This is a genomic window from Aminobacter sp. UC22_36 (assembly GCF_044056035.1).
Classification (GTDB): domain Bacteria; phylum Pseudomonadota; class Alphaproteobacteria; order Rhizobiales; family Rhizobiaceae; genus Aminobacter.
Map to the genome: position 1 here is coordinate 5,158,077 of NZ_CP171996.1, position 57,671 is coordinate 5,215,747.

Annotated in this window: 46 protein-coding genes and 2 pseudogenes (2 of these 48 cut by a window edge); 27 read left to right on the top strand and 21 right to left on the bottom strand. The window is 63.4% G+C overall.

All coding sequences use genetic code 11. The annotated features are described in order from the left end of the window. A protein-coding gene (locus tag ACHMW7_RS28845) for an ABC transporter substrate-binding protein (protein ID WP_395448761.1) crosses the window boundary here: on the bottom strand, positions 1-1,153 show its 5' portion. It extends 104 nt beyond the left edge of the window; 1,153 of the gene's 1,257 nt are visible here — the first part of the coding sequence; its start codon is at positions 1,151-1,153; its stop codon lies off the left edge, out of view. 35 nt (positions 1,154-1,188) lie between these two features. Beyond that, the gene (locus tag ACHMW7_RS28850; RefSeq protein WP_395448762.1) at positions 1,189-2,103 is read right to left on the bottom strand and encodes an N-acetylmuramic acid 6-phosphate etherase; all 915 of its coding nucleotides are present in this window, start codon (positions 2,101-2,103) and stop codon (positions 1,189-1,191) included. A gap of 197 nt (positions 2,104-2,300) precedes the next feature. Here ACHMW7_RS28850 and ACHMW7_RS28855 point away from each other — a divergent pair, with 197 nt between their 5' ends. The 4 genes from ACHMW7_RS28855 to nagA are packed head-to-tail and all read left to right on the top strand — an operon-like array spanning position 2,301 to position 6,142. After that, positions 2,301-3,182: a BadF/BadG/BcrA/BcrD ATPase family protein gene (locus tag ACHMW7_RS28855; RefSeq protein ID WP_395448763.1), complete on the top strand. Its 882-nt coding sequence runs from the start codon at positions 2,301-2,303 to the stop codon at positions 3,180-3,182. After that, complete coding sequence (locus ACHMW7_RS28860) at positions 3,175-3,963, top strand: GntR family transcriptional regulator (protein WP_395448764.1); 789 nt, start codon at positions 3,175-3,177, stop codon at positions 3,961-3,963. The genes ACHMW7_RS28855 and ACHMW7_RS28860 overlap by 8 nt, the downstream gene beginning before the upstream one ends. A gap of 14 nt (positions 3,964-3,977) precedes the next feature. Continuing rightward, positions 3,978-4,988 carry an SIS domain-containing protein gene (locus ACHMW7_RS28865; protein WP_395451472.1) on the top strand — a complete coding sequence of 337 codons (1,011 nt, stop codon included), beginning with the start codon at positions 3,978-3,980 and terminating at the stop codon, positions 4,986-4,988. Then, a complete protein-coding gene (gene nagA / locus ACHMW7_RS28870; RefSeq protein ID WP_395448765.1) occupies positions 4,985-6,142 on the top strand; it encodes an N-acetylglucosamine-6-phosphate deacetylase in 1,158 nt (385 codons plus the stop codon). Before ACHMW7_RS28865 ends, nagA begins: the two co-directional genes overlap by 4 nt. A 74-nt stretch (positions 6,143-6,216) precedes the next feature. On the opposite strand, the gene rpe is transcribed toward nagA, so the two are convergent. The 3 genes from rpe to ACHMW7_RS28885 form a co-directional block, all read right to left on the bottom strand. Next, on the bottom strand, positions 6,217-6,891 hold the full coding sequence (gene rpe / locus ACHMW7_RS28875; protein WP_395448766.1) for a ribulose-phosphate 3-epimerase: 675 nt from the start codon (positions 6,889-6,891) through the stop codon (positions 6,217-6,219). A gap of 150 nt (positions 6,892-7,041) precedes the next feature. Beyond that, complete coding sequence (locus ACHMW7_RS28880; protein WP_395448767.1) at positions 7,042-10,317, bottom strand: hypothetical protein; 3,276 nt, start codon at positions 10,315-10,317, stop codon at positions 7,042-7,044. 11 nt (positions 10,318-10,328) lie between these two features. Then, positions 10,329-12,224 carry a hypothetical protein gene (locus ACHMW7_RS28885; RefSeq protein ID WP_395451473.1) on the bottom strand — a complete coding sequence of 632 codons (1,896 nt, stop codon included), beginning with the start codon at positions 12,222-12,224 and terminating at the stop codon, positions 10,329-10,331. Between the two features lie 539 nt (positions 12,225-12,763). Here ACHMW7_RS28885 and ACHMW7_RS28890 point away from each other — a divergent pair. From ACHMW7_RS28890 to ACHMW7_RS28920, 7 genes are all read left to right on the top strand, one after another. Next, positions 12,764-13,789, top strand: a complete 1,026-nt coding sequence (locus tag ACHMW7_RS28890) for an ABC transporter substrate-binding protein (protein ID WP_395448768.1) — start codon at positions 12,764-12,766, stop codon at positions 13,787-13,789. 81 nt (positions 13,790-13,870) lie between these two features. Then, on the top strand, positions 13,871-15,370 hold the full coding sequence (locus ACHMW7_RS28895) for a sugar ABC transporter ATP-binding protein (RefSeq protein WP_395448769.1): 1,500 nt from the start codon (positions 13,871-13,873) through the stop codon (positions 15,368-15,370). Continuing rightward, positions 15,367-16,356: an ABC transporter permease gene (locus tag ACHMW7_RS28900; protein ID WP_395448770.1), complete on the top strand. Its 990-nt coding sequence runs from the start codon at positions 15,367-15,369 to the stop codon at positions 16,354-16,356. The genes ACHMW7_RS28895 and ACHMW7_RS28900 overlap by 4 nt, the downstream gene beginning before the upstream one ends. Then, complete coding sequence (locus tag ACHMW7_RS28905) at positions 16,353-17,336, top strand: ABC transporter permease (RefSeq protein ID WP_395448771.1); 984 nt, start codon at positions 16,353-16,355, stop codon at positions 17,334-17,336. Before ACHMW7_RS28900 ends, ACHMW7_RS28905 begins: the two co-directional genes overlap by 4 nt. Then, a complete protein-coding gene (locus tag ACHMW7_RS28910) occupies positions 17,333-18,346 on the top strand; it encodes a LacI family DNA-binding transcriptional regulator (RefSeq protein ID WP_395448772.1) in 1,014 nt (337 codons plus the stop codon). The genes ACHMW7_RS28905 and ACHMW7_RS28910 overlap by 4 nt, the downstream gene beginning before the upstream one ends. A gap of 28 nt (positions 18,347-18,374) precedes the next feature. Next, entirely contained in the window at positions 18,375-19,619 is a 1,245-nt protein-coding gene (locus ACHMW7_RS28915; protein WP_395448773.1) for a Gfo/Idh/MocA family protein, read from the top strand. A 219-nt stretch (positions 19,620-19,838) separates the two neighbouring features. Continuing rightward, positions 19,839-20,711: a DUF2189 domain-containing protein gene (locus tag ACHMW7_RS28920; protein ID WP_395451474.1), complete on the top strand. Its 873-nt coding sequence runs from the start codon at positions 19,839-19,841 to the stop codon at positions 20,709-20,711. A 129-nt stretch (positions 20,712-20,840) separates the two neighbouring features. On the opposite strand, the gene ACHMW7_RS28925 is transcribed toward ACHMW7_RS28920, so the two are convergent. Together ACHMW7_RS28925 and ACHMW7_RS28930 are read right to left on the bottom strand one after the other, a co-directional pair. Beyond that, the gene (locus tag ACHMW7_RS28925) at positions 20,841-22,127 is read right to left on the bottom strand and encodes an RNA polymerase sigma factor (protein WP_395448774.1); all 1,287 of its coding nucleotides are present in this window, start codon (positions 22,125-22,127) and stop codon (positions 20,841-20,843) included. Further along, complete coding sequence (locus ACHMW7_RS28930) at positions 22,124-22,498, bottom strand: YciI family protein (protein ID WP_395448775.1); 375 nt, start codon at positions 22,496-22,498, stop codon at positions 22,124-22,126. The genes ACHMW7_RS28925 and ACHMW7_RS28930 overlap by 4 nt, the downstream gene beginning before the upstream one ends. A gap of 187 nt (positions 22,499-22,685) precedes the next feature. Between ACHMW7_RS28930 and ACHMW7_RS28935 the strand changes: the two genes are divergently transcribed. Continuing rightward, entirely contained in the window at positions 22,686-23,963 is a 1,278-nt protein-coding gene (locus tag ACHMW7_RS28935) for a 4-aminobutyrate--2-oxoglutarate transaminase (RefSeq protein WP_395448776.1), read from the top strand. 226 nt (positions 23,964-24,189) lie between these two features. On the opposite strand, the gene ACHMW7_RS28940 is transcribed toward ACHMW7_RS28935, so the two are convergent. Then, positions 24,190-25,422: an NAD(P)/FAD-dependent oxidoreductase gene (locus ACHMW7_RS28940; protein ID WP_395448777.1), complete on the bottom strand. Its 1,233-nt coding sequence runs from the start codon at positions 25,420-25,422 to the stop codon at positions 24,190-24,192. Positions 25,423-26,030: 608 nt separating this feature from the next. Between ACHMW7_RS28940 and ACHMW7_RS28945 the strand changes: the two genes are divergently transcribed. The 6 genes from ACHMW7_RS28945 (at position 26,031) to ACHMW7_RS28970 (ending at position 32,041) form a co-directional block, all read left to right on the top strand. Beyond that, complete coding sequence (locus ACHMW7_RS28945) at positions 26,031-27,335, top strand: imelysin family protein (protein WP_395448778.1); 1,305 nt, start codon at positions 26,031-26,033, stop codon at positions 27,333-27,335. A 78-nt stretch (positions 27,336-27,413) separates the two neighbouring features. Continuing rightward, the gene (locus ACHMW7_RS28950; RefSeq protein WP_109575738.1) at positions 27,414-27,725 is read left to right on the top strand and encodes a (2Fe-2S)-binding protein; all 312 of its coding nucleotides are present in this window, start codon (positions 27,414-27,416) and stop codon (positions 27,723-27,725) included. After that, positions 27,691-28,176, top strand: a complete 486-nt coding sequence (bfr, locus tag ACHMW7_RS28955; RefSeq protein ID WP_184770239.1) for a bacterioferritin — start codon at positions 27,691-27,693, stop codon at positions 28,174-28,176. The genes ACHMW7_RS28950 and bfr overlap by 35 nt, the downstream gene beginning before the upstream one ends. 11 nt (positions 28,177-28,187) lie before the next feature. Further along, a complete protein-coding gene (locus ACHMW7_RS28960; protein ID WP_395448779.1) occupies positions 28,188-29,801 on the top strand; it encodes a di-heme oxidoredictase family protein in 1,614 nt (537 codons plus the stop codon). Next, positions 29,801-30,880: an imelysin family protein gene (locus ACHMW7_RS28965; protein WP_395448780.1), complete on the top strand. Its 1,080-nt coding sequence runs from the start codon at positions 29,801-29,803 to the stop codon at positions 30,878-30,880. The genes ACHMW7_RS28960 and ACHMW7_RS28965 overlap by 1 nt, the downstream gene beginning before the upstream one ends. 36 nt (positions 30,881-30,916) lie before the next feature. Beyond that, positions 30,917-32,041, top strand: coding sequence for a DUF1513 domain-containing protein (locus tag ACHMW7_RS28970; RefSeq protein WP_395448781.1), 1,125 nt, complete (start codon positions 30,917-30,919; stop codon positions 32,039-32,041). 12 nt (positions 32,042-32,053) lie between these two features. Here the strand turns inward: ACHMW7_RS28970 and phnN are convergent, their stop codons facing one another. From phnN to ACHMW7_RS28985, 3 genes are all read right to left on the bottom strand, one after another. Further along, positions 32,054-32,683 (bottom strand): phosphonate metabolism protein/1,5-bisphosphokinase (PRPP-forming) PhnN, encoded by a 630-nt coding sequence (gene phnN, locus ACHMW7_RS28975; protein WP_395448782.1) that lies wholly within the window; start codon positions 32,681-32,683, stop codon positions 32,054-32,056. Positions 32,684-32,897: 214 nt separating this feature from the next. Continuing rightward, positions 32,898-34,490, bottom strand: coding sequence for a peptide chain release factor 3 (locus tag ACHMW7_RS28980; RefSeq protein ID WP_067955329.1), 1,593 nt, complete (start codon positions 34,488-34,490; stop codon positions 32,898-32,900). Positions 34,491-34,649: 159 nt separating this feature from the next. Continuing rightward, on the bottom strand, positions 34,650-35,756 hold the full coding sequence (locus ACHMW7_RS28985; protein WP_395448783.1) for a DNA alkylation repair protein: 1,107 nt from the start codon (positions 35,754-35,756) through the stop codon (positions 34,650-34,652). A 238-nt stretch (positions 35,757-35,994) separates the two neighbouring features. Here ACHMW7_RS28985 and ACHMW7_RS28990 point away from each other — a divergent pair, with 238 nt between their 5' ends. Beyond that, positions 35,995-36,384, top strand: coding sequence for an SRPBCC domain-containing protein (locus ACHMW7_RS28990; protein ID WP_395448784.1), 390 nt, complete (start codon positions 35,995-35,997; stop codon positions 36,382-36,384). A gap of 32 nt (positions 36,385-36,416) precedes the next feature. On the opposite strand, the gene ACHMW7_RS28995 is transcribed toward ACHMW7_RS28990, so the two are convergent. The 6 genes from ACHMW7_RS28995 to ACHMW7_RS29020 form a co-directional block, all read right to left on the bottom strand. After that, positions 36,417-36,776 carry a DUF1801 domain-containing protein gene (locus ACHMW7_RS28995; RefSeq protein ID WP_395451475.1) on the bottom strand — a complete coding sequence of 120 codons (360 nt, stop codon included), beginning with the start codon at positions 36,774-36,776 and terminating at the stop codon, positions 36,417-36,419. Continuing rightward, positions 36,763-37,176 carry a VOC family protein gene (locus tag ACHMW7_RS29000; RefSeq protein WP_395448785.1) on the bottom strand — a complete coding sequence of 138 codons (414 nt, stop codon included), beginning with the start codon at positions 37,174-37,176 and terminating at the stop codon, positions 36,763-36,765. The genes ACHMW7_RS28995 and ACHMW7_RS29000 overlap by 14 nt, the downstream gene beginning before the upstream one ends. A gap of 55 nt (positions 37,177-37,231) precedes the next feature. After that, complete coding sequence (locus ACHMW7_RS29005) at positions 37,232-37,627, bottom strand: VOC family protein (protein WP_395448786.1); 396 nt, start codon at positions 37,625-37,627, stop codon at positions 37,232-37,234. A gap of 129 nt (positions 37,628-37,756) precedes the next feature. Then, entirely contained in the window at positions 37,757-38,536 is a 780-nt protein-coding gene (locus ACHMW7_RS29010; RefSeq protein ID WP_395448787.1) for a helix-turn-helix domain-containing protein, read from the bottom strand. 85 nt (positions 38,537-38,621) lie between these two features. Beyond that, a complete protein-coding gene (locus tag ACHMW7_RS29015; RefSeq protein WP_395448788.1) occupies positions 38,622-39,416 on the bottom strand; it encodes a class II glutamine amidotransferase in 795 nt (264 codons plus the stop codon). Positions 39,417-39,421: 5 nt separating this feature from the next. Continuing rightward, positions 39,422-39,637: a DUF6356 family protein gene (locus ACHMW7_RS29020; RefSeq protein ID WP_395448789.1), complete on the bottom strand. Its 216-nt coding sequence runs from the start codon at positions 39,635-39,637 to the stop codon at positions 39,422-39,424. A 101-nt stretch (positions 39,638-39,738) separates the two neighbouring features. On the opposite strand from ACHMW7_RS29020, the gene ACHMW7_RS29025 reads away from it, so the two are divergent. The 4 genes from ACHMW7_RS29025 (at position 39,739) to ACHMW7_RS29040 (ending at position 42,271) form a co-directional block, all read left to right on the top strand. After that, a complete protein-coding gene (locus ACHMW7_RS29025; protein ID WP_154385884.1) occupies positions 39,739-40,209 on the top strand; it encodes an Lrp/AsnC family transcriptional regulator in 471 nt (156 codons plus the stop codon). 55 nt (positions 40,210-40,264) lie between these two features. Continuing rightward, entirely contained in the window at positions 40,265-40,744 is a 480-nt protein-coding gene (gene dut / locus ACHMW7_RS29030; RefSeq protein ID WP_395448790.1) for a dUTP diphosphatase, read from the top strand. Beyond that, positions 40,741-41,397: an HAD family hydrolase gene (locus tag ACHMW7_RS29035; RefSeq protein ID WP_395448791.1), complete on the top strand. Its 657-nt coding sequence runs from the start codon at positions 40,741-40,743 to the stop codon at positions 41,395-41,397. Before dut ends, ACHMW7_RS29035 begins: the two co-directional genes overlap by 4 nt. Before the next feature lie 67 nt (positions 41,398-41,464). Then, positions 41,465-42,271 carry an oxaloacetate decarboxylase gene (locus ACHMW7_RS29040; RefSeq protein WP_395448792.1) on the top strand — a complete coding sequence of 269 codons (807 nt, stop codon included), beginning with the start codon at positions 41,465-41,467 and terminating at the stop codon, positions 42,269-42,271. A 13-nt stretch (positions 42,272-42,284) separates the two neighbouring features. Here the strand turns inward: ACHMW7_RS29040 and ACHMW7_RS29045 are convergent, their stop codons facing one another. After that, a complete protein-coding gene (locus tag ACHMW7_RS29045) occupies positions 42,285-43,007 on the bottom strand; it encodes a sulfate transporter family protein (protein ID WP_395448793.1) in 723 nt (240 codons plus the stop codon). A gap of 170 nt (positions 43,008-43,177) precedes the next feature. Here ACHMW7_RS29045 and ACHMW7_RS29050 point away from each other — a divergent pair, with 170 nt between their 5' ends. Beyond that, positions 43,178-44,170, top strand: a complete 993-nt coding sequence (locus ACHMW7_RS29050) for an adenosine kinase (protein WP_395448794.1) — start codon at positions 43,178-43,180, stop codon at positions 44,168-44,170. Positions 44,171-45,532: 1,362 nt separating this feature from the next. Here ACHMW7_RS29050 and ACHMW7_RS29055 read toward each other — a convergent pair. Together ACHMW7_RS29055 and ACHMW7_RS29060 are read right to left on the bottom strand one after the other, a co-directional pair. Then, positions 45,533-46,654: a DUF262 domain-containing protein gene (locus ACHMW7_RS29055; RefSeq protein ID WP_395448795.1), complete on the bottom strand. Its 1,122-nt coding sequence runs from the start codon at positions 46,652-46,654 to the stop codon at positions 45,533-45,535. Positions 46,655-47,110: 456 nt separating this feature from the next. Further along, on the bottom strand, positions 47,111-49,399 hold the full coding sequence (locus tag ACHMW7_RS29060; protein WP_395448796.1) for an NADP-dependent malic enzyme: 2,289 nt from the start codon (positions 49,397-49,399) through the stop codon (positions 47,111-47,113). A gap of 216 nt (positions 49,400-49,615) precedes the next feature. On the opposite strand from ACHMW7_RS29060, the pseudogene mutS reads away from it, so the two are divergent. Both mutS and ACHMW7_RS29070 read left to right on the top strand, forming a co-directional pair. Then, positions 49,616-52,265 (top strand): annotated as a pseudogene (gene mutS, locus ACHMW7_RS29065) (DNA mismatch repair protein MutS). Positions 52,266-52,301: 36 nt separating this feature from the next. Further along, a pseudogene (locus ACHMW7_RS29070) lies at positions 52,302-52,406 on the top strand (VOC family protein); the annotation flags it as partial. Positions 52,407-52,544: 138 nt separating this feature from the next. Here ACHMW7_RS29070 and ACHMW7_RS29075 read toward each other — a convergent pair. Next, positions 52,545-53,717: a P1 family peptidase gene (locus ACHMW7_RS29075; RefSeq protein ID WP_395448797.1), complete on the bottom strand. Its 1,173-nt coding sequence runs from the start codon at positions 53,715-53,717 to the stop codon at positions 52,545-52,547. A gap of 1,536 nt (positions 53,718-55,253) precedes the next feature. On the opposite strand from ACHMW7_RS29075, the gene ACHMW7_RS29080 reads away from it, so the two are divergent. Then, positions 55,254-57,671, top strand: the start of a protein-coding gene (locus ACHMW7_RS29080; RefSeq protein WP_395448798.1) for an autotransporter-associated beta strand repeat-containing protein. It continues 8,634 nt past the right edge of the window; the window shows 2,418 of its 11,052 coding nt (coding positions 1-2,418); the start codon lies at positions 55,254-55,256; the stop codon falls past the right edge of the window.

Sequence of the window (57,671 nt, forward strand, 5' to 3'; positions counted from 1 at the left end):
TCTCGTTTTCGAGGTTCGGCGTGCCGCGCGACAGAATCTGATAGGTCGAGCGGATCGTCGGCTTGCACTTCTCGCGCCAGGAAACGAACTCCTGGGCGAGCGGGTCTTCCATCTTCACCGGCGCCGAGTTCAGGCTGAAGAAGCCCGGCAGCGCGTTGGCATAGATGGTCGCGAACTCCGGCGACGCCACCCAGGTCAGGAAGGTCTTGGCGGCATCGGCGTTCGGGCTCTTGGGGTTCAGACCCAGGCCGATATCGGTGTGGTCGGAGATGTAGCAGGTGTCGCCAGCCTTCTGGACCGGCGGCGGGAAGGCGCCCATCTTGAACTGAGCCTGGGTGTTGAAGGTCGAGATCTCCCACGAGCCGGCCGGATAGATGGCGGCGCGGCCGAGCGTGAAGAGGTTCTGGCTGTCCGGATAGGTCTGGGCTTCGAAGCCGTCACCGAGATAAGGCTTCCACTTGGCGAGCGTCGCATAAGGCGCGACCCAGTCGGCATCGGTCAGCTTCTGTTCACCCTTGATCAGCGCCAGACGGCCTTCTTCGCCCTTCCAGTAATTCGGGCCGATGTTCTGGTAGCCCATGGTCGCGGCTTCCCATAGATCCTTGGTGCCCATCGCCATCGGGATGTAGGTGCCGTCGGCCTTGATCTTTTCGAGAGCGGCGAAGAACTCTTCCTCGGTCGCCGGCACGGCAATGCCGAGCTTCTCGAACGCGTCCTTGTTGTAGATGAAGCCGTGGATGACGGAGGCCATCGGCACGCAGAAGGTCGCCTTGCCGTCGTCAGTCTGCCAGGCGGACTTGGCGACGTCGGCGAAGTTCTCCATGCCGGGCAGCGCAGTCAGGTCGGAGAGTTGACCCTTGGTATAGAGGTCGAGCGACGTGAACGGGCGGCAGGTGATGAGATCGCCGGCCGAGCCCGCGTCAAGCTTGGCGTTGAGAGCGGCGTTGTACTCGGTCGGAGCCGACGGCGAGAAGGTGACCTTGATGCCGGGATTGGCTTTCTCGAAGGCCGGGATCAGCTTTTCCTGCCAGATGGCGAGGTCGTCGTTACGCCAGCTTTCGATGGTCAGCGTCTTGTCCTGGGCGAACGCGATCCCGGCGGAGCCGAGGATGCTGGACGCCATCAGAAGTCCAGTAAGCAACCTGTTTGTCATTTCCATTCTCCCTGTTTTTACTTTCTCTCGGGCCTCTACTGATGAGAGCCTCTGCTCCCCTCGAGCTTCGACAGCGCGGACCGGAGTTTCTGGTCCGCCCCATCCAGAAGTTGGTTTGCCGCCTCCAGGCTTGATGCGCCCGAGGCCAAAAGGATCGCGACCTTGACCGAACCACCGCTCCTTTCGAGCAAGGCTTTCGCGGTCGCGGTATCGCAGCCGGAAATGGCCGAAACGATGCGCGCGGCGCGCTCGTGCAGCTTCAGATTATCGGCAACGAGATTGACCATGTAGCCGTCATGAACATGACCGAGATGGACCGCGGCAAGCGTCGACATCATGTTGAGCGCGATCTTCTGCGACGTACCCGCACCCATGCGGGTCGAACCGGCAACGACTTCCGGCGGCGTGGCAAGCAGGATCGCAATCTCGGCGAGATCGAACATCGGCGCGCCGGCATTGTTGGCGATGGCAATGGTCGCAGCACCGCGGCGCTTCGCCTCTTTCAGCGCACCAACGGCGAACGGCGTCGAGCCACTGGCTGAAACAGCAATGAGGCAGTCGCCGGCATCGAGCCCGGCTGCGGCGAGTTCGCTTATCGCCTGATCGGCGTCGTCTTCGGGCGCACCGGTGAGATTGACGAGGCTGTCGGTGCCGCCGGCAAGCAGGACGACGACGCGGTCGCGCGGAATGCCAAATGTGCCGGGAAGCTCGAGCGCATCGGCCAGCGCCATCAGGCCGGAACTGCCGGCCGCGGCATAGACAAGACGTCCGCCGGACGCGAGGCGGTCAGCAATCCTGGCGGCAGCTGCAGCGATTGCGGGGATGGCAGCATGAACGGCACCGGCGGCCTCGACCTGCGCTGAGGCAAGCAGGCCAAGAATGGATTCAGGTGCCTGGGCATCAATGCCCCCGGCATCTTTATGCACCGCTTCGGTACGCGTTGGCGCCATTCTGTCTCTCCCTTTCAACGACAATACCAAAAAAATACCACTTGTCCAGCGGCGTTAACAAATTCCTTTGCTGCAGCGCAAGGCAGATCGAAAAATCCATAAAATTCAATCAAATGAGGATTGCTTCTCGTGCCTCGGAATTTAAGGCTTGGCTATTGGTATTTTATTGGTATTATCCAGTCCGAGGAGAAAACGCCGTGGATCTTGTGCTCGGGATAGATGGTGGCGGCACCGGCTGCCGGGCCGCGCTGGCCACCGCAAGCGGCGACATTTTGGGTCGCGGGCGTGGCGGACCGGCCAATATCCGCACCGATCTTGCCGGCGCCTGTGAGAATATCGTCGAAGCCGCCCGCCTGGCATTCATCGATGCCGGCCGCGATCCGGCCTTGATCTCCTCGACACCTGCGGTGCTTGGCCTCGCCGGCGCCAATGTCGGCGACTACAAGCAACGGCTGATCGCCATCTTGCCGTTCAGCCAAAGCGATGTCGAAAACGACTCGCTGATCTCGCTGGAGGGCGCGCTCGGCGAACACGACGGCGCGATCGCGGCACTCGGAACCGGCACCGTTTATCTGGCACGCCAGCAAGGACAACTGCGCCCCGTTGGCGGCTGGGGTTTCCAGATCGGCGATCTCGGCAGCGGCGCGCGCATCGGCCGCGACCTGCTGCAGGAAACGCTGCTGGTCTATGACAACATCCATGCCGGTTCGACGCTCACAACCATCATGCTTGAGCGTTTCAACGGCGACCCCAGCGACATCGTCGAATTCACCACCAATGCCAAACCCGGAGACTACGGCGCGTTTGCACCGATGGTGTTCGAACACGCCGGAAAAGGCGACGCCGTCGGCCAGAAGCTTGTCGAGCGCGCAGTTTCCGACGTCGAGGAAACGCTTGCCGTCTTCGACCTGGCGCAAACCGAGCGGCTGTGCCTGCTCGGCGGGCTCGCCGGTCTCTATGCGCCGCTGCTTTCAAAGCGCTATCGCGCGATCATCCATCCGCCGCTGCAGGATGCGCTCGGTGGTGCCGTAATGATGGCGGCCAAGAGATTTGGCAATGCGGGAGGCAGCCATGGATGATACTGCCGAGCGTATCTTCGCGGCCCTGCGCGACGTCAGCCAGAGTGGCGCGCCGCTCTATCTCCAGCTCAAGAAGAACATCGAAGAGGCGGTCAAGCGTGGCCTGATCGGCCCCGGCGACGCCCTGCCTTCGGAACGCGATATCGCCGCCCAGGCCGACATTTCGCGCGTCACGGTGCGCAAGGCGGTGCAGGACCTGGTCAAGTCAGGCGTGCTGGTGCAGCGCCATGGCTCGGGCACGTTCGTTGCCCCGCGCATGGAGCGTGTCGAGCAATCGCTGTCGCGCCTGACCTCGTTCACCGAAGACATGGCTCGGCGTGGCATGGCAGCCCGTTCGCAATGGCTCGACCGCGGCGTCTACCCGCCCTCGCCCGACGAGATGATGGTGCTTGGGCTGTCAGCCAGCGAACTGGTGTCGCGGCTGAGCCGCCTGCGCATCGCCGACGAAACGCCGCTGGCGATCGAGCGTGCGGCCATTTCGGCTTCCGTACTGGCCGACCCTCGCGAAGTCACATCTTCGCTCTATATGGCACTGGGCAAGACTGGCCACCGGCCGGTGCGTGCCGTACAGCGCATCTCGGCAGTCAATCTCGGCGAGGCCGAGGCCAAGCTGCTGCTGGTGCCAGCAGGCTCGGCCTGCCTGCAGATTGAGCGCATCTCATACCTTGCCAGCGGCAAGGTGATCGAGTTCACCAAGTCGATCTATCGTGGCGACGCCTATGATTTCGTCGCCGAACTAAGGCTACCCGGCCCGGATGGGCAAGAAGGAGACACCGCTTGAACGCGACTACGCATATGCGGCGCGAAATCGCCGAAATCCCCGAGGCCACCGCGCGCCTGCTCGAAGGTTCCGCCAAGGAGCTCGCCGAAACCGGCCTGCACCTCAAGCGTGCGGCGCCACGCTTCGTCACCACTGTCGCACGCGGCTCGTCCGACCACGCGGCCTCCTTCCTCAAATACGCCATCGAACTGACCGCCGGCCTTCCTGTCGCTTCGATCGGCCCGTCGATTTCGTCGATCTATGGCGCCAAGCTCAAGCTTGCCGACTCGGCCTGCCTTGCCATTTCGCAGTCTGGCAAAAGCCCCGACATCGTTGCGATGGCCGAAGGCGCTCGCGCCGGCGGCGCGCTGACGATTGCCCTGACCAACACCGCCGGCTCGCCGCTGGCCGAAGCCTCCGATCATGCCATCGACATCCGCGCCGGCGTCGAAAAGAGCGTGGCTGCAACCAAGACCTTCGTCAATTCGGCTGTCGCCGGCCTCGCCGTGCTCGGCCACTGGACCGGCGACGACAAGCTGCTCGACGCACTTGCGGCACTGCCCGAACATTTCGCCAAGGCGGTCGACTGCGACTGGATGGGCATCGCCAACGCGCTGACCGACGGCAATTCGCTGTTTATCCTCGGCCGCGGTCCGTCCTTCGCGATCGCCAACGAAGCGGCGCTGAAGTTCAAGGAAACCTGCGCCATGCACGCCGAGTCCTACAGTGCCGCCGAAGTGATGCACGGTCCGCTGGCGCTGGTACGTCCCGGCTTCCCGGTGCTGGCGCTGGCCGCCCGTGACGCCTCCGAGCCGTCAATCGCGGACGCCGCCGACGGCCTCGCCGAGCGCGGTGCCGCCATCCACATCACGTCGTCGCTGGCCAAGAAGGCGCTTGTGCTGCCGCATGTCGCCACCGGCCACCCGCTGACCGATCCGCTAATGCTGATCGCTTCGTTCTACGGTTTCGTCGAGGCCTTCGCCCGCCATCGCGGCCTCAACCCCGACGCTCCGCCCAATCTCCGGAAAGTGACCGAAACGATATGACCAGTCGTTTTGCCCTAGCTGCACAACGCATCTTCGACGGAGAGGCGTGGCATGAAGATGCCGCGCTGATCGTCGCCGGCGGGCTGATCGAAGGCATCGTCAAACGCGATGCCGTGCCGGCCGGCGTTGCGGTTACGGATGGCGGCAGCATTCTGGCCCCCGGTTTCATTGACCTGCAGGTCAATGGCGGCGGCGGCCTGATGCTCAACGACAAGCCCGATGTCGACACGCTCGACATCATCTGCAAGGCGCAGATGCCGTTCGGCACAACAGCCGTGCTGCCGACGCTGATCACCGACACGCCCGAGATCACCCGCGCCACCATCGCAGCCGGCGCGGAAGCCGCGACGCGCAAGGTGCCCGGTTTCCTCGGCCTGCATCTCGAAGGGCCGCACCTGTCGCTCGCCCGCAAGGGCGCGCACGATCCCCAGCTGATCCGGCCGATGGACGACGCGGATGAAAGGGCGCTGATCGCGGCGCGCAACACCATGCCGGTGCTGCTGACAACCATCGCTCCGGAATCGGTCAAGGCAGGCCAGGTCAAGGCGCTGGCAGCTGCCGGCGTCGTCGTCAGCCTCGGCCACACCGACACCAGCTACCGCACGGCGAAAGAATACGCCGAAGCTGGCGCTTCGATGGCGACGCATCTGTTCAACGCGATGAGCCAGATCGGCAACCGCGAGCCCGGCCTTGCTGGCGCCGCGGTCGACATTTCGACCTTCTCGGCCGGACTGATCGCCGATGGTATCCATGTCGACCCGGCGACGATGAAAATCGCGCTCAAGGCCAAGAACGGCCCGGCGCGCATCTTCCTCGTCACTGACGCGATGGCAACCATCGGTACCGATCTCAAGTCGTTCACGTTGAACGGGCGCACGATCAAGCGCGAGAACGGCCGCCTGACACTGGAAGACGGCACGCTTGCGGGCGCCGATCTCGACATGATTTCGGCGGTGCGCTTCATGCACGAAAAGATCGGCGAAGAGCTCGACGAAGCGATCCGCATGGCCTCGCTCTATCCGGCGGAAGCTGTCGGTCAGGACCATCGTCTCGGGCGGCTGGCCAAGGGCTATGCCGCCAATGCCGTCCAGCTCACCGACACACTCGACGTGTCGGCCACCTGGATCGACGGCAACAAGGTGTTTTCCGCTTAGGCGCGAAACGAGGGGCGACGCCCCCGCACCGGCCGGTGCGGGGGCTTAACAGCTAGCCCGCCCGTCAATTCAGCTCAGATCGCCGCCTTGTCCGCAGCTGTCCGGATCGCCTCGATGTTTGCGGCATAGGCCGAGGGCCCACCCTTGAACACGGCATTGCCAGCGACCAGCACGTTGGCGCCGGCGGCGGTGACCAGCGGTGCGGTCTCTGATGTGACGCCGCCATCGATCTCGATGTCGATCGGACGGTTGCCGATCATCGCCTTGACGCGCCTGACCTTGTCGATGACCGCCGGAATGAAGGCCTGGCCGCCGAAGCCCGGATTGACCGTCATCAACAGCACCAGGTCGAGCCGGTCGAGCACGTATTCGATGACCGATTCAGGCGTCGACGGATTGAGCGACACGCCGGCCTTCTTGCCAAGATTGCGGATCGTCTGCAGCGAGCGGTCGAGATGCGGGCCAGCCTCGGCATGGACCGTGATGATGTCGCAGCCGGCGTCGGCGAACGCCGCGAGATAAGGGTCGGCCGGGGTGATCATCAGATGGCAATCGAACACCTTGTCGGTGCGGTTGCGGATTGCCTTGATGACCGGCGGGCCGAAGGTGATGTTGGGAACGAAATGGCCGTCCATGACGTCGAGATGGATCCAGTCGGCGCCGGCTGCGACGATGGCCTCGACCTCGTCGCCGAGTTTGGAGAAGTCCGACGACAGCACCGACGGGGCGATCAGGGTTTTGTTGCTCACGTTCAGGCCTTTTTGAAAGCGCGATGTTGCGGCCTGCCTAATATCCGACGCCGAGAATGTCGAGACACAAGCGGCTGAGTGGTCATCTTTGCCAATGAAAAGGCCCCGCCAGCAAGCCGGCGGGGCCCATTCTCGTTGTCGATCAGTCGATCACTGCGGAATGATGTTGTTGGTCTTCGGCTGTTGCTGGTCCCTCCTTTGAGGGATCAGGCCGCGGAACACATCCGGGTTGATCGGCATGATCTCGAGCGCCGGGCGCTGGCGGATCGGACGGCAGTTCGGATACTGGCCGACCGTGCCACGCGGGCACTCACGCTCGATGGTCATGCACTGGCCGTTGATCAGCACCTCGCCACGACGGCAGATGGTGTCCTGGCGGTCAGGCACGCAGCGGCCGCGAACAAGCGAAGTACCCTTCGGGCACTCGACCTGGACCTTGCGGCATGCACCCCTGACCAGTTCGGTACCACGCGGGCAGATGCAGCGCCCGTCCTTGGTCCGGATCTGGCCAGGCAACAGCGTGCACTGGCGCTGAGGCGGCACATCCTTGACGCAGCGACCGTTCCTCAGCTCGGTGCCGCGTGGGCAGATGCAACGTCCGTCCTGCGTCCGGATCTGGCCCGGCAGCAGCGTGCACTGGCGCACCGGCGGCACGTTCTTGACGCAACGGCCGTTCGACAGTTCCGTGCCACGCGGACAGATGCAGCTTCCGTCCTGCGTCCGGATCTGGCCGGGCAGCAGCGTGCACTGGCGTTCCGGCGGCTGCTCCGGCCGCACGCACTTGCCGTTCTTGAGGTCCGTGCCGCGCGGGCAGACGCAGCGCCCGTCCTCGGTGCGGATCTGTCCCGGCAGCAGACGGCATTGCGGCTTGACCGGCGGAACCGGCGTCACCGTGCCGCCAGCGGGCACGCATTGACCGTTGCGGAACGTCGTACCCTCGGGGCAGACGCAGCGGCCGGCCTGGTTGAGCACGAAACCTTCCGAGCACTGCTGCTTGACCTCATGGTCGATCAGGAAGCGGTGGCAGGCATAAGGATTGCCAGCACCGAGACCACCCGGAAGCGATGTAGCGCCGGCCAGGTCGAGCCCGCGAACCGGCGTGTCGGGCGGAAGCACGGCAACGCAGTTCTGCGCCGGCACCGGCCGGTTCAGGTTGGCGAAGCGGCCATCTTCAGGGATCACCACCGTCACCCTGTGAACGCGGCTTTCGCCGGCGCCGAGGCTGATGTTGGCGACACAGGACAACGGCAGCGTTGCCGGTTCCGGCGAGCAGCCGAAGGGCGGTTCGACCGAAGTGATCGCAACGCCTTCCAGCCGGCCGAGACCATCCACGCCGATCGCATCGCCGATGCGGACCGAGCCGTTGAACGGGCCGGTGCCGCTGTTGGTGATGGTGATCTCGAACGTGCAAGGCTGGCCCGTCTCGCACTGGCGGTCGCCGGTCTTGGCGACAGTCAGGCGTGGCCGTCCCGGATGCGGGATGCGCATGGTGGCGCAGGCCTTGTTGTTGGCCAGCACCGTCTCGCCCGGGATCGCCCGCACCTCGCCGCAGTTGCGGATCATGTCGGACGGGTAGTCGGCCGGCACGATGGCGACCACGGAAAGCGGCACCGACGCACCCGGCACCAGTGCCACGCCCGGGTGATCGCAGCGGAACTGGCCGGGACCGGCCGGGCCGCAAGCCCAGGGCGGGGTCGGGCCGAAGGTCGAGGACGACGGCGCTCCGGTGGGATAGTCGTCGATGACGGTCAGCGGGCCGACATAGTTTTCGGTGCCGTTGTTATAGACACGGATCAGGAAGCTGCAGACGCCATCGGCACTGCAGGCGACCGAACGCGGGTCCTTGGTGATGCGCAGGTCGACCTTCTTTTCCACCGGCGGACGGCAATCGGGATCGCCGCGCTTGCAGATCGGAATGGTGGCGCACGCCTTGTCGTTGTCGGTCCGGCCGAACACGTCGGGCTTTTCGCTCGCCGTGTAGTCGTACTCGGCGCAGTTGCGGATGAACCGCGCCTCCCAGCCGGGTCCGGGCTTGAAGCCGATCTTGAGATCGACAAACTCGCCGGGATCAAGCGTGGTCGCCGGATGCTCGCAGCTCATCGGGCTGGTTGCCGGCAGACAGGTCCAGGGCGCGTTGGGCCCGGAATCTATCGTCGCGTTGCCGGGCAAGGTCACCTCGTCGAGCACGATCTTGCCGTTGTAGGGGCCGTCGCCGACATTGGTGACGCGGATGGTGAAGTTGCAGCCGCCAAGCACCGTGCAGCGGGCGACGTCGGCACGTTTCTCAACCTTGATGTCCGGTTGCTTGTCAGGCGGGCAGCGGAGATCGGGCGGAATGACGATGTCGACGGTCTGGGTGCAGCACAGGCCGACGCCCTCTTCCGGACCGGCATAGGTTTCGATGCCGGTGACGATCAGATGGACGACATCGCCGGGGCCAGCGCCCTCGATCTCCCAGTGCAGCACGCCGCCACCGGGCGGAACCAGCTGCAGCGGCGGATCGATGGTGATGCCGGGCATGGTGGTGCGAAGCTGCACCCAGCGGCCAGCCATCTCGGGTCCGACAGACATATTGTAGATATAGGCGCCGCCGCCGGGCACGCAGTCGACATCACCACGTTCGACCTTGAAGCACGGCTCGCCGCCCGGAGGCGGTGGCGGAGGCGGCTCGCAGTCGGTGACGTCGATGCGGATCGACGTTTTCTCGCCGGTGCGGAAATCGCCGTCGTCAGGCTTGGACGGATCATGCGAGGGAATCTCGATCGAACCGGGGCCTACCGACAGCTTGACGAAGCCCTGGTTGTCGACCACCGCGGGTGCCGGGAAGGCGGCGTGGTCGATCAGGGCGGTGATGCGGATGTCGATGTAGCGCTCGTTGGGCGCACCCACCCCATCGAGATCGGTCGCCGACAGCCGGAAGTCGGAAATGCCAGCCGTATCGTTGGGGTTGGCGGTGGTGCCGATGGTGGCCGCCGGCAGCGGACCGCCGACGGCATCGGTGCCATCGCCGGATGCCTGGACGTTGACGATCGTCAAACCCGCGGCGAGCTGGTCGCGGAAATCCATGCGCAACGTCTTGAGGCCGTTGGCGAAGGCCGGGTCGAAGAACTTCTCCGGATTGCCGCGGGCGCCGAAGCGCAGGTTATAGACGACATAGTCGCAGTTGCGCTGGGCACCCTTCTTGGTGAAGAACGGCACGACGTCGTCATGGCCCGGATGCGGGATGACGCGGTCGAGCCTCAGCTCTGGCACGATATCGGGCAGCGGCTGGGCGACTGCCGGCGACAGGGGCATGGCGGCGAGCGCGATCCCTGCCGCCACCAGCCAGCGCGCGCCGCGCCTGGCGAATGACAGGGGTTTCATGATCGTCTCCATGACGGTTTGGTTGCTCTGCATGGCGAGCGGGACGGGATTGTGAATGGTCATCTCTCCCTCCCTCACGGTTCGCAGCTGACTTGGGGCGTGGCAAGCGGCACCACCACTTTGCAGCAAGGGTAGTAGCCGCCCTTGTCGGCGTCGGACTGCTTGTAGAAGCACAGGCCGACATTGACCGTGTCGCCGGGGAAGTGGCCGGTCAACCCGATGGTGAACGGCGCGCCCGGAGCCTTGGTCTGCTGCAGCGGTGAGACACTGACGCCCGGCGTCCTGGAATCGGCCTTGACGGAATCGCCGCCGATGCCTGCAACGTCACGGACATAGAGATCGGCCTCGAGCCCGGCCGGGGTGCAGAAATACTCGACCGCCTCGACGTCGAGGCAGGGCGGGATGTTGCCGGGCGGCGGAAAATCCGGCGGCCACAGCGGCGTCGGATAGTCGCCCGGATAGGGGATCTGCTCGTAATAGCCGGCGCGGCCTTCGCATGGCCGCCAGATCTCAACGTCGCCGACATGGCCCTCGACTTCGGGGTCCTCATAGAAGCTGTCGAAGTCGACGAACCATGAACCGAAAGGCGGAACGTTCGCCGGCTTCACAAGCGACGTCGAGGTGATCTGCACGCCGTGGACGGCGAGCGGACCGCCTGCGGCAAGCTGCTCGGCCAGCGCCGGATTGTCCCTCAGCTTGTCACCTGTTTTCACGATGGTGTCGGTGCATGCATTGGGGTTGATGAAGCCCTGCGCGTCGTAGCCATATTGCAGGTCGATGCCGCCGGCCGACTGGCGATTGCCTTGAGGGAAACCGACGGCATATTCCTGTGGTACCGGCACCCAGATGCTTTCCGTCGCCGGATCATCAGGGCTTTCGCGCCAGTAGCGAATGACCTCGCCGTCGCCTGAATCGGCGAACTGGCTGTAGTCGTAGCGGTTTTCGATCTCACCGCGCTGGGCCAGATACAGGAAGCCCTTGTTGTCGAAGGCGATATCGGTAATCGGCAGGTCCTTGTCGGCCGTAACCGTCAGCTCCCAGCGCGGGTCGCCGGCGAATTTGCCGTCGCGGGCAATGCCAACCGACCAGATCTCGGCCTCGTCGCCGACCGCGTAGTAGACGCGGCCGCCATGGACGGCGACGCCCCAGACACGGCGCTCGTCCTGGGTGTATCCCCAGGTGCCGGGGTCCTCGCTGTCGAAGGCGGCACCAGCGATGTCCATGACAGCGCCGTCGTCGGCAGCGGGCGCCAAGCCGCGCACCGGCCGCCCGGAAACGCCGTGATCGAAGGTGTCGACCAAAGCGCCCGTGGCGTCGATACGATGGATCAGGCCGGTGTCGAGATCGGAGGCGAAGAACTGGCGATGGGCCTTGTCGAAGGCGACGTCGCCAATGCCGGGACCGCTGTTGGTATCGATGTCGGCGAACTTGCTGACGGCACCGGAGATGCCGTCGATCCGCCAGATGGTGCCGGGTCCGCCGCCATTCTCCTCGCCGAACTGGCCGGCCATGAAGGTGGCGCCGGCGGTGCCGCGACGCTCACGCTCGGGGCGGCCGTCGGCATCGGCGTCAGGCGTGACGATGCGGATGCCGTGCAGCGAGGTCGCGCCCGCGTAGAGATCGGGCACATCAGACGGGGTGCCGTCGCGGACACCGTCGTCATAGGTCAGCGCGAAGACCTGGCCGATCTGGCTGGCCAGGACCTCGAAGGGCAACGGCGTGTTGACGAGCTGGCCGGCCGGCGGGCCACCGAGGGCCGAAACGTCAAAAACGCGCAAGGTTGCGCGCTCGGTGTCGATGAAGGTTTCGTCGACCGGATCGACGCCGGGCGGCAGGCCTTCCTCGAAGCCGGGAATGACGGTGCCGGAAAAGCCGGTGACCGCCATCGATCCGGGATTGATGATCTGGGTTTCCTGAGCCTGGGCGAAGGGCGCGAGCCAGAGATTGGCGGCAAGCGCCAGGGCCATCATGCCGGCGTTGAACGCGAGTGCTTTCAGGCGGGTGCCTGACGGTTCGGCAGATTGCGCGCGCGCAGCGATACCATCACGAAAGCACGGCATGACACCTCTCCCGAGTTGTGTGGAAGAAGGTGCTGGAGCGCAAGCAAAAGCAAAGCGCTGATACCCGGCACTTTCCTCCCTTGCAATCCTGCGAATGTCCCTCGGCTCGACGATACGCCGGGGCTTACCTAGGGTCAATGGAACAAGCCCGAATCCCAACGCGTCCACCCTCTCCCTGAGGCGGTGGTCGCGCCGTGCTCCGGGTGCTCGCGGTGACCCGCAACACCTAGTGTCTGTGGTCATTGGGTTTTCCTTTCATGACACCGCATCATGCGGCGCCTGGACGTTGGTCGCTCCGACCTGGGGAAAGGTTCACCACGGCGGGCATGTCGGCGGCCGCGCGCCGAAACGCGCTGACGTGTCGAAAACCCCATGAAAATGCCGATTGAAATCGATTACATTTTCAGCTTATGATCCCTTGCAGCAGTTTTTTGCATCGGGAGGAGTTCATGAGGAAATTTTCAGTACTGGCGCTCACCACTGTCGCGGCACTGGCCGTGTCGGCGTTCTCGACCCAGGCAGCCGACTTCAAGATCGGCCTGTCCAATGGCTGGGTCGGCTCGGAGTGGCGCACGCAGATGATCGAGGAAGCCCAGGCCGCAGCAGCAGCCTGGAAGGACAAGGGCGTCAATGTCGAGGTCGTGGTGCAGAGCGCCAATGTCGACGTGCCCGGCCAGATCGCGCATGTCCGCAACTTCATCAGCGAAGGCGTCAACGCCATCATCATCAACCCGAATAGCCCGACGGCGTTCGACCCGGTCTTCGCCCAGGCCAAGGAAGCCGGCATCCTGGTGATCTCGACCGACGCCGAAGTGTCGTCGCCTGACGCCACCTATGTCGGCATCGACCAGAAAGCCTGGGGCGCGGCAGGCGCCAAGTGGCTCGCCGAAACGCTCGGCGGCAAGGGCAATGTCGTTGCCATCAACGGTGTCGCCGGCCACCCGGCCAACGAGATGCGCGTCGCCGGCTACAAGGAAGTGTTCGGCCAGTATCCCGACATCAAGATCGTCAACGAAGTGAATGCCAACTGGGATCAGGCCCAGGGCCAGCAGGCGATGCAGAACCTGCTCGCCACCTACCCCGACATCAACGGCGTCTGGGTACAGGACGGCATGGCGGCAGGTGCCTGGAAGTCGATCATCGATGCCAAGAAGGAGTCGTCGATCGCTGCCACCGGTGAGATCCGCAAGGACTTCATCGACCTGTGGACCAAGGACAAGCTGAACTCGGGCGCGTCGGTGAACCCGCCCGGCGTCATGGCCTCGGCACTCAACGTCGCCGTGCTGATGCTGCAGGGCAAGGAACTGAAGGAGCCGGCAACGGCTGGCCAGTACAAGAACGCCATGTACCTGCCGATCCCTTTCATCGACAGCAAGAACCTCGCTGACGCAGCGAAGGCGGTCGACGGCAAGCCTGGCTACTACTCGTACACCAGCCAGCTTTCGATCGCAGACGCCGAGGCGCTGTTCAAGTAAGCTTCCTCCCAAGACGGGGGACGCGCGCCTGCGTGCAGGCTCGCGTCCCCGCGACCGAGGAAGCACCGGGAAGCCACCACCATGTCGAAACTCATCATGCGCGGCGTAAGCAAGGCTTACGGCGCCACTCTTGCCTTGCGCCGCGGCGACCTCACCGTCGAAGCCGGCGAAGTGCATGTGCTGATCGGCTCGAACGGCTCGGGCAAGAGCACCTTGTGCAAGGTGCTGGCCGGCAGCGTGCGCCCCGACAGCGGCGAAATCCTGATCGATGGCAAGCCAGTCACGATCACCGGCCCGCATGCAGCTCGTGCGTCTGGCATCGGCATCTTCTACCAGGAGCTCAGCCTGGCCGGACACCGCACGGTGGCGGAAAACATCTGCCTGCCCGACATGCCGGGCGGCATCTTCGTCGACCGCGCGGCGCTGGAGAGCCGGGCCGCGCGCTACATCGCCCTGTTCGACACCGTTTCGGGCGAGGGCTTTTCGGCTGAAACCGTGGTCGAGAACCTGCGCGCCGATCAGCGACAGCTCGTCGAGATCATGAAGGCGCTGGCGACCGAAGCCCCCATCACCATCTTCGACGAACCGACCTCGGCACTCGACCGAGCCCAGGTCGACCGTTTCTTCGACATCCTGCGCGGCCTGAAGGCTGAGGGGCGCAGCATCATCTTCATCTCGCACCGCATGGACGAGATCTTCGCCATCGGCGACCGAGTCACCGTCATCCGCGACGGCGAGACTGTCGGCACCGAGAAGATTCCCGACACCAACCCTGGCGCGGTGATCCGGCTGATGGTCGGCAGCCAGGACGAACTGGCCCCGGGCGCCAGCGCGCCACCTGCCGAAGCCGCCGACCGCAAGGCATCGGTGCTGACTGTCACGAACTTCTCCGGCAAGGGTTTCGCCAACATCGGCTTCGAGGTCGCCAAGGGCGAGATCCTCGGCTTCGGCGGCCTGCATGGCCAAGGCCAGTCGGCGGTTCTGCGCGCCATCTTCGGCGCCAATCCGTCAACCGGCGGCACGCTCTCGCTTTCAGGTTCAACGTTTACCCCGTCCGATCCACGCGTCGCGATCCGGCGCGGCCTCGCCTATGTCTCGGGCGACCGCGGCCGTGACGGTGTCATCTCGGGCCGGCCGATCCTCGAGAACGTGACGCCGATCCACTATCTCCGCCAGAAGCTTTTCCTCGCCCGGCCCTCGGTGCTGGCCGAGCGGGTCAAGCCGGCGCTCGAGGCGCTGCACACCAAATTCGCCGGGCTGTCTCACCCGATCAATTCACTGTCGGGCGGCAACCAGCAGAAGATCGTCATCGCGCGCTGGCTGATCGACCGGCCCGACGTGCTGTTGCTCGACGATCCGACCAAAGGCATTGACCTGTCGGCCAAGGCAGACCTGTTCGCGCTGATCCGCAAGCTCGCCGCCGAGGGCATGGGCATCGTGCTCTACTCGTCGGAAGACGCCGAACTGCTCAACAATGCCGACCGTATCCTCGTCTTCAACGGCGGCCAGGTGCGGCGCGAACTCACCGGCGCGGATAGAACGCGCTACAATCTCTACCAGGCAGCTTACGAGGCCGCGTGATGACGACCGCGACCCTATCAACCCAAAAGCCCGGCGGGTTGAAGCGCCTCATCGAGCGCTATCCATTCCTGCCGGCGCTACTCATCGCGCTCGTGCTGCTCGGCCTCAACGGCATCTACCAGCCGCGCAGTGTCAGCTTCATCGGCATCACCGGGTTGGTGAAGACCTACCTGGCGCTCATCATGCTCGCCATTGCCCAGACCTACGTCGTCTACGCCGGCGACATCGACCTGTCGGTCGGCGCCATCGTGTCGCTGGTCAACGTCGTCATCGTCGTGATGATGGAGAAGATGGGCGGCACCGGCTTCTCGGTGGTGGCGGCGCTCGGCACCGGCCTGCTCGTCGGCCTCGCCTGCGGCATCGTCAACGGCATCGTCGTCGCCGCACTGAGACTGCAGGCGATCGTTGCGACCTTCGCCACCAGCATATTCTTCACCGGCCTCGCGCTCTATGTCATGCCGGTGGCGGGAACGCCCGCGCCGGCCACGTTCTGGCGCACCTATGGCGGCCGGTTCTTCGAGATCCCGTTCGTGTTCTACGCGGCGGTGGTGCTGGCGATCGTGATCTACGTGCTTGCCCGCACGAGGCTTGCGACACAGTTGCTCGCGGTCGGCGACGACGCGCAGGCAGCATACCAGAGCGGCTTGCCGGTGACGGCAATCCGCATCAAGGGCTATGCGCTGTGCGGCCTGTTCGCCGCGCTTGCCGCCTTCTGCATCACCGGCGACACCGCCAGCGGCGACCCGCTTGTCGGCGGCAAGATGACCCTGTTTTCGGTGGCCGCGGTGGTTCTCGGCGGCAGCGCACTGTCGGGCGGCTTCGGCACCGTCGTCGGCTCGATCGTCGGGGCGCTGATCATCGGCCTGATCAACTCGCTGGTGTTCTTCGTCGGCACCCCGTCCGAATGGCAGAACCTGGTCCAGGGCCTCGCCATCCTTGTCGCACTGATGGCCGGCATCCTCGTTGGCCGGAGAGCACGCGCATGACCGCGACCACGCAAACGCACGCGCCCTCGCCGGTGCTGACCTTCCTCAAGCAGCCACTGGTGGTGGCGCTGATCCTGATCGCCGCCCTGCTGCTGCTCGGCGAGGCGCTGTCGCCGGGTTTCGCTTCGGGCCAGCAGATCCTCAGGCTGCTCATCGTCGCGGCACTTCTCGGCATCGTCGCCGCCGGCCAGAACCTGGTCATTCTTGGTGGCCGCGAAGGCATCGACCTGTCGGTCGGCGGCGTCGTTTCGCTCAGCGCCATCATCGGTGGCAACCTGATGAACGGCGCTGATGCCGGCATCGCACCCGCGATCCTCGGCTGCATCGCCGCCGGTGCTGTGATCGGCCTGTTCAACGGCCTCGGCGTGACGCTGCTGCGCATCCCGCCGCTGGTGATGACGCTCGGCATGCTCGGCGTGCTGCAGGGCCTGCTGGTGGTGATCCGCAACGGCATCCCCTCGGGCCGGGCCGCACCCGGTCTGTCGCAGTTCGTCACCCAACCCTTCCTGCTCGGCCTGCCCGGCATCATCTGGCTGTGGGTGGTCATCGGCCTTCTCCTGGCCTTCATGCTCGGGCGAACCGTGTTCGGCCACCGCATCTATGCCATCGGCTCGAACGAGCAGGCGGCCTTCATGGCCGGCGTGCCGGTCAAGCGCACGCGCATCGCCCTGTTCATGCTGTCGGGTGTGTTCGCGGCCATCGCCGGCATGTGCCTGATCGGCTATTCCGGCTCGTCCTTCGCCAATGTCGGCGAACAATACATGCTGCCCTCGATCATCGCGGTGGTGTTCGGCGGCACGCCGCTGTCGGGTGGCAAGGGCGGCTATACCGGCACGATGGCGGGAGCGGTACTTCTGGTCATCCTGCAAAGTATCCTGACGACAGTGCATATCGACGAATCCGGACGGCAGATGGTGTTCGGCGCGACATTGCTGATCCTGATGCTGTTTTACGGTCGTGGCAGGGCAATGCGCGCATGAACGAGCGACCGAAGATCAAGGACATCGCCGAGCGGCTGGGTGTTTCCGCCGCCACCGTGTCGCGCGCGCTCTCCGACAGCGGGCTGGTAGCGGAGCCGACGCTGAGCCGCATCCGCGAAGTGGCGCGCGAGATGAACTACCGGCCCAATGTCAGCGCCCGCAACCTGCGCACCCAACGGGCGATGGCGGTGCTGATGGTGGTGCGCGACGTCGGCAACCCGTTCTATCTCGAGATCCTGAAAGGCGTCGAAGCCACCGCGCGCGCCGCCGGCTACTCGGTGCTGATGGGCAACACCGAAAACGACTCCGACCGCGAAATCGAATATTTCGACATGCTGCGCGACGGCCATGCCGACGGCATGATCCTGATGACCGGAAAGCTGCCGGAGCGCGAAGGCTTCCTCTCCGGCATCGCCAACGCGCCGATCGTGGTGGCGCTGGAGGAGATCGAGGACGCCGGCTTTCCGCACGTCCTGATCGATAATGAAGGGGCTGCGCGCAACGCCGTCGAGCACCTGATCGGCCTTGGCCACAGGCGCATCGCCCATGTTTCCGGCCCGGTGCCCGAGATCATGAGCATCCATCGCCGCAACGGCTACCGCACGGCGATGGCCGTTGCCGGCCTGCCGGTCCCCGATGGCTACGAACCGGTCGGCGACTATCTGCTGCACACCGGCCAACGGCTGTGCCGCGGACTTTTCGACCTGCCTGAGCCACCGACGGCGATCTTCGTGGCCAATGACGAGATGGCCTTCGGCGTGATCCACGAGTTGCGCAAGCTCGGGCTCGACGTGCCTGGCGATGTCTCGGTCGTCGGCTTCGACGATCTGTTCCTGAGCGAGGCCTTCTATCCGCCGCTGACCACCGTCAGCCAGCCACGCACCGACATCGGCCGGACAGCCATGACCATGCTGCTCGACATGCTGTCGGGCGGGCTGACGCCACGCAAGCCAGCGGTGCTGCCGACAACGCTGAAGATACGCGGCACCACCGCGCCAGCGCCGAAATGATCGAGATAGCAGGAATGAGGAACCTACCATGACCGGATTGCCCAAACAGCGGCTGCGCGTCGGCTTCGTCGGAAGCGGCTTCATCGCGGAATTCCACCTCAAGGGCATGCTCGGCGTGCGCAATGTCGACGTGACTGGCGTGTTCAGCCGCAAGGCCGAGAACCGTGCCCGCTTCGCCAACCGCGTCGCTGAGCTCGGCCTCGGCGACTGCACCAGCCACGACAGCCTGGAATCGCTGGTCAATGCCGACAATGTCGACGCGATCTGGATCCTGTCGCCCAACTACACCCGCCTCGACGTGATGCGCACGCTGCATGCCGAGGTGAAGGCCGGGCGCAGCAAGGTGTTTGCGGTCGCCTGCGAAAAGCCGCTGGCCCGCACCATCGCCGAAGCGCGCGAGATGCTGCGCCTAGCCGAAGACGCCGGCCTCAACCACGGCTATCTCGAAAACCAGGTGTTCTGCACGCCTGTTATCCGCGGCAAGGACATCATCTGGCGCCGCGCCGCCTCGGCCACTGGCCGGCCCTATCTGGCGCGCGCCGCGGAAGAGCATTCCGGTCCGCACGAGCCCTGGTTCTGGCAGGGCGACAAGCAGGGCGGCGGCGTTTTGTCCGACATGATGTGCCACAGCGTCGAGGTCGCCCGCCATCTGCTGACCAAGCCGGGTGCGGCGCGCAAATCGCTGACAATCAAGCAGGTCAGCGGCACCGTCGCCAATCTCAAATGGACGCGGCCCAACTATGCCGACCAGCTCCGCAAGCGCTTTGGCAATGAGGTCGACTACCGCAACCGCCCGTCGGAGGATTTCGCCCGCGGCACCATTCTTCTCGAGGACGAAGACGGCAACGAGCTGGTGATCGAGGCGACGACCTCCTGGGCCTATGTCGGGGCTGGCCTGCGCATCCAGCTCGAACTGCTCGGGCCCGAATATGCGATGGAGTTCAACTCGCTCAACACCGGGCTCAAGATCTTCATGTCGCGCGAGGTCAAGGGCGAGGAAGGCGAGGATCTGGTCGAAAAGCAGAACGCCGAACAGGGCCTGATGCCGGTGCTCGAGGACGAGGCCGGCGTCTATGGCTATACCGACGAGAACCGCCACATGGTCGAGTGCTTCCGCAAGGGCGAGACGCCGATGGAAACCTTCCATGACGGGCTCGCAGTGGTCGAGATCCTGATGGGGCTCTACCGCTCGGCTGAGATCGCCGGTTCGGTCAGCTTCCCCGCGCCGGAGCTCGAAAACTATGTCCCGGTGGTCGCCCGCACGGGCGCCTGACCGGACCAGCCGGCGGCCTGATCATGGAGCGCCGTTCCGGTCCGCCGGCGACAGGCAAGGTCACTCATTTCGGTGACCTTCCCTGAGCCCCCGAGACGCGTTCGGCAGGGTCGTCAAATCACTCGAAACACGTTATGATTTGGCATGGTGAAGGTCGCGGTTTGGCGTGGCCACTCATGCCAAGCGCGAGCCGCGACCCACCCTAACGGAGGAGTGGTCATGGCAAGTTTCCATGTGTACGCAGGCGCCACCAATACGGTCGAGCATCCCGCCATCCGCCGGATAACGGTCGCGGATGTGTTTGACGCGCTACGACGTGGCTTCGACGACTTTTGGGACAAGCCTTCGCATTACGTTTTCCTGTGCTTGATCTACCCGATCGTCGGGGTGTTCCTGATCACATGGACATCAGGCGGCAACGCCCTGCAGCTCATTTTCCCGCTGATGTCGGGCTTTGCCTTGCTCGGCCCCTTCTTCGGAATCGGCCTCTACGAGATCAGCCGAAGGCGCGAGCAAAACCTCGACACCTCCTGGAGGCATGCCTTCGATGTCAGGCATTCGCCGGCCATTCCTGCAATGGTGGCCATCGGCATCATGCTGCTCGTGCTTTTCGTCGCATGGCTGCTGGTCGCGCAGGGCCTCTACACTTGGCTTTACGGAGCGGGCGCGCCACAGTCGATGGCAGCTTTCTTCGGCGATCTCTTCACCACCCAGCGCGGCTGGACGCTGGCTATCCTGGGTAATCTGATCGGGTTCGTGTTCGCCCTTGTGGTGCTCTGCACCACTGTCGTCGCCTTTCCGCTGCTGCTCGACTGCGATGTCGGTGCCTATGCAGCGATCGAGACTTCGGTGCGGGCGGTGCGGAGCAATCCGGTGCCGATGCTGCTGTGGGGCCTGATCGTCGCGGTCGCGCTGCTGATCGGTTCTTTGCCGTTCCTGGCGGGCCTCGCCATCGTCATCCCGGTGCTCGGCCACGCGACGTGGCACCTCTATCGCAAGGTCGTGGAAGTCCCGTCCGACAAGAAGACGCCTCTGCCACCTGCTCCCGACAAAGGGCAGGATGAACACTTCCCCTATTGGCTTCGCGGATAGTCGACGTAGCCAAATCTGATGTAAACTTTCTACCCGCAATCGGGGAGAAGGCGGCCTGCCATGATCGGTCGAAGTCGCGGCTCACGGCACCGACATCGCCGCGTGGCCAACTTCGACCTTTCCGCGCGGCTACTGCAGTTGACGGCTTGGGGCGTTCGCCTTCACCGATACCGGTGGGGGCGTGGAAAGCCGGTCGAGATGCATGCGGATATGGGCCGCTTCGGCGGCGGTATTGGCCAACGCGATCGCCCGGTCGAAGGCTTCACGCGCCTCGTCGGTACGGCCAAGCTGCATCAGCAGGCCGCCCTTGACGCCGAAGAAGTGGAAATAGCCCGACAGCTTCGGCGCCAGCGGCTCGATAAGCTTGAGCGCCGCCTCGGGACCGCGCAGCTTGGCGAAGGCAACCGCGCGGTTGAGCGTGACGACAGGTGACGGCGTCATCGATTCCAGCACCGAATAGAGCAGGTCGATCTCGGCCCAGTCGGTGTCCTCGGGACGGGCGGCGCGGGCATGAAGTGCCGCGATCGCCGCCTGGATCTGGTACGGCCCCGAGCGGCGGTGGCGCATCGCCTTGTCGATCAGCGCCAGGCCCTCGTCGATCAGTCCCTTGTTCCACAGCGTGCGATCCTGATCGTCCATCAGCACCAGCTCGCCCTCGGCATTGAAACGGGCAGCAGCGCGGGCGTGCTGGAGCAGCAGCAGGGCTGTCAGGCCCATCACTTCGGGCTCGGTCTGGAACAGGCGCAGCAGCAGCCGCGCCAGCCTGATCGCCTCTTCGCACAGCGGCGCACGATTGGCAATTTCAGTGGCGCCGGCCGAATAGCCTTCATTGAAGACGAGATAGACCATGGCCAGCACGGCCGCGACGCGTTCGGAGCGCTCGACCGGACCGGGCGCCTCGAACGGCACATCGGCATTGGCGATGCGCGCCTTGGCGCGGGTGATGCGCTGTTCCATGGCGCTTTCGCCGACAAGGAAGGCGCGAGCAATCTGCTTGACCGACAGGCCCGAGACGATGCGCAAGGCCAGCGCCACCTGCTGCGTCGCCGGCAGATCGGGATGGCAGCAGATGAACAGCAGGCGCAAGATATCGTCGCGGTAGTGCTGGCCGTCGAGCCGCTCGGCGATGTTGGCTTCAGCGTCCTCGAGATCGGACACCAGCTCTTCCGGCGGCAGTGGCGCCTGCTTGCTCTGGCGGCGGGCGGCATCGATGCCGGAATTGCGGCCGACGAAGATCAGCCAGGCGGCAGGATCACGCGGCGGCCCCTTCTCCGGCCAGCTGCGCAACGCACGCAGGCAGGCCTCCTGGAACGCTTCTTCCGCGGTGTCGAGATTGCGGAAGTAACGCAGCAGGGCTGCCACGGCCTGCGGCCGGGCAGAAGAAAGTGCCGTGTTGATCCAGGCCGGGTCGGTCATGCTGCCTCTTTTCCGGGGAAAAATGCGCCGATCGGGCGCAACTCGTAAGATCCGCCGCCGGGATTGGCATCTGCCAGGTCCCTGGCAACATCGACGGCATCGTCGAGCGTCTCGCATTCGACCACGTAGAAGCCAAGGAACTGTTCCTTGGTTTCAGCGAATGGACCGTCGATGACCAGCGGCTCATCCTTGGCCTTGCGCAAGGTGGTGGCCGCCGTCGTTGGCATCAGCCGTGCAACCGGGCCAAGCCGGCCCTGATCGCGCAGCTTGCCGGTGACGACCTGAAGGCGCGCCATCACCTCGTCGTCCTGCTCCTTGGACCAGGCGCAGACGACGTCTTCGTTGTTGTAGCAAAGGATGGCGTAGAGCATCTTTTCAGTTCCTTCATGACTAGGACGCGCGAGTATGCGCAATTCCGACAGAGCATCAGCAATTTTTTTGCCGTTCGCGAGGACCAATGCCTTCGGCCATCGTGACGGCTTGTGAAAAACCAGGAGAGGTGCAGATATGGCGCCGGTTTGGCGCCCGCAAGGTGCCCGCGAGGTTGGAGGACCACCGATGAAAAACGCCGAAATCTCACAGCGCAAGATGCAGACCATCGCCCGCGGCGTCGGCATGACGACGCAGGTCTATGCCGACCGTGCCGAAAACTCGGAAATCTGGGACGTCGAAGGCCGCCGCTACATCGACTTCTCGTCCGGCATCGCCGTGGTCAACACCGGCCACCGCCACCCGCGTGTCATCGAAGCGGTCAAGACGCAGCTCGACCGCTTCACCCACACCTGCCACCAGGTCGTGCCTTATGAGAGCTATGTCAGGCTCGGCGAAAGGCTGAACGCGATCGCCCCGATGAAGGGCGACAAACGCACCATCTTCGTCACCACCGGCGCGGAAGCCGTCGAAAACGCCATCAAGATCGCCCGCAACGCCACCGGCCGCCAGGCGGTGATCGCCTTTGCCGGCGGCTTCCATGGCCGCACCTTCATGGGCATGGCGCTGACCGGCAAGGTGCAGCCCTACAAAGCGGGCTTCGGCGCCATGCCGGGCGACGTGTTCCACGCGCCCTTCCCCGTGCCGCTGCATGGCGTAACGACGGTCGACGCGCTGGCCGCCCTCGATCGGCTGTTCAAGGCCGACGTCGACCCGGCGCGCGTCGCCGCCATCATCATCGAGCCCGTGCAGGGCGAAGGCGGCTTCTACGAGGTGCCGCGCGACTTCATGACGGCGCTGCGCAAGATCTGCGACCAGCACGGCATGCTTTTGATCGCCGACGAGGTGCAGACGGGTTTCGCCCGCACTGGCAAGATGTTCGCCATGGACCATCACGACGTCGCACCCGATTTGATGACCATGGCCAAGAGCCTCGCCGGCGGCTTCCCGCTCGCCGCCGTCACCGGCCGGGCCGAGCTGATGGACGCGCCCAATCCCGGTGGCCTCGGCGGCACCTATGGCGGCAGCCCGATCGGCGTCGCCGCGGCACACGCCGTGCTCGACGTCATCGCAGACGAGAAGCTATGCGACCGCGCCAACCAACTCGGCGCCCGTCTCAAGCAGCGGCTGGAATCCTTGCGCGACGACGTGCCCGAGATCGTGGACATTCGCGGCCCCGGCTTCATGAACGCGGTCGAGTTCAACGACGTAAAGACCAGGACGCCCTCGGCGGAGTTCGCCAATGCGGTCCGGCTCAAGGCACTGGAAAAGGGCTTGATCCTGCTGACCTGCGGCGTCCACGGCAACGTCATCCGCTTCCTGGCGCCGATCACCATTCAGGACGAGGTGATGACCGAGGCGCTCGACATCCTCGAGGCCTCGATCCGGGAAAGCCGGACGGCCTGACACTGCCCTCTCCCGTAGGTTAACGCCGCCCCTCACCCCCTCCCCGTGGAGAACGGGGAGGGGGGGCGTCAACGTTGCGGCCAGCTTTTTTCGGAAACGGCGGCGGCCTTATCTTTGGCAACTAAACGCAGCATGGCGCAGGCGGAGAAGCTTCGTCCTGCTCCCCGTCATTACGGGGAGAAGGCGCCGGCAGGCGGATGAGGGGCGGCGCAAACGCGCGAAGCAACTACCCCGCCGGCAGCGCGGCCAGCGCCGCCTTCAGCGCGTCCGTGCCGCCTGCAACCTGCTCCGGCGTCGGCGAGAAGCCGAGGCCGAGCATCTTGCGGCCGAGCATGTGGTCGGCCGGGCGGTTGACGGATTCGATGGCGGTCAGGCGGTCGCCGGCGAAGTGAAACACGGAAAAGCGGTTCTCGGCCGGCTCGCCCGACAGGATCTGGCGGTCGCTGCCTGCAGTCAGACCGACCATTTGCAGCTTCATGTCGCCAATGTCGGACCAGAACCACGGTACGGCTGCGTAGTCACTGGGGTGGCCGACGATGGTGCGCGCGGCGAGCTTGGCCTGGTCGGTGGCGTTCTGCACCGATTCGAGCCGCACATCGCCGCCGGTCTGCCAGTGGCGGTAGCTTGCGTTGTCGCCGATGGCGAGGATGTCAGGAACCGAACTGCGCATCGCCTGGTCGACACGGATGCCGTTGGCGATCGCCAGGCCGGCCGTCTCGGCGAGCTCGACATTGGGCACGACGCCGATGCCTGTGATCACCATCTTCGCCGGCAGCTGTTCGCCCGAAGAGGTCAGCACGCCTGAAACGTGGCCACCCTCGCCCTCGATGCGTTCGATGGTGGTCTTGAGCAGGATGCGAATGCCCGCAGCCTGCAGACGCTTGCGCACATGCTCGGCAATCAGCGGGGCAACGGCGCGGCCAAGCAGGCGATCGAGCGCCTCGATCACCGTGACCTTGCGGCCGCCGGCGGCGAGCGTGGCTGCGATTTCCAGGCCGATAAAGCCGCCACCGATGACGACGACCTCCTCGCAGGCAGCACTTTGGTCGCGGATCAGCCGGGCATCGGCCACCGAGCGCAGCGACAGCACGCCGGCAAGATCGGCACCCGCAAGCGGCAGGACGCGCGGACGTGAGCCGGTGGCGAGGATCAGGTGGTCGTAAGCCAAGCGGCCGCCGCCGGCGAGTTCGAGCCGGCGCGCAGCGGCATCGACGCGCTCGACCGGCGTTCCGGGGCGCAATTCGATGGTGTGGCCGGTGTAGAAGGCTTCGCCGCGCAGGGGCTGCGGCTGGGCCGCGGCATCCTTGATGAAGGTCTTGGACAGCGGCGGCTTGTGATAGGGCAGTTCCGTCTCGTCGCCGACCAGCAGAACCGGACCGTCATAACCCTCTTCGCGCAGGCTGGCAGCCGCCTGGACCCCGGCATGGCCTGAACCGACAATAACGACACCGTTCTTCATGCCCGCCTCGCTGTTGGGGATCAACCGGGGAAATGGCCGCTGGCCCGCTCGGCCACAAGGGGCCAAGGGCAGGTTTTTGGGTGACAGCCCGCTACCGGCCTGTCAAGCACGCAGGCGCGCAATTGCCGGACCGAGGCGTGCCGCTACGCGTTGTCGCAGGAGACGTGAACAGGCACGTCACGAGGTCCAGTGGCTATCTCGACAAATCAACGGCTTGGCAGTTTCGCATATAGCACAAACTGGACAAAACCAGTTTAGAATAATTCTAAACTATTGATCCCGCTTGGCTTTTGGCTGAAATGGCGTTGACTTTTGAAGCCACTCCGCTTTTATGAAGCCGTGCTTTACAGCGCCTGTCTTTGATGTCTGGGCCTTTAACCCTTTCGATTGGAGCTATTCGGGTGCCTGCCTTCGTCGAACCGCGCCATGGTGCGGGTGTTTGCAGCATGGTCGAGCTGCGCCCAAATCGGGCCTCGAACCACGCGCATGTCCGAAGCGGGATGACCCCTGAGCTTTCATTCGAGTCCATACCGCCGACGCAGCAAAGTGCTGACGGCACACGATCTTTCGGCGCTTGCCAGCGCCAACTGGTTCACTGAGGAGAGACCATGCCTGCATCCATCTCGCGCAACCGTCATTACGGCAGGCTCGCCGCCATCGCCGCGACGACGGCGCTGACCGCCGCGATCTTCGTGCTGCCGGCGAAGGCCGCGCCAGACAGCAAGGCGGTTCTCACCACCTATTCCGACATCGCGCTTGCCAAGTACGAAGACTCGCTGACCACGGCCAAGGCGCTCGACACCGCCATCGAAGCGCTGATCGCCAAGCCGTCGGAAGAGACGCTGAAGGCCGCACGCGAAGCCTGGAAGGCGGCCCGCATCCCCTACCAGCAGACCGAAGTCTACCGTTTCGGCAACGCAATCGTCGATGATTGGGAGGGCCGTGTGAACGCCTGGCCGCTCGACGAAGGCCTGATCGACTATGTCGACAAGAGCTACGGCACCGAATCCGACGAGAACAAGCTCTACACAGCCAATGTGATCGCCAATCCGTCGATCGAGATCAATGGCCAGAAGGTCGACGCCTCGAAGATCACGCCCGAGTTCCTCTCCGGCACGCTGCAGGAAGCAGGCGACATCGAAGCCAACGTGGCCAGCGGCTACCACGCCATTGAATTCCTGCTCTGGGGCCAGGACCTCAACGGCACCGGTCCCGGCGCCGGCAACCGTCCTTTCACCGACTACGACACCGCCAACTGCACCGGCGGCAATTGCGACCGTCGCGGCCAGTATCTCAATGCGGCCTCCGACCTGCTGGTCGCCGATCTCGAAGAAATGGTCGGCAACTGGAAGGCCGACGGTGCGGCCCGCAAGGCGCTGCTCGACGGCGACGCCAAGGCCGGCATCGCCACCATCCTGACCGGCATGGGCTCGCTGTCATACGGCGAACTGGCCGGCGAGCGCATGAAGCTCGGCCTCTTGCTGCACGATCCGGAAGAGGAGCATGACTGCTTCTCCGACAACACCCACATCTCGCACCTCTATGACGCCGTCGGCATCCGCAACGCCTATCACGGCAGCTACAAGCGCATCGACGGCTCGACCGTCGATGGCCCGTCGGTCTCCGATATGGTCAAGGAAGCGGACGCGGCCCTCGACACCGAGCTTTCGGGCAAGCTGGACACCACCGTCACCAAGATGGAAGCGATCCAGGCGCGCGCAGTTGGCGGCGAGGCCTATGACCAGCAGATCGGCGAAGGCAATGCCGAAGGCAACGCCACGGTGCAGGCGGCCATCGACGCACTGGTCGACCAGACCAAGTCGATCGAGCGCGCCGTTGGCGTACTCAAGCTCGACGCCATCGCCTTCGAGGGTTCGGACAGCCTGGATTCGCCAGACAAGGTCTTCCAGTGAGGGGCCACAACGCCTAAATTTCTCTAGCCAAGCGGCGCGCCAAAGGGAGCGCGCCGTCAGCCACGGTCATTCGAAACCATGCTCATCTGCCATTGCAATCTCATCACCCAAAAGGAGATCGAAGACACAATCGTCGAACTTTTGGACCGGGACCCGTGGACACTGATCGTGCCCGCGAAGGTCTATCATACGCTGCAAAAACGAGGACGTTGTTGCGGCTGCTTTCCAAATGTGGTCGAAACGATAATTCGGGTCACCGAAGCCTATCACGCTCGTTCTGAATCGGGCGAGATGGATATCGTTTCACACCTGGACCGCGTCAGGGAGTTGCGCGTTCAATTTGGGAGCAAGGCCAATGAAGGGCGAAAAACAGGTCATCGAGCGGCTTAACGAAGCGCTGTTCCTCGAACTCGGCGCAGTCAACCAGTACTGGGTGCACTTCCGCCTGCTTGAGGATTGGGGCTACGGCAAGCTCGCCAAGAAGGAGCGTGCGGAATCGATCGAGGAGATGCACCACGCCGACAAACTTGTGGCGCGCATCATTTTCCTCGAAGGCCACCCCAATCTGCAGTCGGTGTCGCCACTGCGCATCGGCCAGAACGTCAAGGAAGTGCTCGAGAGCGATCTTGCCGGCGAATATGACGCCCGCACCTCCTACAAGAAATCCCGGGACATCTGCTCCCAGCATGGCGACTACGTATCGATGAAGCTCTTCGAGGAACTGCTTGCCGACGAGGAAGGTCACATCGACTTCCTTGAGACACAGCTGCAGTTGCTCGCCGAGATTGGCGAAGAGAAGTACGGCCAGCTCAACGCCGAGACAGCTGACAAGGCCGAATAGGACATGCCGGAATGCGGCGCAATTTTCTGACCACGCGCCGCGCGATTACCGGCAAATTTCCCAACAGCCCCATGCAAGGACAGCGAAGCGCGAACGCGCTTCGCGCACTGCTGCTGGCAAATCTGATCCTGGCTTTGCCAACGAACGTGGCGATTTCGGGCGAGGCGGTTCCTGCTGGCCTCGCCACCGAACGCACCGACCTGATCCCCAAGGACAAGGCGCGCGTCGAAAAAATCGTCCGGCCGACCACCGATTTCAGCAAACCCGAGCCGTTCGAGCGCATGCAGGGCGGCGCCGGAACCTCGGAAAAACGCGTCAACCAGGATGCGTTCTCGCAATCCTCCGCCAACATCACCTTCGAGGAAGAAGGCACCTTCAAGCTCGGCAACGGCATGTTCCGCAAGCTGTGGGTGTCGTCGCCGTCATCGACCCAGGCGTCCGACGGACTGGGGCCGCTGTTCAACGCACGTGCCTGCCAGAGCTGCCACCTCAAGGACGGGCGCGGCCATCCGCCGGAAGGCGGCACTGACGCGACCTCGATGTTCCTCAGGCTAGCCCGCACGGCTGAGACATCGGAAGAAAAGGCCGCGATCGCCGACCGCAAGGTGCTGAACTTCCCCGATCCGGTCTATGGCGGCCAATTCCAGGACCTCGCCGTACCCGGCCTCAAGGGCGAAGGCCGGATGGTCATTTCCTACCAGCAGTTTCCGGTCCAGCTTTCCGGCGACACCAAGACGGCGCTGCGCTGGCCGATCTATTCCGTGACCGATCTCGGCTATGGTCCGATGGATTCCAAGACAACGCTGTCGCCACGCGTCACGCCGCCGATGATCGGCCTCGGACTTGTCGAGCAGATCCATCCCGCCGACATCCTCGCCAATGCCGACCCCGACGACAAGAACGGCGACGGCATCTCCGGCAAGCCCTCGATCGTGCGCGATCACAAATCAGGCGAACTGACGCTGGGCCGCTTCGGCTGGAAGGCGTCGGCACCGTCGATCCGCCAGCAGTCGGCCGATGCCTTTGCCGGCGACATCGGTATCTCGACACCTGATGTAGCCAAACACTGGGGCGATTGCACCGAGGCACAGACCGCATGCCGCGCCATGCCCAATGGCGTGCAGGAGCGGCTCGGAACCACCGAGGCGCCCGATCCGATCATGGATCTGGTGACGTTCTATTCGCAGAACCTTGCGGTGCCGGCGCGGCGTGACATCGACGACACGGAAGTGCTGCGCGGCAAGCAGATGTTCTATGAGGCCGGCTGCGCCTCCTGCCACACGCCGAAATTCGTCACCCGCCGCGATGCGCCGAACAAGGCACAGAAATTCCAGCTGATCTGGCCCTATTCCGATTTCCTGCTGCACGACATGGGCGACGAGCTCGGCGACGGCCAGCAGGTCGGCGACGCCACCGGCAACGAATGGCGCACGCCACCGCTATGGGGCATCGGCCTGACCAAGACTGTCAACGGCCATACCTTCTTCCTGCATGACGGCCGCGCCCGCAACCTGGCCGAGGCGATCCTGTGGCATGGCGGCGAAGGCCAGGCGGCGCGGGACCGCTTCGCCGCGCTGCCGGCACAAGACCGCGATGCCCTGATCAAATTCCTGGAGTCGCTCTGATGGCTGGACGTTCTCTGGCGGCTGCCCTCGCCTTCTGCCTGTTCCTGCCTTCGACCGCCGCCTATGCCAGCGAGGCGTCCAGCAAGGTCATCACTGATGCCATCGACGGCTTCATCCGCCCGGCCTATGGCCGGCTGGTGGAAACGACAGCCGATCTCAGTAAGTCGATGGTTACGCTATGTGCGACCCCGTCGGGCGACAACCTCGCGACAGCACGCGCGGCATTCGCCAGGACCACCGCCAGCTGGTCGGAAGTCGAGATCATCCGCTTTGGCCCTGTTACCGAGCAGAACCGGCTCGAGCGCCTGCTGTTCTGGCCCGATCGCAAGGGAACCGGGCTGAAGCAGGTGCAGGCCGCTCTCGCCGACCAGGATGCCACCGCCACCGACGCCGCCACGCTGGGCCAGAAAAGCGTTGCCATGCAAGGTCTCGGCGCGCTGGAATTCGTGCTGTACGGCACCGGCGCCGACGAGCTCGCCGGCACATCGGCCGCCTATCGCTGCGCCTATGGCAAGGCAATAGCGGGCAACATCAGCGCTATCGCCTCCGACGTTGACGCCGCCTGGCGCGACGACAGGGGCTTTGCCAGCCAATGGAAGAACCCCGGTGCAGCCAATCCGCTCTACCGCAACGACAACGAAGCGCTGACCGAATTGCTCGAAGTCTATGTCAACGGGCTGGAACTGGTGCGCGACGTGCGCGTCAACGGCTTCTTCGGCAAGGATGCCGCGTCCGACAAGCCCAAGCAGGCGCTCTATTGGCGCTCGCAAGGCACCGGCGCCTCGCTTGCCGGCAACATATCAGGCATGGAGGCGCTTTTCGCGGCTTCGAAATTCGGCGAAATGGTACCGGCCGACGAGCGCTGGGTGGCGGAATCGATCGGCTTCGAGTTCACCAATGCGCAGGCAGCAGCGGCCGCTGTCACCGGGCCGATCGATGCGGCGCTTGCCGATGCCGCCAAACGCGAAAAGCTCGGCTATTTCGCGCTGGTCACGTCGAGCCTGTCGGAACAGTTCGGCACCAGGCTGTCGGGTGCGCTCGGCCTGACCGCCGGCTTCTCGTCGCTCGACGGCGACTGAGCACCCGGCCAAGGCAAGCCGGCGAAGGAGACGACCATGCTCAATTCCGGGAAGCGCACGCCGCTGTTCGACCGCCGCGATTTCCTCAAGGCGGCCGGAGCGACCTTCCTGTTGTCGCTGACCCCGGTCAAACGCGCGCTCGCGCTCGACAGCGACGCCATGTTCGCCACGGCTTACCAGGCACGCTCGGGCGAATATGGCGTGGCCATCCTGTCGGAAGCCGGCAAGATCCTGCACAGCGTGACGCTGCCGGAGCGCGGCCATGACGTCACCTTTGATCCGATCTCGCGCAAGTCGGTGGTCTTCGCGCGCCAGCCCGGCACCTTCATGCTGGTCTTCGATCACACCGGCAAGGACGCGCCGCTGACCATTCCGAGCATCGCTGGCCGCCATTATTACGGCCACGGCGTGTTCTCGCCCGACGGCGCCCTGCTCTATGTGACCGAGAACGACTTCGACAACGCCGCCGGCATGGTCGGCGTCTACGATGCCCGTGACGGCTTCCGCCGCCTCAGCGAATTCCCTACCCATGGCGTTGGCCCGCACGAGCTGATCCTGCTCGGCGACGGAAGCACGCTCGCCATCTGCAATGGCGGCATCGAGACCCATCCGGATTTCGGCCGCGCCAAGCTCAACATTCCGACGATGAAGCCGTCCTTCGTGCTCGTCGACCGCATTTCAGGCGATCTGCTCGAAAAGCACGAACTGCCCGAAAAGCTTCACCAGTTGTCGATCCGGCACATGGACATCGACTCCCAGGGAACGGTCTGGTTCGGCTGCCAGCACGAGGGACCGGCGACGGAAAGGCCGCTGCTTGTCGGCCGCGCCGCGCGCGGTGAGGAGCTCGCCATGCTGGAGATGCCGGAAGACATTCTCGGCGGCTTCCGCAACTACATCGGCTCGGTCGCCGCCAACCGCGACGCCGGCCTTGTCGCGGTGTCATCGCCGCAAGGCAACGCCTGGGCGATGATCGAAGCCAAGACCGGCAAGGTCGTCGCCAGGAACGACCTGGTCGAGGTCTGCGGCCTGGCGCCCGACCATGACGGCTTCCTGGCAACCACGGGTGCCGGCCTCATCGTCGAGCCCGACGGCAAGCAGACCGACGATCCCGAGCATGTCTGGGACAATCACATGCTGCGCATCGACCTGCACAATACGTAAGCTATTACTTACCTAGATAAGCCCCGACACATCAGAGAAGGCGACCGCCTTGCGCAACACGGCAAGGAAACGCTCGCCGGCGATTTCAGCCGAACCGCTGTTGTCGATGGCGACGTAGCCCGGACCGCTGAGATCGTGCGGCGCGGTACGCGCCAGCCGCGCCAGCACTTCGCCGCGAGATTCACGGCCGCGCGCGGCAAGCCGTCCGGCCAGGATTTCAGGCGATGCGGAAATTTCGACCACCGCGACATTGGCGTAGCGCTGGCGCAGCGCCGGGATGACCCCACGCGAAGTATTGGCCACAACAACGTGGCCGACCGAAATCGCATCATCAACCGACGACGGGATGCCGTAGCGCAGGCCGTGTGCTTCCCAAGACAGCGCAAAGGCGCCCGATGCTTCGGCTTCGATGAAGGCCGCGTCGGCCAGCGTGTCGTGGTCTTCGGTGGCGCCGTCGCTGGTACGCGTGATGACGCGGCGGGCGAATTCGACGTGATCCTCGTCGGTCAGGCGCTCGCGGACATAGGCAATCAGCGTGTCCTTGCCAGCACCACTGGGGCCGACGACGGCGACAAACACGCCGTTGCGGACGGGCGAGCCTACCCGGGTCAATTCACGCTCGATCAAAGCTGAAACCATCATGCGACGTCATTTCCTCCGGGCCAGAGCCCCCGCCCTGGCAGCGCCGGCCCCTTGTCTGGTGGCTCGGCGCATTGAACATCTCCAGTGCCGGCCTGTCACGCACCATGGCTTGGACCACGGGCGGGCGGCGGCACTGCGATGCCATTAGGCGATTTGCATGACGGAATGACGAAACGGAAATGGCGGAGCGGCAATTGGGCTCCGCCATTCGGGATCAGGCGACCTTGTCGCGGACCTGATAGTCCTTGATCGCGGCAAAGCGGATCATCTTCCAGCGCTCGGCCTCGTAGTTGAGCGAGAACTCGTGCTGGGCGAGGAAGACCGGGTCATTGTCGAGGTCGCGGGCGATGTCGCCGCGATGGCTTTCGATGAAGCGGTGCAGGTCGGCCTTGTCGTCGGCGTCGATCCAGCGGCAGACCGAAAAACGCGCCATCTCGAAATCGACCGGCAGCGTGTATTCGACCGACAGGCGCTCCTTGAGCACGTCGATCTGCAGCGCACCGACGACGCCGACGATGGCCGGCGAGCCGTCCTCGGGCTGGAACAGCTGGACCACGCCTTCTTCGGCCATCTGGTGCAGCGCTTCCTTGAGCTTCTTGGCCTTCATCGCGTCGCCGAGGCGGACGCGGCGCAGGATCTCAGGCGCGAAATTGGGCACGCCACGGAACAGGATGTCCTCGCCCTCGGTCAGCGTGTCGCCGATGCGCAACGTGCCGTGGTTGGGGATGCCGACGACGTCGCCGGCATAGGCTTCGTCGGCGGTGATGCGCGAACGCGCGAAGAAGAACTGCGGCGCCGACAGGCTCATCTGCTTGCCGGTGCGGACCAGCTTGGCCTTCATGCCGCGCTTGAGCTCGCCTGAGCAGACGCGGACGAAGGCGATGCGGTCGCGGTGGTTGGGGTCCATGTTGGCCTGGATCTTGAAGACGAAGGAGGTCATCTTCTCTTCCGTCGCCTCGACCTTGCGCGTGTCGGCCTCCTGGGCGCGTGGTGCCGGGCCAAAGTCGCCAAGTGCCTCGATCAGGTCGCGGACACCGAAATTGCGCAGTGCCGAGCCGAAATAGACCGGCGTCAGATGGCCTTCGCGGAAAGCCTGCAGGTCGAACGGCCGACAGGCCTCGCGGGCAAGTTCCAGTTCCTCGATGAAGGCCGGACGCTCATTGTCCGGCAAAAGGCCGGCGGCGCGGTTGGAATCGGGACCATGCACCGGCGTGCGCTCAGCCTCGGCATCGCCGCGGCGCACTGCGTTCTGGGCGAGATGGTAGGTGCCGGAGAACGTCTTGCCCTGGCCGATCGGCCAGGTGATCGGCGCGGTGTCGAGCGCCAGCTTCTCTTCGATCTCGTCAAGGATCTCGAAGGTGTTGCGTGCCTCGCGGTCCATCTTGTTGACGAAAGTGATGATCGGAATGTCGCGCAGGCGGCAGACCTCGAACAGCTTCAGCGTGCGCGGCTCGATACCTTTGGCGGCGTCGATGACCATGACGGCCGAGTCGACCGCCGACAGCGTGCGATAGGTGTCGTCGGCGAAGTCCTCGTGGCCGGGCGTATCAAGCAGGTTGAAGACGTTGTCGCCATATTCGAAGGTCATGACCGAGGTAACGACCGAGATGCCGCGCTCGCGCTCGATCTTCATCCAGTCCGAGCGGGTCTGGATCTTGTCCTTCTTGGCCTTGACCTCGCCGGCGAGCTGGATCGCGCCGCCGAACAACAGCAGCTTTTCGGTCAGCGTCGTCTTGCCGGCGTCAGGGTGCGCGATGATCGCGAAGGTGCGGCGGCGCGCCACCGCCTTTTCGATGTCTTCAGCCATCGGGGATTCCTATTGTGCAGTCGGGAGACAGCCAGTTTCCCGGCCCGAAAGCCAAGCCGCCGCGGATCACCGCAACCGGCAGGATACGGGCCGTCCGCCACTATTCCTTGCGCGGGCTTCTAGCAGCGGGACCGGCGGCTGTCGAGGAATTGGCGCAGATCACCCCTTCAGCTCGAACCCGCCTTCGGCAACCGTCTCGCCATTGACGATCAGTTCGATCAGGTGATGGCCGGGATAGTGCTTGCGCGTGGTGAAGTCGCGCACCGCCTGGCTGATCGAAAGTTCCTTCTGGCCGCCCGGCGCGAGGTTGATTTGCTTGAGCTTGAACACCTTCTTCGAGCTGCCGCCGCTCTTCTTGACGTAGTGCACGGCATAATCGACCACCAGCTGCTGGGCCGTCCCGGCGGTCGAGGCGATGTTGGCCTTGAGCGTGATGCGGCCGCCGAGCAGGATCGCCGCCGGCTGGACCGCGAAGATCTCGACACGCACCATCGGCTTGCCCGTCGTGCCTATCGCGCCCAGAGCGCGCGGATCGCCCTTCTTGATCATCGTGCGCAGCGCATGCTTGACGATCCAGGCGGTGTTCCTGTCGTCCATGTCCCACGCCGAGACGCGGTCGATCACCCGGTCGGGATGATCCTTGGAAATGTCGTTGAGGTGGTTGGCCACCGACTTGCGCACATAAAGGCTGGGGTCGCTGCGCAGCGCCTCGAGGATCGGTGCCGTCGGCGACGGATCCTTGATCAGTTGCTTGAGCTGAAACGACCACGGCAGCCGCGGGCGCGAACCCTCGCTGGCGAGCCTTCGCACATGTTCGTTGTCGTCGAGCGCCCAGCCCCGCATCACCTGAAGCGTCCTGTCGAAGTCCTTGGCCAGGAAATGACGGATGGCAAACTCGGCCGAGCCGAAGCGGGTGAAATAGCTCAGCGCCTGCATCGACAGATCGAAGTGGCTCTTGCCGTAGAGCGCGACAAATTCCGACAGGACGATCGCAGCGAAACCATGCTGGATGCGCGGCGCCAGTTCGTGCAGCACCCCGACAGCGTGCTCGAAGCTCTCAGGCAGGGCGCCGTGCAGGCTGGTCGCCGTTTGACGCAGGCGCTGCATGATGCCGAGATCGTCGAGATTGGCGGTCGCCAGGGTCATGAAACGCTCGCCGTCGAAAACAGGCGAAATGGCTGCTGTCTCAGTCGCGATGTGGCGAAGGCGGTCGCGATCGAAAATTTCCTTGAGTGCCGGGGCGGCTAGCGTCTGGTCTTCCGTCATCGATTTTCGTCCTGCATGGCGCCCCCGCGCCGGCCCTTGTGCATCCATCCGGATGCCGGGCTTGCTGCGCAGATACGAAGCGATGCTCGAATCTACAACCTCTCTCCTGCCAAGGGGCTGTCAGGAGATTGCCGGCTGCGGCATTTGCAGGGCAGTGCGCTGCCGTTGACGACCGGCCCGGACAGGCGGAAAATATTGCCGAAGCGCGCGACATGTCGCGCCATTCCAGGAAGTCGCCATGACCATCCACCAGGAAGTGCACATCAAGGGTTCGCCCAAAAACATCTACGAGTTGCTGCTCGATTCCGCTCGTTTCCAGGCGATGACGGGCGGGCGCGCGGCCCATATTTCGACGCATGAAGGCGGTGAGGTGTCGATGTTCGGCGGCGACATCGAAGCCCGCAATGTCGAGCTGGTGCCCAACCGCCGCATCGTCCAGGCATGGCGTGCGCGTGCCTGGCCCGAGGGCACCTATTCGATCGTGCGCTTCGAGTTGCAGGCCGACGGCACCGGCACGCGGCTGACCTTCGATCAGGCCGGCTACCCCCGCTCGGCGCATGCGACGCTCGATGAGGGCTGGCAGAAAATGTACTGGGAGCCGATGAACCGCGCGCTGACGCATCACTGAGTGTGGCAGCTGAGCGGCCAGCGCCGCACCTCTCAGGCGTGCGCGGCCTGGCGCGCCAGCTCGACATACGCAGCCACATGCCGGCTCTGGATGTCCGAAACCGAAAAGAGCTTGATGTGGCGGCGCAGCTTGCCTTGTCCCAAAAGCATGCCGTGCCGATCCGGTAAAGCTGCACCTGCGCTAAACTCCAGCGTGACGTGACCGGCATAGGAGAAGATGCCGCAAAACGGCGCCCGCGTCGAAAACAGGATACCGCCGTATTTGATCTCCTCGGAGATGGCCGGACCGGCCTGCAGCACGATCTCGCGTACCCGCGACACGATCGCGAAGTGGTCCGCACGATGATCGCGCATCTCGTTGAGGAACGCTTGAACGCGATTACCGGTGGTCATGGCCAACTCGTGGTGCGTAGAACTGCCTGAACTCGGCAGATGGCTCCCTGTTGGAATAGATGTAGAGCGTGATGCCGTTGAGGTCCTGGATCGCGAAGCCACGGTCACCCCACGGATGATCCTCGATCGGCATGACAGGCACCAGCCCGGCCGCCGTCATCGACCGATAGTCGTCATCGACATCGTCGACGCAGAAATTGTAGGTCAGCCCTGCGGTATTGCACAAAGGCTGCTCACCCTGCGGCTCCATGAACTGCAGCGAAAGCCCTGTCTCAAACTCAAGGCTGACAAACCAGCCACAGTCGAACGTCGGTCGCGCGCCGAAGTATCTGACGTAGAAGTCGCGTGTCTCAGCGACCAGTTTCGTTGTGATGCAGGGAGAGGCAGTTGTCGGGCGCATCTATGAGCTCGCTGTGCAACGTGAGGCTGATGGTTTCAAACTTGCCAGATGAGCGTCAGTCCGGCATCGCCGAGGCAATCTCGACGAGGCAACCGTTGAGATCGCGGACATAGCCGACGATCTGCCCCCAAGGCTTGTTCTCCGGCGGCTTCACCGGGCTGGCGCCTGCGGCAACCGCCTTGCGATAGGCATCGTGAGGGTCGGGAAAGACCAAAGCGAGTTCGAAGCCCGCCGCCAGGTCGCCCTTGCGGTTGGCGCGAATGGCCAGCCCGTTCATCTCCGCCATCGCTTCGCCGGCAAAGGACAGCGTCGTCGGGCCGGTGTCCATTTCGGCATAGAGATTGCTCTCATGGATGAATTTGCGTCGCAGGCCGAATGCGGCTTCGTAAAAAGACACGGTCGCCTCGACATCGGCAACATACAGGATCGTATAGCCAAGGCGCACTGTCATCGAAGATCTCCAGGCAAGGGACCAGGCAGGCGGCTGCGCGCCAAATCCGGCGCGCAAGCAGGGAAGCCCATCCGGCTCATGGGTGGATCATCGCGCCTCGTTCCGATTCGATCTTGAACAAATCGGACATCAGTCGTGCAAGCTGACGAGGGTGACATCGGGAAGACGCGCCGGCGAGAAGCCGCCCATGCGCCTGATGACGCGGCTCATATGGGCCTGATCCGAAAAGCCCGCCTCAAGCGCTGCGGCTGCCGGGCCCAGACGGTGATCCCGCAGCAGCCGCAAGGCGCGGTGGAACTGGAGAACAGCCGCAAAGGCCTTTGGCGTAAGCCCCGTGGCCTTGACCACAAGGCGCTGCACGGTCCGCTCGGAAATGTCGTGCATCTCCGCCACCTCACTGACGCGCAGGCGTCCGCCGGAAGCGTGAAAGGCGCTGATCACGCTGCGTCCCAAAGGCGCCGGCCTGAAACGGCTAGCGGCGGCGCGCTGACGAACGAAGGCCGTCAGCCGCGTGACGAGTTCCGTTTCGTCGCGCGCCGGCGCGCTGAGCGCTTCAAGCTCGGGACATGCCGAAACAGCGTCGGGGCCGATCAAATTGGCATTCGCCAGATCCGTCGGTTCAAATCCGAGCACCCTCTCGAAACAGCCCGGTCGAAGGCGAATGCCGACAAAGCCCATGCCGGGTTGGATGGCAACGTCGTAGAAGCGCGTCACCGGGCCGGTGACGACGACAGTCGCGTCGGTGATCGGATTTTGTCCGGCATCGAACCTGACGATGATATCGCAACGACCGTCCGGCAAGACACGGTAGCTTCCGGCGCGATCGCTGACCGACGTCCACACGGCCTCGACCTCGTCACTTAGGTCGGCGGCCAGGCCCAATTCGGAGTAACGAGCCGACAAGGTCATTTCTCGAACCAGCTCGATCCGTTTGCGCGAAACATGGTGATTGCCGGTTCAACTCGGCCAAACTGTCTCCAGCAGATAGCAGACTTCAGCCGGCCAGTGCCAGTTGGGCCAATGACGGCTGGAACGGGCGGACCGTCATGTCATCGCGCGTCATGGTGACAAAGCTCGATGGCGGCACCGCCTGCCAGCTCTGGCCCTCGCGGTCGAAGGGCTCGGAGACGATGCAACGCCCCGTTTCGCCGTCGCGGGTGTAGAGCGTCGGCGCATGTGCGTCGGTGGCATAACGCACCGCAAACAGGTTCCGGCCGTCGCTGAAGGCAGCTGTCAGCTTCAGCTGCGGGTCGACGCCAGCACTCCGTGCTGCCTCGACGACACGGCTGGTGGCGCGCGCGACGGCACCTTGCGGGTCGGCGTCGAGCCCTTCCTCCAGCATCAGCAGGAAAAACAGCTCGGAATCCGTGGTGCCCTGGCGCTGCTCGTAAAGGTCGTCATTGATGCTGGCTTCGAGCCGCCGGCGAATCTTTTCAAAGCCCGAGATCTGGCCGTTATGCATGAAGCTCCAGCGACCCGAAACGAACGGGTGGCAGTTGGCGCGGCTGGTGGCGCCACCGGTCGATGCCCTGACATGGGCGAGAAACAGGCCTGATTTGATCTGCCGGCACAGGCTCTTGAGATCGGGGTCCGACCAGGCCGGCAGGATGTCGCGATAGAGGCCGGGCTCGGGCCGCTCGCCATACCAGGCGAGACCGAAACCGTCACCATTCGTCGGCGACTTGGCTTCCTGGGCGCAGTGGCTCTGGGTGATCAGCGAATGGCAGGGCGCTGTCACGATGTCTTCGAGGAAGACCTCTTCACCGATATAGGCTGCCCACCGGCACATGCGCTTCAGTGTCCCCGATTGTGCGTCCGCTCGTAGAGCCGGCGGATGATCGCGCTTGCTGTAGATTCAAACAGGAAGGGTAACAAAGCGTGAATGAGTGCTGCGCCTGCGGCGAGAAACAGCTGGCCGGCGAACCAGCCGGCAAAACGCATGTGCTCGAAATAGGTCTCGTCGACCGCATCGGGGTGAGCGGTGAACAGTCTTGCGATACGTGCGGACATCGAAACCTCCCTAGCTGATATGAGTATCGTCTCACGGGGAAGAGGTTCAAAGATCCCAATTTGTCCTTGTCTTTTGCCATTTCCTGGGACAATCATCCCAAATGTCTGGAGAACTCGATACGATCGATCGAAGAATCCTCGCCGAGCTGCAGCGCGACGGCACGCTTTCGGTCGATCAGCTGTCGGAACGTGTCGGCCTGTCGCGCAATGCCTGCTGGCGCCGGGTCAAGCGCCTCGATGACGAGCGCTTCATCACCGGCCGCGTCGCGCTTGTCGACGCCGACAAACTCGGCCTTGGCCTGTCGGTGTTCATCCTGGTGCGCACGTCGAGCCACGATCCCGAGTGGCTGGCCAAATTCCGCGCCGGCGTGACTTCGTTTCCCGAGATTACCGGCGTCTATCGCATGTCGGGTGACCTCGACTATGTCTTGCGTGCCCGCGTTGCCGATGTGAAGGCGTATGATCGCCTCTACCAGCGCCTCATCGCCAAGGTGCCGCTGTCGGACGTCTCGGCCTCCTTCGTGATGGAGGAGATCCGCGAAACGACTGTCGTGCCGGTGGAAATTCGCTGAGTGCGACCTGTTGTGAATTGACCTGCCCTGGACGCTGTCTCATAGGATCGCCGCCATGACATCGACCGCCGCAACCTCATCCGCCCCCGTCATCGGGATCGTCCGTTTGCCGCATGCAAGCGATCTGCCCCTGCCGTCCTACGAGACGTCGGGTGCCGCCGGCATGGATTTGCGCGCCGCCGTGCCTGATGATCGGCCGCTGCTGATCCTGCCCGGCAAGCGCGCTTTGGTGCCGACCGGCCTGATCTTCGAAATCCCCGAAGGTTTCGAAGGCCAAATTCGGCCGCGCTCGGGCCTCGCCTTCAAGCACGGCATCACCTGCCTCAACACGCCAGGCACCATCGACAGCGACTATCGCGGCGAGGTCAAGGTGCTGCTGATCAACCACGGCGACGAGGACTTCTACATCGAGCGCGGCATGCGCATCGCCCAGATGGTGATCGCCTCGGTGACCCGTGCCTCGATCGAGGAACGCGACCTCGCCGCCGCAACGACGCGCGGCGCCGGCGGCTTCGGCTCGACCGGAACGGCATGAGCACACCCAAGCTCGTCATCTTCGACTGCGACGGCGTGCTCGTCGACACCGAGCCGCTGGCCAACCAGCGGCTGTCGGCGTGGCTGAGCGAAGCGGGCTATCCCGTCAGCTACGAACAATGCCGCCGCCAATTCGTCGGGCGCAGCCTGGTGTCGGTGCAAAAAGAGGTCGAAGCGACAGGCGTCAGCCTTGGCGCTGACTTCGTCGAGCGCTGGTATCGCGAATTGCCGGAGCTGTTCAAGACGGGCGTGCAGGCGATCCCGCACATCGAGAGCTTCGTCGAGGCGGTCAAGAGCGCCGGCATCGCCTATTGCGTGGCGTCGTCGGCGCGCATCAACAAGATGCACATGACGCTCGGCCAGACCGGGCTGCTGAGCCATTTCCGCGACGTGCTGTTTTCCGCCACCATGGTCGAGCGCGGCAAGCCGTTTCCCGACCTTTTCCTCCATGCCGCCGGCACGATGGGTTATGAGCCCGCCGACTGCATCGTCATCGAAGACAGCGTTGCGGGTGCCCAGGCCGGCCGTGCTGCCGGCATGCGGGTGTTTGGCTACCACGGCGATCCGCATTCCGACCGCGACGGCCTGGTGGCGAGTGGTGCCGTACCGTTCGACGACATGCGCAAGCTGGCAGGATTGATTCCGATCGCCTGAAACAGCGTTTGAGCCCTTGCCGGCTCCGGTCTAGAATTGCCTTTTTCCGAACAGTCGAGGCAAGACGATGGACAAGGGCGCGGTCTTCCGGAAATTGCACGAGGCGCCGGGCGCCTTCATCATCCCCAACCCCTGGGACATCGGCACGGCCAAGCTTTTGGCTTCCTTCGGCTTCGAGGCGCTGGCAACGACGAGTGCGGGCTTTGCCTTCTCGCGCGGCCTGCCCGACGGCGGCGTCGGCTTCGAGACGATGATCCACCATTGCCGCGACCTGGCGCATGCGACCGGACTGCCTGTGTCGGCCGATCTCGAGAAGGGCAAGGGTGACAGCCCCGAAAGCGCTGGCGAGACCGTCTTTGCCGCCGAAGCAGCCGGACTTGCCGGTTGTTCGCTGGAGGACCACACCGGCGATGCCTACAAGCCGATCTACGAATTCTCGCAAGCGGTCGAACGCGTGACGGCTGCTGCGGAAGCGGCGCGGGCGCTGAAGCACGATTTCGTGCTGACGGCGCGCTCGGAGAATTTCCTGTGGGGCCGGCCGGATCTCGACGACACGATCAAGCGGCTGCAGGCGTTCGAGAAGGCCGGCGCCGACGTGCTCTACGCGCCCGGCATCACCGATCTCGACATGATCCGCACGCTGTGCGGTTCGGTCTCAAAGCCGGTCAACGTGCTGGCCGTGCCGGGTTTCTCGGTCGCGGTGCTGGCCGAAGCCGGCGCCAAGCGCATTTCGCTCGGCTCCAAGCTCACGGCCTACGCCTTCGGCATGATGGAGCAGGCGTCGCGTGAAATGCTCGGCCAGGGCACGTTCGAATTCGCCCGCGACGGCATCGCCTATGCCAAGCTGCAGGCACTGTTCGGCCGCGACGGCTGAGCGCGCCGAACCGTCAGGCCCGCGCCATGGCAGGCCGGCGCTCGGCCGCTGAAACGCTCTTGTGCAGATGTACCATCATCGCCGCGGCGAAGAGCGGGGTCAAAAGGTTGAGAATCGGCACGGCGAGGAAGGCTGATATGACCAGGCCAGCCAAGAACACCGTGCCGGTGTTGCGGCGGCGCAAATCCTTGGCCTCCTGCTCGGAGCGGAAGCGCATGGCGGCGAATTCGAAGAACTCGCGGCCGAGCAGATAGCCGTTGACCAGGAAGAAGGCGCCGATGTTGACGAGGGGGATGAACATCAAAAGCAGCGCCAGCAGATTGCCCAGGATGACGATGCCAAAAAACTTGATCGCCAGAACAAGCGCGCGTAGCGCCGGCACCGGCTGCCCGGGGCGGTCCTGGGGGTAGTTGGTCTTTTCGACGACCTCGGCAACGTCGTCCAAAAACAGGCCGGCGACGATCGCCGTTACCGGCGCGATCAGCAGGGCAAGGCCCAGCGCCAGGCCGATGCCGGCGATGATGGCGGCGATCAGGCCGAGCCAGCCGGTCCAGGCCGGCAGGCCGGGCAACATGGCGTCGATCCACGGCCAGGCGAGCCAGTCGAAGAGCTCGCGGATGCCGAACCACAGAGCGACCAGCGTAAGCAACGTCAGTCCCAGCGTCTTCAAAAACACCGTGCGGAATTCCGCTGTGAAGAGCTGGCTTGCAGCAGTGCGGGCGGCATCGAGGATCATGTCTTTGTGGTCGCTCCCTGTTTACGTCCTGAGATAAGGTGCCGCATAGCCAGCCTCAAGCGCTCGCCAGCCAAATTGCCGGGTAGGCAAACGTGCTGCGAGCCGCTAAACGCAATCCGTTTTGCCGACCTGTCGGCCCCTGTTACGGCGAACGCGCCGCGGAGACCCTGATGAGCCAATATGACGTGCTGTGCATCGGCAACGCCATCGTCGACATCATCGCGCAATGCGATGAGGCCTTCTTGACCGACAACGGCATCATCAAGGGCGCGATGAACCTGATCGACGCCGAGCGCGCCGAGCTGTTGTACCAGCGCATGGGTCCGGCAATCGAGGCCTCGGGCGGCTCGGCCGGCAACACGGCGGCCGGCATTGCCAGCTTCGGCGGCCGCGCGGCCTATTTCGGCAAGGTCGCAAAAGATTCTCTCGGCGAAATCTTCAGCCACGACATCCACGCCCAAGGCGTCGCCTTCGACACCAAACCTCTCGACGGCACGCCGCCGACGGCACGCTCGATGATCTTCGTCACCCCCGACGGCGAGCGCTCGATGAACACCTATCTCGGCGCCTGCGTCGAGCTCGGGCCCGACGACGTCGAAGCCGACAAGGCAAGCGGGGCCAAGGTCACCTATTTCGAAGGCTACCTGTGGGACCCGCCGTTGGCCAAGGAAGCGATCCGCATGACCGCGGCACACGCCCATGCCGCCGGCCGCGAAGTGTCGATGACGCTGTCGGATTCGTTCTGCGTCGATCGCTACCGCGGCGAGTTCCTCGAGCTGATGCGCTCGGGCACCGTCGACATCGTCTTTGCCAACTCCCACGAGATCAAGTCACTCTACGAAACCTCGTCCTTCGATGAGGCGCTCGCCCATATCCGCAAGGATTGCAAGATCGCCGCCGTTACCCGCTCGGAGAAGGGCTCGGTCATCGTGCGCGGCGACGAGACGGTGGTGATTAAGGCAACCGAAATCCGCGAGCTTGTCGACACGACAGGTGCCGGCGACCTCTATGCCGCCGGCTTCCTCTATGGCTACACGCAAGGCCGCTCGCTCAAGGATTGCGGCGACCTCGGCTCGCTCGCCGCCGGCCTGGTAATCCAGCAGATCGGCCCGCGCCCAAGACAGAATTTGAAGCGCGAGGCCGAGCAGGCGGGCTTGCTGTAGGGGTTGCTGCGTTGGCGATGATTTTTCCGGCCGCGCCCTACGTCGCCCCCCTCTGGCCTGCCGGCCATCTCCCCCACAGGTGGGGAGATCAGCTGTCATCACGACCTTCGCCAACCTTTTACCTCGCAAGGTGAGCGAGACGGGCGACGCTGCCAATCTCCCCACCTGTGGGGGAGATGGCCGGCAGGCCAGAGGGGGGCGCGAAGGAATGCGGCCTTCCAACATTTCGCACCTCTCCTTCGCCACGCCCCTTTTCCGGTCTGGCCATTGCTGATGAAAGTCGGGAAGCGGGGCCGTGCCTGCCGAAATGTAAGAATGTGGCGCGAACCCGCGCTCCGCCGGCGATTTCCGTTCCCGCCCGTTCCGCTTCCGGGGCAACGGGCATTAACGCCCCTGCCCCGCTAGCGCATCGTCCAGCGCACCCGGGCCGCATTACCCGGAGGGGAACCTTTGGACGAAACCTCCCCGGGCAACAGGCAACGTTGGCCCGCTGCCGGAGGCGCCGGCTCCTCCCCGCATGCCACCGTCGCGACCAGCGTTCCCGCGAGAGAAACTGAAGGGATTGTACGGGAGGTTTGGGAGGGCGTGGAAAAACGGGGGCGGACTATCCACGGTGGTTGCTGACAGATGGTAACAAAGACACCAAAACCAGGCACCGCGTGACTCTAACCCCAATACCTGGCGCCCGAGCAGCGAACAACATGGCCATGAAATTCGCGGTCGATTGCCTCGATCCACTTCGACACCTGGCCAAAATATCTTGCTACATCAGTATCGGTCACACTTGGTGGACTTTCATGGGCGAGCGCATTTCTTACGTCCATAAAAGCTCGAATCCCCAGCTCAACGTCAGATCTTGTCCTTCTAGATAGGTTAACGAATACCCTCGGCAAACCCAACCTTTTGAAAATTGCATCTATGTTGCGAACCGACGGAATTTTTTATCTTTCACAAGTCTATTTTGAAAATCGATACGAGGTATTGCTCTATCTTCCACGAATATTCCAAATATTTCTGCCTGCTGCTCCGTTCGCGACGCCAAGTCAACTTCGTCGCCAGAGGCCATAAATCTTTTGAATGATTCTTCTTGCATTTTTGCGGCAAATAATGCCCTCGTAGAGATTGGAATTGCAGAGTTGCTGGCTCCTGAAGCAAGAAGATTTGTAAACCATCGCGTTGTTAGCTCCCAAAGGTAATCCTCCAGTAGCGCCGAAAGCTGAAATACACAGTTCTGGAATATTGAGTCGCGAACAAAAGTCGGAAGCTTCTTGGTCCTAACCTTCGCATAGGTGAACGAATACTTTAGCTGACGCATTCGCGTCGATGCAGTTGCCCGCGCACTCGATCGAACGTAAGGCATGCTCAGACTGGAACTATCTCTTGAACCAAGGATCGGAACAATTCTATTCTAGTATGAACTAGCGGCCTATCACTAGTCGAAGCTGACACTGCACGCACATACTCCCTATCTGTTTGGAGGGCGACATACCTAGGCAAGAACTCCGCCCCTAACTCTTTGCTGATGTTTTTTGGTGATCTGCCAGACAATGCAAATCCTACCATCTGCGCATCGAACACAGCAGAATTGAAATTGTTATCTGGCTTACCGTCTGCATCTAGTAGCCTGAATGCCTTCGATCCAAGAAGCGCTTTCATCCCATCTACCGACTTTTTAAAGGCGTTCTCAAATTCGTCGTCTTTTCCGACGTCTCTATTACCTTGAGCGAACTTGTTCAAAAATGTCGCAAGTGGTTTTTCGTACTCGTCGAGCTTGAAACGAAGCGCCAGGAACCTGAGTATCAACTCAGCTCCGCGCATACGCTTGTCATCCTTGATGCCACTCAGCTCTTGCCACGGCTCATACTCACCAAGCTCATCCAACTTCTCCATCAAAGAGCCATGATAGAGCCCATGCCTAAGCTCCTGCGGGTTAAGTTGCACCGCACCGGTGTTCAAGCGCTCGAAAACATCAAACTTGATCTGAGGGTGCGTCTCTTTCAGGATGGTTATGCATCGAATAGTTCTATTTTCGATATGGGTACGGAATCGCGGATCCAATTCCCTAAAGAGGAAACCATTTAGGTCAGGAAACGCGCGAAGCCCCTTCAATCTAAAACCATTCTCAAAGAATAGACGAATACTCATCAATCTTTGATTTCCGTCAATAACTTTTAGAGTACCGTCGTCCTCCTGATCTAGATATATGACAGGTATAGGGCACTGAATAATAATAGATTCTATCAGGCGAGACGCTTGATTTCTATTCCATACATACTTTCTTTGAAATTCAGGTACGACAATTTTTTCCTCTCGGAGGAGATTCGCAATTGTCAATATAGTAAAATCATATGTTTCTGTCTGGAGACGCCTCTCGTGTAACGGGACGTTTAGTATCCCATCTTCCTCTTCACCACGAGCGGCTCGAACAGGAAAAAGTAGATCCGCAAGTTGTTTTTGCGCAGCTTTTGCTAGTTGAGCCATCATTCCCCTGCCTAGGCACTACCTTCTTGGTGCACACTTGCAGATCGACAGGGCTACCTCAAGTCCCCACGTTTTGCGCTGCGATTACCGACATGCTGGAGACCTTTTTTCGGGAGGATCTTGGCATGCCGCATAGAGTCCGGCGAACAGCCGATGACGGTGGCACCGCCGCATTCCTGCGACATCTCGGTCGAGATCAAGGCTGCGCCGCTATGACATGCATGTTGCCGGCAGAGTGGATGCGGAGACGCCGCGATCCTTCGCCCCCCTCTGCCCTGCCGGGCATCTCCCCCACAAGGAGGGAGATTGGCAGCTTTGGCGTCTCGCCCAATCGGCTAGCCGCGCAAGGCAGGCGGCAGTGCCATGCCCTTGGCTATGGCTGCGGACCTTGAGTCGCTTCAATCGACAAATCGTTGTCGATTGATCGGCCCTTCGCTACCGCTCAGGGCCGACCGCTTCTCAAGTCCCCGCGTTATACGCCGCGATCGCCGCCATGTTGACGATGTCGGAGTCCTTGGCATTCAGCGAGACGATCTGCACCGGCTTGTTGAGGCCGACGAGCAGCGGGCCGATGACGGTGGAGCCGCCGAGTTCCTGCAGCATCTTGGTCGAGATGGCAGCCGAGTGGAACGCCGGCATGACCAGAACGTTGGCAGCACCCGACAGGCGGCAGAAGGGATATTGCTGCTGCATCAGGCGGTGGTTGAGGGCGACGTCGGCGGCCATTTCGCCGTCATATTCGAAATCGACGCGGCGCTTGTCGAGGATCTTGACCGCTTCCTGGACACGCTCGGAACGCTCGCCGGCCGGATGGCCGAAGGTCGAGTAGGCGAGCATGGCGACGCGCGGTTCATAACCCATCCTGCGCGCGAAATGGGCGGCCTCCTCGGCGATGTCGGCGATCTGCTCGGCATTGGGCATGTCGTGGACGGCGGTGTCGGCGACAATCACGGTGCGGCCCCGCGCCAGAACGATCGACACGCCAATGACGCGGTGGCCGGGCTTGGCGTCGATGACGCGGCGGACGTCTTCGAGCACGGTCGAGTAGTTGCGGGTGACGCCTGTGACCACGCCGTCGGCATCGCCGAGCGCCACCATGCAAGCAGCGAAGTGGTTGCGGTCGTTGTTGATCAGGCGCTGGCAGTCGCGCAAGAGGTAGCCCTTGCGCTGCATGCGCTCGTAGAGGAAGTCGGCATAGATGCCGTTGCGGCGTGACAGGCGGGCATTGATGATCTCGAGACCCGGCTTGTTGAGATCGATGCCGGCCTGCCTGGCGTTTTCCTTGATGATGTCGTCACGGCCCAAAAGGATAGCGGTGCCGAGCTTCTGGTTGACGTAGGACACGGCGGCCCGCATCACCTGCTCCTCCTCGCCCTCGGCGAAGACAATGCGCTTGGGCTGGCGGCGGACGCGGTCGTAGATGCGCTGCAAGGTCGAGGCGATCGGGTCGCGGCGGGCGGAGAGTTCGTTGGCGTATTTGTCGAGATCGAGGATCGGCCGGCCGGCGACGCCCGATTCCATCGCCGCCTTGGCGACAGCGATCGGGATCGCCGAGATCAGGCGCGGGTCGAACGGCACCGGGATGATGTAGTTGGGACCGAATTTCGGCCGGTTGCCCTGATAGGCGGCGGCGACGTCGTCGGGCACGTCCTGGCGGGCGAGTTCGGCCAGCGCGTTGGCGGCGGCGACCTTCATGGCGTCGTTGATGGTGGTGGCGCGGACATCGAGCGCGCCGCGGAAAATATAGGGGAAGCCGAGCACGTTGTTGACCTGGTTCGGATAGTCCGAACGGCCGGTCGCCATGATGGCGTCGGTGCGGATCTCGGCGACTTCTTCGGGCGTGATCTCCGGATCGGGATTGGCCATGGCGAAGATGATTGGGTTCTTGGCCATGGACTGGATCATGGCGGGCGTCAGCGCGCCCTTGGCCGAGAGGCCGAAGACGATGTCGGCGCCGTCCATGGCATCGGCCAGCGAACGCGCCTCGGTCTTGACCGCGTGCGCCGACTTCCACTGGTTCATGCCTTCGGTGCGGCCCTGGTAGACCACGCCCTTGGTGTCGCACAAAATGACGTTGTCAGGCGTGAAGCCCATCGACTTGATCAGCTCGATGCAGGCGATGCCGGCGGAACCGGCACCATTGCAGACGAGCTTCGACGTCTTCATGTCGCGGCCGGTGATCGCAAGCGCGTTGATCAGGCCGGCAGCGGCGATGATCGCGGTGCCGTGCTGGTCGTCGTGGAAGACGGGGATGTCCATCAGCTCGCGCAGGCGCTGCTCGATGATGAAGCACTCGGGCGCCTTGATGTCTTCGAGGTTGATGCCGCCGAAGGACGGCCCCAGGAAACGCACGCAGTTGATGAATTCCTCGGCGTCTTCGGTGTCGACCTCGAGGTCGATGGAATCGACGTCGGCAAAGCGCTTGAACAGCACCGCCTTGCCTTCCATGACCGGCTTGGAGGCAAGCGCGCCGAGATTGCCCAAGCCCAGGATCGCCGTGCCGTTGGAGATGACGGCGACCATGTTGCCCCGGGTCGTGTAGTCGTAGGCGCGCGAGGGATCCTCGGCGATGGCCTTCACCGGAACAGCGACGCCGGGCGAATAGGCAAGCGACAGGTCGCGCTGGGTCGCCATCGGCTTGGTCGGCACGACCTCCAGCTTGCCGGGCCGGCCCATGGCGTGGAACTCGAGCGCCTCCTCTGATGAAACGGAGGGACCGGAATTGTCGGGTTTCCTGGTAGTTGCCATGGCGAGAAGCGTTCCTGTCCCTTAAATTTCTTTTTGTGGAGCGTTTTGGATTAAGGCTACACATCGGCGCTGTAAACCGCCAAGCAGGGTGGGGAATTTCCTTTTTCTGAAGGTTCAGGCGTGAACGATCGACCGATCATATCTGCTGACGCTGACTTTGCGGAAGCCGGGACGGAAACCCGAGCCGAGGCCCAGGTGCATGCCGCGCCGACGCCGATGATGGAGCAGTATATCGAGATCAAGGCGGCGAACCCGGACTCGCTGCTGTTTTACCGCATGGGCGATTTCTACGAGCTGTTCTTTGACGACGCAGAGAAGGCGTCGCGCGCGCTCGGCATCGTGCTGACCAAGCGCGGCAAGCACCAGGGCCAGGACATCCCGATGTGCGGGGTGCCGATCCATGCCGCCGACGACTATCTGCAGAAGCTGATCGGCCAGGGTTTCCGCGTTGCGGTGTGCGAGCAGATCGAGGATCCAGCGGAGGCCAAGAAGCGCGGTTCGAAGTCGGTGGTGAAGCGCGACGTGGTGCGGCTGGTCACACCTGGCACGATCACCGAAGACAAGCTTTTGGCGCCGCAGGAATCGAATTTCCTGATGGCGCTGGGGCGGGTCAAGGGTGCGGGCGAAGCGAGCCTCGCGCTCGCCTGGATCGAGATCTCGACGGGGGTGTTTCGCGTTGCGGAGACGACGCCGGAGAGGCTCGCCGCCGACATCTTCCGCATCGACCCGCGCGAGTTGATCGTCGCCGAGCCGGCGTTCCATGACGAGGAGTTGAGGCCGACGTTCGACCTGGTCGGGCGGATCGCCAACCCGCAGCCGCCTTCCCTGTTCGACTCGACCTCGGCGCCGGGACGCATCGCGCGTTTCTACGAGGTGGCGACGCCTGATAGTTTCGGCGCGTTTTCACGTGCCGAGTTGTCGGCGATCTCGGGCGTCATCGCCTATGTCGAAAAGACCCAGAAGGCCGAGCGGCCGCCGCTGTCGCACCCCGAGCGCGAGCAGGAAGGCTCGACCCTGTTCATCGATCCGGCGACGCGCGCCAATCTCGAACTTTTGCGCACGCTTTCGGGCGGCCGCGACGGCTCGCTATTCCGCGCCATCGACCGCACGGTAACCGGCGGTGGTGCGCGCCTGCTCGCCGACCGGCTGATGTCGCCGCTGACCGATCCGGGGGCCATCGGCGCCAGGCTCGACGCGGTGTCGTTCTTCATCGGCGAGACAAGGCTGGCCGAGGCGCTGCGGCTCAGCCTCAAGGGCGTTGCCGACATGCCGCGCGCGCTGTCGAGGCTTGCGCTCAACCGCGGCGGCCCGCGCGATCTCGGGGCACTGCGCTCGGGTTTTTCGGCGGCGCAGACAATCGCCGGCCTGTTTGTCAACATGGCGGTGCCGCATGAGCTCGGCACAGCGCTCGAGGCGATATCAGCCCTGCCCGCGGCGTTTGCCGGACATCTCGACGCCGCCCTTGGCGACGAGCTGCCGCTGCTCAAGCGCGACGGCGGTTTTGTCCGCGCCAGCTACCACGCCGAGCTCGACGAGATGCGGGCGCTGCGCGACCAGTCGCGGCGGGTGATCGCCGGCATGGAGCGCGACCTGATCGAAGAGACGGGCATCCGCTCGCTCAAGATCCGCCACAACAACGTGCTCGGCTACTACATCGAGGTGACGGCCAACAACCAGGCAGCACTCAACGGCACCGACGAGGCCAAGGCACGCTTCATCCATCGCCAGACCATGGCGAGCGCGATGCGCTTCACCACCACCGAGCTGGCCGGGCTGGAGACCAAGATCGCCAACGCCGCCGACCGGGCGCTGACCATCGAGCTCGCCGCCTTCGACGCACTCGTCGAGGAGGCTGTCACTCATGCCGATGCGATCCGTGCGGGTGCCAACGCGCTGTCGGTGCTCGACGTCTCCACAGGCCTTGCCGCGCTTGCGGCGGGCGAAGCCTGGTGCCGGCCGCAGGTCGACCAGAGCCTGGCCTTCGACGTCGCGGGCGGCCGCCATCCTGTCGTCGAGCAGTCGCTCAGGCGCGCCGCGGCAGCCCCCTTCGTTGCCAATGACTGCGACCTGTCGCCGGCGCAGAATGGCCGCAACGGCGCGATCTGGCTTCTGACCGGCCCGAACATGGGCGGCAAGTCGACCTTCCTGCGCCAGAACGCGCTGATTGCCATTCTCGCCCCAGATGGGCTCGTTCGTGCCGGCGGAACGTGCCCATGTCGGTGTCGTCGACCGGCTGTTCTCCCGCGTCGGCGCCTCCGACGACCTGGCGCGCGGACGCTCGACCTTCATGGTCGAGATGGTCGAAACCGCCGCCATCCTCAACCAGGCGAGCGAGCGCTCGCTCGTCATCCTCGACGAGATCGGTCGTGGCACCGCGACCTTCGACGGCCTGTCGATCGCCTGGGCGGCGGTCGAATATCTGCACGAGAAGAACCGCTGCCGCGCCGTCTTCGCTACCCATTTCCACGAGCTGACCGCACTTTCGGGCAAGCTCGAGCGCCTGCACAATGTGACGATGCGGGTCAAGGAATGGGAGGGCGAAGTGGTGTTCCTGCACGAGGTCGGCAAGGGTGCCGCCGACCGCTCCTACGGCGTGCAGGTCGCCCGCCTCGCCGGTCTGCCCGACGCAGTGGTGGCGCGCGCCAGGGAAGTGCTGCACCAGCTCGAGGAAGGTGAAACCTCTGGCAAAGCCAACCGGCTTGTCGATGACCTGCCGCTGTTTTCGGTCGCAGTGAAGCGCGAGGCGGCCAAGCCCGTCGCCAACGACGCGCTGAGCAAGGCGCTGGAAGGGCTGAGCCCCGACGAGATGACGCCGCGCGAGGCGCTGGACGCGCTGTACAAGCTCAAGGGGCTGGCAGGCCGCTAGCCGAGGGCGTCGGGCCTGCATTGGCGTTCCGCGCGCATGCTTCACCATATCTCGTTAGGTGTCTCTGATATCGAGCGCTCGGCTGCATTCTACGACGCAGCCCTTGCCGCGCTCGGATATGTCCGCGTCTGGGAAGACATCGCGCGAGCAGCTGCCTCCTCATGGTCGTGAAGGCGTTGTCGCCGGCCAGCCCGTCAGCCCTCTACGCGCGCGCCAAGCCCCTTGACAGTATGGTGCGGAGACTGTCTCGCCGAGCGCACCCCGGCGAGACGAATGGCGTCATTGACTGAGTCGGTTGTATTTCTTGAGAACTTCCTTCAGACGATCGTGCGGAATGGCGAAGGAGACATTGTCATCACGCCCCTTCATGGTTTCCGCAGCGACCATGGCATTGATGATTGCTTCCTCGGTACCATCAACGGTTGCGTGAAAGAGCGGCCCAATCTTGTCATTGGAGACCATCTCCACTTTGGTGTTGGTCTCCTGGTTGAAGGCCTCTGGGTTTGCCGTCGAGAAGGCGATGAAGATGTCGCCGCTGCCATTGCCGCCATAACCACCCGTCTTGGCGAGGCCGAGCGGAATTCGGCGCGCTATACGTTTGAGTTGATGTGGCAACAAGGGGGCGTCTGTAGCCACGACGACGATGATCGAGCCGCCCTCACCACGTTTCCATGAGACGTCAGGCAGCAAATCGGCGATCTCCTTACCTACCGGAGCTCCGGCGATAGTAAGGTCGGCCCGGGATCCAAAATTACCTTGAACGAGTACGCCCACCGTATAGCCACCCTCTTCGGCGGTAAGCTTGCGGGAGGCAGTGCCGGTGCCGCCTTTGAAATTGAACAGATTCATGCCTGTACCGCCACCGACATTACCTTCCTCGATCGGGCCGCTCTTAGCACCATCGAGTGCAGCATAGACATGCTCTTCCTTCACATGCATGCCATTGATATCATTTAAGATTCCGTCCCATGTTTCGGCCACAACCGGCAGGCGCCAATAGAGATCTCGGAAGTGAGGGCCGACTAGATCGTTCTCCGCCTCCCACGAGATAACCGCGTCACGTACAACACCAACACTGTGCGTATTGGTGATCATGACGGGCCCTTCCAGGAAACCACTCTCGTCGATCCAGGTCGTGCCGGTCATCTCGCCATTGCCGTTCAGCGTATACCAGCCCGCAAAACTCGGTCCGAATTTCTTACCTCGCGGAAGTATAGCCGTCACACCGGTTCGCACTGGGCCTTTGCCAACTTCGATCTTGCCACTACCCTCAATGATGGTCGAATAGCCAACTGTGACACCGGCGACGTCGGTAATAGCGTTGTTCGGTCCGGGTGTGCCCACGAACGGGATTCCGAGGTCGCGGGCACGTTCTTTGGCCGCTGCGGGGGCACTGTCAACCGAAACGACAGTAGTGCAGCCCAACAGAGCTACAGCAATGATGCTGCTCATTCTATTCATTTTCAGCCTCCTCCTTGGCAAGTATTCGCTTCTATGACGTCCGTAATGTATTATTTTGCGCAATTTTCATATTTTGAAGAATTTTGACGTGATAATATCTGAATAAGTCAATAAAGTCGCGATACAATTTATAACAAATAGTCGGAGATAATTACTATCTTGGCAGTTATTTTTGCCGTTGTGCATCCGTTTTCTCTATCCGTTCCTTCTCGTCGTCTCTTCGGCGGATGACTTGGAAATAATGGTATTCAGATATCCATTTTATACAAGAGTTATTTTTGTAACATTTTAGGGGAAGCTTCTCTTCACGGGCCGAACCGTGCCGCCACGGCGACGGGCAATCTTCGTGCGGTTCAGATCCTGCTCGGCCATACCAAGGTCGAGAACACGGTGCGATATCTTGGTGTCGATGTGGAAGATGCGTTGAAGCTAGCATGAGCAGCGGGCAGCTGGCACATCGAGCGCGATCAAGCTGGTCAGATTGCCGATGTCCAGCCACATACGCCTTGGCCGAGTGTGAAGCCACAATGCTGGGCAGCTCCGGTCCGAGCCAAGCGCGACGTAAGTAGAAAAACGCAATAGCCAGAATGACCGCTTTTAGCTAGTTCATCCCATAACCGGACGGTCCGGTATCGGCCCCATATCGGTCGTTGAGGCGACCGCTGCTATTGCTTGAAAGCAGACATTCTTGGCGATCACGTCCGGACATCGCGGTAGCGCCAACCCCCGACATTCACGACGTAGCTCAGAGCAGACTCTCAGAGTATTCGCGGGGTCGCTTCCGTGAGGACTTTGCTCGTCGAAGTGAGATTTGGTCAAGAACTCTTTCGCAACTTCCCCCCGTGCCGCCATGCATCGCCAACCAAAGGCTAAGCACGACGGCGAGCAACTGTGCACGCGGCGTGCGAATGGAGGAGTTTTCTGAAATTAATCAGACTATCTTGAAAGACGTGCGCCCCAGAATGTGAGCTTATCCCCATTTATGAATCAACCGGGTGGTATGCGTCTGGGTATCGATGCGCCGTTGGAAGCTGCGGAATTCCAACGAGATACTCTGGGCACCCTGCATCCCTCCCCGGATGGTTGTTATTGCGAGGGGGTATTCATGCTCGGTGCGGTCAGGTCGCAGCGTTCAACGCTGGTCTATGTCACTTGTGAACAACTGACTGAGTGGTTCGCTGCTGTGTCTCGGACGCAGTGAGCAGCGCGGAGGCGGATCGCCTCTGCAGAGCGCATCTCTATCGTTGATTTGGGTGGGCTTTTTCTGGTCGGTCGGCGCTGCGATTCCCTGTCGGGATTTGCGCTCGCCTGGCTTGGCAATCCGACATCGGCAGCGAGCGCTCATCCGCCACGCAGGGATATCGCGGCCAGGACGGTCGCCGCTTGGGACGGATTTTGAGAAGGGATTTGGGGTACATGCACGACGTCTCGACGGCCCACGCTCCAACGACAACACGGCAGTCGAACGTATCGTCGGCGACATCGCAAGGCGCGTCTGCATGGCAGCGCGTGATGCGTGGCGGGCGCATGACCAAGTGGAAGGGACAGGCCGCAAGCTTTGCACCAAATGTCGCGGAAATAGTGAGCTTGATCTCGGCCCGCGCGCTCCCTCTCTCGATTGCATCGGTCTTGGCGGTCGGCACGGCGACAGCAGCGGTCGACCGCTACTGGGACCCCAACGGCACTTCGGTCGGACGCGGCGGTACGGGAACCTGGAACGCGACATCTTCGTTCTGGAGCCCGAGCGGCGACGGCGTCTCCGGCCCCTATTCGATGTGGAACAACGGCACGCTCGACACCGCGATCTTCGGTGGCACCGCCGGCACGGTGACGCTGGGCTCGACGATCACGGTCGGTGGGGTGACGTTCGAAACCAATGGCTATGTGCTCAACGGCAGCACGCTGACCCTTGGCGGCGTCACACCGACCATTACGACAAATACCAGCGTTACGGCGACGATAAGTTCCATCATTGCTGGAACGGCTGGATTTACAAAGAACGGAGCCGGCACGCTCGCGCTCAATGGAGCGAACACGTTCACCGGCAATGTCATTCTCGCTGCCGGCTCGCTGAGCGTCGGCAGCGACGCGGCGCTCGGGGCGGCGTCGAACCGTGTGGTGACATCGGGCGGCGCGGCGCTTCTGGCGTCAGGTGATCTGGCATCGAACCGTGTCGTTGAATTGACGGGTGGCGTGACCAGCATCGGCGGCGCAGGCGTCGGCTCGGCCCTGTTTACCGGTGCGGGGGGGCTGCGTATCGTCCAGGACGTAGTGCTGAACAACGACGCGAACGACTTCACCGGCCAAGCCAGCTTTTCGGTGAATGGGGCTGCCTACTTCACGTCGGTTGGCAACGTCGGCGAGGCCAGTTCGCTGGGCGCGGGCGGGACGATCCGCTTCACGGCCACCAATCAGTATCAGGATTGGCTATATTATATTGGCAGCGGCAACAGTTCGAACCGCAACTGGGAGTTTGCAACCAGTGGCGGCACCTCGGGGTCTGTCTTCGTCAACAACGGCACCGGCACGCTGACGCTGACCGGCAACATTGCGGCTATTGGTGCTACGGGCACCGGTATGTCTTTCATGGCCTCAAAAGCGGATTTGGAGCTGCTGGGGGTGATTAGCAGCCCCGCCAATCGCAACTTCGTTTTCCGCGGTGGTGGCGTTGAACGCACCATCACCTTGGGCAATGCCAATACCTATGTTGGAGCAACGGGTATCGGCTCCGGCGGTGCCGTCACGGTGCGCGCGGGTTCACTGGCCGACACTGGCGTCGTCAGTTCGTTCGGCACGGGTACGGCGGGCGGCATCGAAATCTATTCGGACAGCGTCCTGAGCTATACCGGATCAGGTTCGAGCAGCAACCGGGCCTGGACGATCGGCCCTGGCGTGGTCACAGGCGGCATGGGCGGCACGATATCGAATGACGGTACCGGGGCGCTTGCGCTCAGCGGTGCGGTGGAACTTGCCGGAGGAGCGAACGGCGGCCTCAGGCTGGGGGGCAGCTATACGGGCGTGAATACGTTGTCCGGTGTCATTTCCGGAAATGGCACGCTGGGAAGCAGAGGATCGGGCACCTGGCTGCTGACGGGCGCCAACACGCGCACCGGTGCTATCGCCGTGGATGGTGGCACGCTGCGTGCCGGCAGCGCTGCGGCGTTCGGCACGACCACCGGCATCACGGTCAATGGCGGTACGCTCGACCTCAACAGCTTCGATCTTGCGGCATCGACCCTTGCCGGCACTGGCGGCGTCGTCGAACTTGGCAGCGCGACGCTGTCCCTGGGCAGCGCAACCAGCACTGCCTTCGCCGGCAGCATTTCAGGCAGCGGCGGGCTGACAAAGACGGGCTCGGGTGTCCTGACCCTCAGCGGCGCGAACACCTATAGCGGCGACACGACGCTCAATGGCGGCGGCCTGACGCTCGACTTCTCCCAGTCGGGCGCACCCGCTAGCAACATCATTTCGGCCACTTCGACCTTGAACCTGGCCGGCAGTTCGGTGCGGATCGTGGGTGGCGCTGGCGCCGCCAACAGCCAGACCTTCGACGGCCTGAACATTTCTGCGGGCAGCAACCGGATCGTGGCGACCACCGGGGCCGGCGGCAGCGTCACTGTGAACCTCGGCGCAGTCAATCGCACCGGCGGCCTGGTCGACTTTGCGATACCGTCAGGCGCCATCTTCACGACCAGCAGCCTGGCATTGGGCGGCTGGGCGACGGTGAACAATTCCGACTATGCCAAGGTCGACGGTGGGGTCATCACCGCCTTCGAAGAGACGGACTACGTTCACGAGGATAATGCGGCGAACTGGCAGAACGGCAATATCATCTCGGATACGACCGGCTTCTACGGCACTGTCGGCGCCAGCAGGCAACTCGGCGGCCTGCGATACACCCAGCCGGTCGCCACGACGGTGACGATCGCCAGCGGCCAGACGCTC

What these genes read in the sequence shown, in the direction of transcription:
- ACHMW7_RS28850 (WP_395448762.1), bottom strand. Translation starts at nt 2,103, where the DNA reads ATGGCGCCAACGCGTACCGAAGCGGTGCATAAAGATGCCGGGGGCATT.
- ACHMW7_RS28860 (WP_395448764.1), top strand. Translation starts at nt 3,175, where the DNA reads ATGGATGATACTGCCGAGCGTATCTTCGCGGCCCTGCGCGACGTCAGC.
- ACHMW7_RS28865 (WP_395451472.1), top strand. Translation starts at nt 3,978, where the DNA reads ATGCGGCGCGAAATCGCCGAAATCCCCGAGGCCACCGCGCGCCTGCTC.
- nagA (WP_395448765.1), top strand. Translation starts at nt 4,985, where the DNA reads ATGACCAGTCGTTTTGCCCTAGCTGCACAACGCATCTTCGACGGAGAG.
- ACHMW7_RS28880 (WP_395448767.1), bottom strand. Translation starts at nt 10,317, where the DNA reads ATGACCATTCACAATCCCGTCCCGCTCGCCATGCAGAGCAACCAAACC.
- ACHMW7_RS28885 (WP_395451473.1), bottom strand. Translation starts at nt 12,224, where the DNA reads ATGATGGCCCTGGCGCTTGCCGCCAATCTCTGGCTCGCGCCCTTCGCC.
- ACHMW7_RS28890 (WP_395448768.1), top strand. Translation starts at nt 12,764, where the DNA reads ATGAGGAAATTTTCAGTACTGGCGCTCACCACTGTCGCGGCACTGGCC.
- ACHMW7_RS28895 (WP_395448769.1), top strand. Translation starts at nt 13,871, where the DNA reads ATGTCGAAACTCATCATGCGCGGCGTAAGCAAGGCTTACGGCGCCACT.
- ACHMW7_RS28905 (WP_395448771.1), top strand. Translation starts at nt 16,353, where the DNA reads ATGACCGCGACCACGCAAACGCACGCGCCCTCGCCGGTGCTGACCTTC.
- ACHMW7_RS28910 (WP_395448772.1), top strand. Translation starts at nt 17,333, where the DNA reads ATGAACGAGCGACCGAAGATCAAGGACATCGCCGAGCGGCTGGGTGTT.
- ACHMW7_RS28915 (WP_395448773.1), top strand. Translation starts at nt 18,375, where the DNA reads ATGACCGGATTGCCCAAACAGCGGCTGCGCGTCGGCTTCGTCGGAAGC.
- ACHMW7_RS28920 (WP_395451474.1), top strand. Translation starts at nt 19,839, where the DNA reads ATGGCAAGTTTCCATGTGTACGCAGGCGCCACCAATACGGTCGAGCAT.
- ACHMW7_RS28925 (WP_395448774.1), bottom strand. Translation starts at nt 22,127, where the DNA reads ATGACCGACCCGGCCTGGATCAACACGGCACTTTCTTCTGCCCGGCCG.
- ACHMW7_RS28930 (WP_395448775.1), bottom strand. Translation starts at nt 22,498, where the DNA reads ATGCTCTACGCCATCCTTTGCTACAACAACGAAGACGTCGTCTGCGCC.
- ACHMW7_RS28935 (WP_395448776.1), top strand. Translation starts at nt 22,686, where the DNA reads ATGAAAAACGCCGAAATCTCACAGCGCAAGATGCAGACCATCGCCCGC.
- ACHMW7_RS28940 (WP_395448777.1), bottom strand. Translation starts at nt 25,422, where the DNA reads ATGAAGAACGGTGTCGTTATTGTCGGTTCAGGCCATGCCGGGGTCCAG.
- ACHMW7_RS28945 (WP_395448778.1), top strand. Translation starts at nt 26,031, where the DNA reads ATGCCTGCATCCATCTCGCGCAACCGTCATTACGGCAGGCTCGCCGCC.
- ACHMW7_RS28950 (WP_109575738.1), top strand. Translation starts at nt 27,414, where the DNA reads ATGCTCATCTGCCATTGCAATCTCATCACCCAAAAGGAGATCGAAGAC.
- bfr (WP_184770239.1), top strand. Translation starts at nt 27,691, where the DNA reads ATGAAGGGCGAAAAACAGGTCATCGAGCGGCTTAACGAAGCGCTGTTC.
- ACHMW7_RS28960 (WP_395448779.1), top strand. Translation starts at nt 28,188, where the DNA reads ATGCGGCGCAATTTTCTGACCACGCGCCGCGCGATTACCGGCAAATTT.
- ACHMW7_RS28965 (WP_395448780.1), top strand. Translation starts at nt 29,801, where the DNA reads ATGGCTGGACGTTCTCTGGCGGCTGCCCTCGCCTTCTGCCTGTTCCTG.
- ACHMW7_RS28970 (WP_395448781.1), top strand. Translation starts at nt 30,917, where the DNA reads ATGCTCAATTCCGGGAAGCGCACGCCGCTGTTCGACCGCCGCGATTTC.
- phnN (WP_395448782.1), bottom strand. Translation starts at nt 32,683, where the DNA reads ATGATGGTTTCAGCTTTGATCGAGCGTGAATTGACCCGGGTAGGCTCG.
- ACHMW7_RS28980 (WP_067955329.1), bottom strand. Translation starts at nt 34,490, where the DNA reads ATGGCTGAAGACATCGAAAAGGCGGTGGCGCGCCGCCGCACCTTCGCG.
- ACHMW7_RS28985 (WP_395448783.1), bottom strand. Translation starts at nt 35,756, where the DNA reads ATGACGGAAGACCAGACGCTAGCCGCCCCGGCACTCAAGGAAATTTTC.
- ACHMW7_RS28990 (WP_395448784.1), top strand. Translation starts at nt 35,995, where the DNA reads ATGACCATCCACCAGGAAGTGCACATCAAGGGTTCGCCCAAAAACATC.
- ACHMW7_RS28995 (WP_395451475.1), bottom strand. Translation starts at nt 36,776, where the DNA reads ATGACCACCGGTAATCGCGTTCAAGCGTTCCTCAACGAGATGCGCGAT.
- ACHMW7_RS29000 (WP_395448785.1), bottom strand. Translation starts at nt 37,176, where the DNA reads ATGCGCCCGACAACTGCCTCTCCCTGCATCACAACGAAACTGGTCGCT.
- ACHMW7_RS29005 (WP_395448786.1), bottom strand. Translation starts at nt 37,627, where the DNA reads ATGACAGTGCGCCTTGGCTATACGATCCTGTATGTTGCCGATGTCGAG.
- ACHMW7_RS29010 (WP_395448787.1), bottom strand. Translation starts at nt 38,536, where the DNA reads ATGACCTTGTCGGCTCGTTACTCCGAATTGGGCCTGGCCGCCGACCTA.
- ACHMW7_RS29015 (WP_395448788.1), bottom strand. Translation starts at nt 39,416, where the DNA reads ATGTGCCGGTGGGCAGCCTATATCGGTGAAGAGGTCTTCCTCGAAGAC.
- ACHMW7_RS29020 (WP_395448789.1), bottom strand. Translation starts at nt 39,637, where the DNA reads ATGTCCGCACGTATCGCAAGACTGTTCACCGCTCACCCCGATGCGGTC.
- ACHMW7_RS29025 (WP_154385884.1), top strand. Translation starts at nt 39,739, where the DNA reads ATGTCTGGAGAACTCGATACGATCGATCGAAGAATCCTCGCCGAGCTG.
- dut (WP_395448790.1), top strand. Translation starts at nt 40,265, where the DNA reads ATGACATCGACCGCCGCAACCTCATCCGCCCCCGTCATCGGGATCGTC.
- ACHMW7_RS29035 (WP_395448791.1), top strand. Translation starts at nt 40,741, where the DNA reads ATGAGCACACCCAAGCTCGTCATCTTCGACTGCGACGGCGTGCTCGTC.
- ACHMW7_RS29040 (WP_395448792.1), top strand. Translation starts at nt 41,465, where the DNA reads ATGGACAAGGGCGCGGTCTTCCGGAAATTGCACGAGGCGCCGGGCGCC.
- ACHMW7_RS29045 (WP_395448793.1), bottom strand. Translation starts at nt 43,007, where the DNA reads ATGATCCTCGATGCCGCCCGCACTGCTGCAAGCCAGCTCTTCACAGCG.
- ACHMW7_RS29050 (WP_395448794.1), top strand. Translation starts at nt 43,178, where the DNA reads ATGAGCCAATATGACGTGCTGTGCATCGGCAACGCCATCGTCGACATC.
- ACHMW7_RS29055 (WP_395448795.1), bottom strand. Translation starts at nt 46,654, where the DNA reads ATGATGGCTCAACTAGCAAAAGCTGCGCAAAAACAACTTGCGGATCTA.
- ACHMW7_RS29060 (WP_395448796.1), bottom strand. Translation starts at nt 49,399, where the DNA reads ATGGCAACTACCAGGAAACCCGACAATTCCGGTCCCTCCGTTTCATCA.
- ACHMW7_RS29075 (WP_395448797.1), bottom strand. Translation starts at nt 53,717, where the DNA reads ATGAGCAGCATCATTGCTGTAGCTCTGTTGGGCTGCACTACTGTCGTT.